This window comes from Micromonospora marincola, from assembly GCF_056150385.1.
The window spans coordinates 1-56,871 of the sequence record NZ_JAXCFT010000017.1; the positions used below are offsets into that span (position 1 = coordinate 1).

Annotated in this window: 55 protein-coding genes and 1 pseudogene; 34 read left to right on the plus strand and 22 right to left on the minus strand. The window is 72.3% G+C overall.

The annotated features are described in order from the left end of the window. Together SM450_RS25560 and manD are read left to right on the plus strand one after the other, a co-directional pair. Positions 1–639, plus strand: a 639-nt coding sequence (locus tag SM450_RS25560) for a cellulose binding domain-containing protein (protein ID WP_474622320.1), incomplete at its 5' end; no start/stop codon positions are given. Positions 640–733: 94 nt separating this feature from the next. After that, positions 734–1,942 carry a D-mannonate dehydratase ManD gene (gene manD / locus SM450_RS25565; RefSeq protein WP_474622321.1) on the plus strand — a complete coding sequence of 403 codons (1,209 nt, stop codon included), beginning with the start codon at positions 734–736 and terminating at the stop codon, positions 1,940–1,942. 12 nt (positions 1,943–1,954) lie between these two features. On the opposite strand, the gene SM450_RS25570 is transcribed toward manD, so the two are convergent. From SM450_RS25570 to SM450_RS25595, 6 genes are read right to left on the minus strand one after another with little or no spacing between them, the layout of a single operon-like run. Next, positions 1,955–4,057 (minus strand): alpha-glucuronidase, encoded by a 2,103-nt coding sequence (locus SM450_RS25570; protein WP_474622322.1) that lies wholly within the window; start codon positions 4,055–4,057, stop codon positions 1,955–1,957. After that, positions 4,054–4,743: a YesL family protein gene (locus tag SM450_RS25575; protein WP_474622323.1), complete on the minus strand. Its 690-nt coding sequence runs from the start codon at positions 4,741–4,743 to the stop codon at positions 4,054–4,056. Before SM450_RS25575 ends, SM450_RS25570 begins: the two co-directional genes overlap by 4 nt. After that, positions 4,740–6,326, minus strand: coding sequence for a GH39 family glycosyl hydrolase (locus tag SM450_RS25580; protein ID WP_474622324.1), 1,587 nt, complete (start codon positions 6,324–6,326; stop codon positions 4,740–4,742). The genes SM450_RS25575 and SM450_RS25580 overlap by 4 nt, the downstream gene beginning before the upstream one ends. Beyond that, positions 6,326–7,969: an ABC transporter substrate-binding protein gene (locus SM450_RS25585; RefSeq protein WP_474622325.1), complete on the minus strand. Its 1,644-nt coding sequence runs from the start codon at positions 7,967–7,969 to the stop codon at positions 6,326–6,328. The genes SM450_RS25580 and SM450_RS25585 overlap by 1 nt, the downstream gene beginning before the upstream one ends. A 36-nt stretch (positions 7,970–8,005) precedes the next feature. Next, on the minus strand, positions 8,006–8,932 hold the full coding sequence (locus tag SM450_RS25590) for a carbohydrate ABC transporter permease (protein ID WP_474622326.1): 927 nt from the start codon (positions 8,930–8,932) through the stop codon (positions 8,006–8,008). Further along, positions 8,929–9,918 carry an ABC transporter permease gene (locus SM450_RS25595; protein WP_474622327.1) on the minus strand — a complete coding sequence of 330 codons (990 nt, stop codon included), beginning with the start codon at positions 9,916–9,918 and terminating at the stop codon, positions 8,929–8,931. Before SM450_RS25595 ends, SM450_RS25590 begins: the two co-directional genes overlap by 4 nt. 70 nt (positions 9,919–9,988) lie before the next feature. Between SM450_RS25595 and SM450_RS25600 the strand changes: the two genes are divergently transcribed. After that, positions 9,989–11,164, plus strand: coding sequence for an acetylxylan esterase (locus SM450_RS25600; protein ID WP_474622328.1), 1,176 nt, complete (start codon positions 9,989–9,991; stop codon positions 11,162–11,164). Here the strand turns inward: SM450_RS25600 and SM450_RS25605 are convergent. Continuing rightward, positions 11,055–12,356: a hypothetical protein gene (locus SM450_RS25605; protein ID WP_474622329.1), complete on the minus strand. Its 1,302-nt coding sequence runs from the start codon at positions 12,354–12,356 to the stop codon at positions 11,055–11,057. The genes SM450_RS25600 and SM450_RS25605 overlap by 110 nt on opposite strands. A 186-nt stretch (positions 12,357–12,542) precedes the next feature. Here SM450_RS25605 and SM450_RS25610 point away from each other — a divergent pair, with 186 nt between their 5' ends. Together SM450_RS25610 and SM450_RS25615 are read left to right on the plus strand one after the other, a co-directional pair. Further along, positions 12,543–13,724: an ROK family protein gene (locus SM450_RS25610; RefSeq protein WP_474622330.1), complete on the plus strand. Its 1,182-nt coding sequence runs from the start codon at positions 12,543–12,545 to the stop codon at positions 13,722–13,724. A gap of 78 nt (positions 13,725–13,802) precedes the next feature. Next, positions 13,803–14,744 carry an acyltransferase domain-containing protein gene (locus SM450_RS25615; protein WP_474622331.1) on the plus strand — a complete coding sequence of 314 codons (942 nt, stop codon included), beginning with the start codon at positions 13,803–13,805 and terminating at the stop codon, positions 14,742–14,744. 7 nt (positions 14,745–14,751) lie between these two features. Here the strand turns inward: SM450_RS25615 and SM450_RS25620 are convergent, their stop codons facing one another. Beyond that, entirely contained in the window at positions 14,752–14,970 is a 219-nt protein-coding gene (locus SM450_RS25620; protein WP_474622332.1) for a hypothetical protein, read from the minus strand. Positions 14,971–15,192: 222 nt separating this feature from the next. Between SM450_RS25620 and SM450_RS25625 the strand changes: the two genes are divergently transcribed. The 6 genes from SM450_RS25625 (at position 15,193) to SM450_RS25650 (ending at position 22,442) form a co-directional block, all read left to right on the plus strand. After that, the gene (locus SM450_RS25625) at positions 15,193–15,939 is read left to right on the plus strand and encodes an ABC transporter ATP-binding protein (protein WP_474622333.1); all 747 of its coding nucleotides are present in this window, start codon (positions 15,193–15,195) and stop codon (positions 15,937–15,939) included. After that, complete coding sequence (locus tag SM450_RS25630) at positions 15,936–18,419, plus strand: FtsX-like permease family protein (protein ID WP_474622334.1); 2,484 nt, start codon at positions 15,936–15,938, stop codon at positions 18,417–18,419. Before SM450_RS25625 ends, SM450_RS25630 begins: the two co-directional genes overlap by 4 nt. Positions 18,420–18,620: 201 nt before the next feature. Beyond that, the gene (locus SM450_RS25635; protein ID WP_474622335.1) at positions 18,621–19,496 is read left to right on the plus strand and encodes an endonuclease/exonuclease/phosphatase family protein; all 876 of its coding nucleotides are present in this window, start codon (positions 18,621–18,623) and stop codon (positions 19,494–19,496) included. Positions 19,497–19,608: 112 nt separating this feature from the next. Further along, the gene (locus tag SM450_RS25640; protein WP_474622336.1) at positions 19,609–20,883 is read left to right on the plus strand and encodes a cytochrome P450; all 1,275 of its coding nucleotides are present in this window, start codon (positions 19,609–19,611) and stop codon (positions 20,881–20,883) included. 39 nt (positions 20,884–20,922) lie between these two features. Then, a complete protein-coding gene (locus tag SM450_RS25645; protein ID WP_282294066.1) occupies positions 20,923–21,183 on the plus strand; it encodes an acyl carrier protein in 261 nt (86 codons plus the stop codon). 14 nt (positions 21,184–21,197) lie between these two features. Then, positions 21,198–22,442 (plus strand): beta-ketoacyl-[acyl-carrier-protein] synthase family protein, encoded by a 1,245-nt coding sequence (locus tag SM450_RS25650; RefSeq protein ID WP_474622337.1) that lies wholly within the window; start codon positions 21,198–21,200, stop codon positions 22,440–22,442. A gap of 13 nt (positions 22,443–22,455) precedes the next feature. Here the strand turns inward: SM450_RS25650 and SM450_RS25655 are convergent, their stop codons facing one another. Genes SM450_RS25655 through SM450_RS25665 form a run of 3 tightly spaced genes read right to left on the minus strand, consistent with a single transcriptional unit; the run spans position 22,456 to position 24,781 of the window. Further along, positions 22,456–23,766, minus strand: coding sequence for a glycosyltransferase family 2 protein (locus tag SM450_RS25655; RefSeq protein ID WP_474622338.1), 1,311 nt, complete (start codon positions 23,764–23,766; stop codon positions 22,456–22,458). 2 nt (positions 23,767–23,768) lie between these two features. Beyond that, positions 23,769–24,050: a phosphopantetheine-binding protein gene (locus SM450_RS25660; protein WP_282282984.1), complete on the minus strand. Its 282-nt coding sequence runs from the start codon at positions 24,048–24,050 to the stop codon at positions 23,769–23,771. Next, complete coding sequence (locus SM450_RS25665) at positions 24,044–24,781, minus strand: 4'-phosphopantetheinyl transferase family protein (RefSeq protein ID WP_474622339.1); 738 nt, start codon at positions 24,779–24,781, stop codon at positions 24,044–24,046. Before SM450_RS25665 ends, SM450_RS25660 begins: the two co-directional genes overlap by 7 nt. 66 nt (positions 24,782–24,847) lie before the next feature. On the opposite strand from SM450_RS25665, the gene SM450_RS25670 reads away from it, so the two are divergent. After that, positions 24,848–26,254: a condensation domain-containing protein gene (locus SM450_RS25670; RefSeq protein ID WP_474622340.1), complete on the plus strand. Its 1,407-nt coding sequence runs from the start codon at positions 24,848–24,850 to the stop codon at positions 26,252–26,254. Positions 26,255–26,268: 14 nt separating this feature from the next. On the opposite strand, the gene SM450_RS25675 is transcribed toward SM450_RS25670, so the two are convergent. Both SM450_RS25675 and SM450_RS25680 read right to left on the minus strand, forming a co-directional pair. Further along, a complete protein-coding gene (locus SM450_RS25675; RefSeq protein ID WP_474622341.1) occupies positions 26,269–27,471 on the minus strand; it encodes a cytochrome P450 in 1,203 nt (400 codons plus the stop codon). A 20-nt stretch (positions 27,472–27,491) separates the two neighbouring features. Then, positions 27,492–28,667, minus strand: coding sequence for a nucleotide disphospho-sugar-binding domain-containing protein (locus SM450_RS25680; RefSeq protein WP_474622342.1), 1,176 nt, complete (start codon positions 28,665–28,667; stop codon positions 27,492–27,494). Positions 28,668–28,810: 143 nt separating this feature from the next. Between SM450_RS25680 and SM450_RS25685 the strand changes: the two genes are divergently transcribed. After that, positions 28,811–29,983 (plus strand): cytochrome P450, encoded by a 1,173-nt coding sequence (locus SM450_RS25685; protein WP_474622343.1) that lies wholly within the window; start codon positions 28,811–28,813, stop codon positions 29,981–29,983. 9 nt (positions 29,984–29,992) lie between these two features. Here the strand turns inward: SM450_RS25685 and SM450_RS25690 are convergent, their stop codons facing one another. Continuing rightward, positions 29,993–30,856, minus strand: coding sequence for a TauD/TfdA dioxygenase family protein (locus SM450_RS25690; RefSeq protein WP_474622344.1), 864 nt, complete (start codon positions 30,854–30,856; stop codon positions 29,993–29,995). A gap of 137 nt (positions 30,857–30,993) precedes the next feature. Between SM450_RS25690 and SM450_RS25695 the strand changes: the two genes are divergently transcribed. The 13 genes from SM450_RS25695 (at position 30,994) to SM450_RS25755 (ending at position 42,933) form a co-directional block, all read left to right on the plus strand. Beyond that, a complete protein-coding gene (locus SM450_RS25695) occupies positions 30,994–32,004 on the plus strand; it encodes a methyltransferase (RefSeq protein WP_474622345.1) in 1,011 nt (336 codons plus the stop codon). 211 nt (positions 32,005–32,215) lie between these two features. Further along, complete coding sequence (locus tag SM450_RS25700) at positions 32,216–33,235, plus strand: polyprenyl synthetase family protein (protein ID WP_474622346.1); 1,020 nt, start codon at positions 32,216–32,218, stop codon at positions 33,233–33,235. Then, positions 33,232–34,260 carry a UbiA family prenyltransferase gene (locus SM450_RS25705; RefSeq protein WP_474622347.1) on the plus strand — a complete coding sequence of 343 codons (1,029 nt, stop codon included), beginning with the start codon at positions 33,232–33,234 and terminating at the stop codon, positions 34,258–34,260. The genes SM450_RS25700 and SM450_RS25705 overlap by 4 nt, the downstream gene beginning before the upstream one ends. Beyond that, positions 34,257–35,957: a prenyltransferase/squalene oxidase repeat-containing protein gene (locus SM450_RS25710; protein ID WP_474622348.1), complete on the plus strand. Its 1,701-nt coding sequence runs from the start codon at positions 34,257–34,259 to the stop codon at positions 35,955–35,957. The genes SM450_RS25705 and SM450_RS25710 overlap by 4 nt, the downstream gene beginning before the upstream one ends. Then, complete coding sequence (locus tag SM450_RS25715; RefSeq protein ID WP_474622349.1) at positions 35,954–37,222, plus strand: FAD-dependent oxidoreductase; 1,269 nt, start codon at positions 35,954–35,956, stop codon at positions 37,220–37,222. Before SM450_RS25710 ends, SM450_RS25715 begins: the two co-directional genes overlap by 4 nt. A gap of 6 nt (positions 37,223–37,228) precedes the next feature. Continuing rightward, positions 37,229–38,245 carry an aminotransferase class I/II-fold pyridoxal phosphate-dependent enzyme gene (locus SM450_RS25720; protein ID WP_474622350.1) on the plus strand — a complete coding sequence of 339 codons (1,017 nt, stop codon included), beginning with the start codon at positions 37,229–37,231 and terminating at the stop codon, positions 38,243–38,245. Positions 38,246–38,341: 96 nt separating this feature from the next. Further along, entirely contained in the window at positions 38,342–38,905 is a 564-nt protein-coding gene (locus tag SM450_RS25725; RefSeq protein ID WP_474622351.1) for a dihydrofolate reductase family protein, read from the plus strand. Between the two features lie 35 nt (positions 38,906–38,940). Next, positions 38,941–39,876 (plus strand): AEC family transporter, encoded by a 936-nt coding sequence (locus tag SM450_RS25730; RefSeq protein WP_474622352.1) that lies wholly within the window; start codon positions 38,941–38,943, stop codon positions 39,874–39,876. 214 nt (positions 39,877–40,090) lie between these two features. After that, positions 40,091–40,297, plus strand: a complete 207-nt coding sequence (locus tag SM450_RS25735) for a hypothetical protein (RefSeq protein ID WP_474622353.1) — start codon at positions 40,091–40,093, stop codon at positions 40,295–40,297. A gap of 333 nt (positions 40,298–40,630) precedes the next feature. Continuing rightward, a complete protein-coding gene (locus tag SM450_RS25740) occupies positions 40,631–40,756 on the plus strand; it encodes a hypothetical protein (RefSeq protein WP_474622354.1) in 126 nt (41 codons plus the stop codon). Beyond that, positions 40,753–41,139, plus strand: coding sequence for a DUF3885 domain-containing protein (locus SM450_RS25745; RefSeq protein WP_474622355.1), 387 nt, complete (start codon positions 40,753–40,755; stop codon positions 41,137–41,139). The genes SM450_RS25740 and SM450_RS25745 overlap by 4 nt, the downstream gene beginning before the upstream one ends. A 279-nt stretch (positions 41,140–41,418) precedes the next feature. Then, positions 41,419–41,688 (plus strand): hypothetical protein, encoded by a 270-nt coding sequence (locus tag SM450_RS25750; RefSeq protein ID WP_474622356.1) that lies wholly within the window; start codon positions 41,419–41,421, stop codon positions 41,686–41,688. Between the two features lie 366 nt (positions 41,689–42,054). Next, complete coding sequence (locus SM450_RS25755) at positions 42,055–42,933, plus strand: IS5 family transposase (RefSeq protein ID WP_474622422.1); 879 nt, start codon at positions 42,055–42,057, stop codon at positions 42,931–42,933. Between the two features lie 108 nt (positions 42,934–43,041). Here SM450_RS25755 and SM450_RS25760 read toward each other — a convergent pair whose 3' ends face one another. Next, positions 43,042–43,443: a VOC family protein gene (locus SM450_RS25760; protein ID WP_474622357.1), complete on the minus strand. Its 402-nt coding sequence runs from the start codon at positions 43,441–43,443 to the stop codon at positions 43,042–43,044. A gap of 325 nt (positions 43,444–43,768) precedes the next feature. After that, positions 43,769–44,842, minus strand: coding sequence for a hypothetical protein (locus SM450_RS25765; protein ID WP_474622358.1), 1,074 nt, complete (start codon positions 44,840–44,842; stop codon positions 43,769–43,771). Between the two features lie 118 nt (positions 44,843–44,960). Between SM450_RS25765 and SM450_RS25770 the strand changes: the two genes are divergently transcribed. Continuing rightward, positions 44,961–46,376 carry a xylulokinase gene (locus SM450_RS25770; protein ID WP_474622359.1) on the plus strand — a complete coding sequence of 472 codons (1,416 nt, stop codon included), beginning with the start codon at positions 44,961–44,963 and terminating at the stop codon, positions 46,374–46,376. 88 nt (positions 46,377–46,464) lie between these two features. On the opposite strand, the gene SM450_RS25775 is transcribed toward SM450_RS25770, so the two are convergent. After that, the gene (locus SM450_RS25775) at positions 46,465–46,863 is read right to left on the minus strand and encodes an MmcQ/YjbR family DNA-binding protein (RefSeq protein WP_474622360.1); all 399 of its coding nucleotides are present in this window, start codon (positions 46,861–46,863) and stop codon (positions 46,465–46,467) included. 142 nt (positions 46,864–47,005) lie between these two features. Here SM450_RS25775 and SM450_RS25780 point away from each other — a divergent pair, with 142 nt between their 5' ends. Further along, complete coding sequence (locus tag SM450_RS25780) at positions 47,006–47,869, plus strand: GNAT family N-acetyltransferase (RefSeq protein ID WP_474622361.1); 864 nt, start codon at positions 47,006–47,008, stop codon at positions 47,867–47,869. Between the two features lie 63 nt (positions 47,870–47,932). Here the strand turns inward: SM450_RS25780 and SM450_RS25785 are convergent, their stop codons facing one another. The 3 genes from SM450_RS25785 to SM450_RS25795 all read right to left on the minus strand — a co-directional run bounded on the left by SM450_RS25785 (position 47,933) and on the right by SM450_RS25795 (position 49,322). Then, positions 47,933–48,400, minus strand: a complete 468-nt coding sequence (locus tag SM450_RS25785; RefSeq protein WP_474622362.1) for an NUDIX domain-containing protein — start codon at positions 48,398–48,400, stop codon at positions 47,933–47,935. 82 nt (positions 48,401–48,482) lie between these two features. Continuing rightward, the gene (locus SM450_RS25790) at positions 48,483–48,995 is read right to left on the minus strand and encodes a PspC domain-containing protein (RefSeq protein WP_474622363.1); all 513 of its coding nucleotides are present in this window, start codon (positions 48,993–48,995) and stop codon (positions 48,483–48,485) included. 3 nt (positions 48,996–48,998) lie between these two features. After that, positions 48,999–49,322 (minus strand): PadR family transcriptional regulator, encoded by a 324-nt coding sequence (locus tag SM450_RS25795; protein ID WP_474622364.1) that lies wholly within the window; start codon positions 49,320–49,322, stop codon positions 48,999–49,001. A 128-nt stretch (positions 49,323–49,450) separates the two neighbouring features. Here SM450_RS25795 and SM450_RS25800 point away from each other — a divergent pair, with 128 nt between their 5' ends. The 3 genes from SM450_RS25800 (at position 49,451) to SM450_RS25810 (ending at position 52,868) form a co-directional block, all read left to right on the plus strand. Next, positions 49,451–50,920: a glycoside hydrolase family 5 protein gene (locus tag SM450_RS25800; RefSeq protein ID WP_474622365.1), complete on the plus strand. Its 1,470-nt coding sequence runs from the start codon at positions 49,451–49,453 to the stop codon at positions 50,918–50,920. Positions 50,921–51,087: 167 nt separating this feature from the next. Then, complete coding sequence (locus SM450_RS25805) at positions 51,088–52,095, plus strand: hypothetical protein (protein WP_474622366.1); 1,008 nt, start codon at positions 51,088–51,090, stop codon at positions 52,093–52,095. Positions 52,096–52,268: 173 nt separating this feature from the next. After that, positions 52,269–52,868, plus strand: coding sequence for an SMI1/KNR4 family protein (locus SM450_RS25810; protein WP_474622367.1), 600 nt, complete (start codon positions 52,269–52,271; stop codon positions 52,866–52,868). A gap of 63 nt (positions 52,869–52,931) precedes the next feature. Here the strand turns inward: SM450_RS25810 and SM450_RS25815 are convergent. Both SM450_RS25815 and SM450_RS25820 read right to left on the minus strand, forming a co-directional pair. Beyond that, positions 52,932–53,126 (minus strand): annotated as a pseudogene (locus SM450_RS25815) (transposase family protein); the annotation flags it as partial. Positions 53,127–53,182: 56 nt separating this feature from the next. Then, positions 53,183–53,650: a hypothetical protein gene (locus SM450_RS25820; protein ID WP_474622368.1), complete on the minus strand. Its 468-nt coding sequence runs from the start codon at positions 53,648–53,650 to the stop codon at positions 53,183–53,185. A 129-nt stretch (positions 53,651–53,779) separates the two neighbouring features. On the opposite strand from SM450_RS25820, the gene SM450_RS25825 reads away from it, so the two are divergent. The 3 genes from SM450_RS25825 to SM450_RS25835 all read left to right on the plus strand — a co-directional run bounded on the left by SM450_RS25825 (position 53,780) and on the right by SM450_RS25835 (position 56,869). Next, a complete protein-coding gene (locus SM450_RS25825) occupies positions 53,780–54,364 on the plus strand; it encodes a TetR/AcrR family transcriptional regulator (RefSeq protein WP_474622369.1) in 585 nt (194 codons plus the stop codon). 308 nt (positions 54,365–54,672) lie between these two features. Then, positions 54,673–56,064: an MFS transporter gene (locus tag SM450_RS25830; protein ID WP_474622370.1), complete on the plus strand. Its 1,392-nt coding sequence runs from the start codon at positions 54,673–54,675 to the stop codon at positions 56,062–56,064. Positions 56,065–56,107: 43 nt separating this feature from the next. Continuing rightward, positions 56,108–56,869 (plus strand): SDR family NAD(P)-dependent oxidoreductase, encoded by a 762-nt coding sequence (locus tag SM450_RS25835; protein ID WP_474622371.1) that lies wholly within the window; start codon positions 56,108–56,110, stop codon positions 56,867–56,869. Positions 56,870–56,871: the final 2 nt, after the last annotated feature.

Consider the following 56,871-nt stretch of genomic DNA (forward strand, 5'->3'; position numbering starts at 1 on the left):
CGTCGGGTGTTGGCGAAGCGGTTGGCCAACGGTGACGTCGCGGTCGCTCTGTTCAACCAGGGCAGCGCCACCACCACGATCAGCACCACCGCGGCGGCGATCGGGCTGTCGGGCAGCTCGTTCACGCTGCGCGACGCCTGGACCAACACGACGAGCAGCACGTCCGGCGCGATCTCGGCGAGCGTGCCCGGCCACGGCACTGTCGTCTACCGGGTCAGCGGCGGGTCCGGCAGCCCCACGCCCACCCCGACCCCCACGACCACGCCGACCGCCAGCCCGTCGCCCACCGCCTCGCCGACCACCCCGCCGCCGTCCACCGGCGCCTGCCAGATCACGTACGCGATCACCAGCCAGTGGCCGGACGGGTTCCAGGGTGACGTGACGGTGCGCAACACCGGGACCACGGCGGTCAACGGATGGACCCTGCGGTGGTCCTTCGCCAACGGCCAGCAGATCAACCAGGCCTGGGGCGCCACCTACACCCAGAGCGGCGCGCAGGTCACCGCCACGAACGTCGGCTACAACGGCGCCATCAGCCCGGGCGGCACCGTGACCTTCGGATTCATCGCCGGCTGGTCCGGCGGCAACACCAGACCGACCGCGTTCACCCTCAACGGGCAGAACTGCGACGTCGCCTGACCGGATGCGGCCGGGGGAGCGGTCGTGGCCGAGCCGCCACGACCGGTCCCCCGCCCGAATCGACCTTGACCGATAACTGGGGGATGATGCACGGATGAGGATCGTCGACGCACGGGTCATCGTGTCCTGTCCCGGCCGCAACTTCGTGACCCTGAAGATCCTCACCGACGACGGGGTCACCGGCGTCGGTGACGCCACCCTGAACGGCCGGGAACTGGCCGTCGCGTCCTACCTGCGCGACCACGTCGTGCCGCTGCTGGTCGGGCGCGACCCGGCCCGGATCGAGGACACCTGGCAATACCTCTACCAGGGGTCGTACTGGCGGCGCGGGCCGGTCACCATGAGCGCCATCGCGGCGGTCGACACCGCGCTGTGGGACATCAAGGGCAAAGTCGCCGGGCTGCCGGTCTACCAGCTCCTCGGCGGCCGGTCCCGGGAGGGCGTGACCGTCTACGGCCACGCCAACGGGGAGACCGTCGACGAGGTGCTCACCGAGGTCGCCCGCTTCGTCGACCTCGGCTACCGCGCGGTGCGGGTGCAGTGCGGCGTGCCCGGCCTGCCCCGGACCTACGGCGTCAGCGCCGACAAGATGTTCTACGAGCCGGCCGACGCCGCGCTGCCGACGGAGACGACCTGGTCCACCGAGGCGTACCTGGCGCACGTGCCGACGGTGTTCGCCCGGGTCCGCGACGAGTTCGGCCCCACCCTGAAGTTGCTGCACGACGTGCACCACCGGCTCACCCCGATCGAGGCGGCCCGGCTCGGCAAGAGCCTGGAGCCGTACGCGTTGACCTGGATGGAGGATCCGGTCCCGGCGGACCTGCCGGAGGGCTTCCGGCTCATCCGGCAGCACACCACCACGCCGATCGCTGTCGGTGAGGTCTTCAACAGCGTCTGGGACACCGCCCAGCTCATCCGGGAACAGCTCATCGACTACGTCCGGACGACAGTGGTCCACGCCGGTGGTCTCACCCACCTGCGCCGCATCTTCGACCTCGCCGCGCTGCACCACGTCCGCAGCGGCTCGCACGGCGCCACCGACCTCTCCCCGGTCTGCATGGCCGCCGCGCTCCACCTGGACCTCGCCATCCCCAACTTCGGCCTCCAGGAATACATGCGGCACACCGCGCTCACCGACGAGGTCTTCCCGCACGGCTACCACTTCGACGACGGCTACCTGCATCCCGCCGAGACCCCCGGCCTCGGCGTGGACATCGACGAGGAGGCCGCGGCCCGCTACCCGTACGCGCCTGCCTACCTGCCGGTGAACCGGTTGACCGACGGCACCGTCCACCCCTGGTGAGCGCGTCCGGGGTCAGTGGATGCGGCGACCGTGGGCGTCCGGCACCCCCGACTTGCGGAAGAAGTACGTGGTGATCTGGTCCCGCCACTCGACGGCGCTGCGGAGCTGCTCATCGAGGCGTTCGGCCACCCGCTCGTACACGGCCGGCGCGACCATCCCGGCGAGCGCCTGCCACCGCCGGCGCATCGCCGCCACCTCCTCGACGCCGGCGAAGTGCGTGTCGTAGATGTGCTGGATCACGGTGCGCCCGCTGTGCAGGACATGCCGGTAGGGGACGTGGTGGAAGAAGAGCAGCAGCTCGTCCGGGCACCGCTTGAGTGATTCGTACACCTCCGACCACGGCTTCGGATACTGGCCGGTGAAGCCGGTCCCGGTCGCCCGGGTGCGGTCCACCCCGACGCCGTCGCGGTCGGCGAAGTGGTAGGTGCCCCACGCGGTGTACTCGTAGCCGTCCACGTCCGGGCCGTAGTGATGCCCGGGCCGCACCATGAAGCCGACGCCGAGCGGCGCGGTGTAACGCTCGTAGGTGCGCCAGGAGTCGTCCATGATCGCGTGCAACGTCCGCCGCACCAGCTCCGGGTCGCCAGTGGTCGTCGGCAGCCAGGTCAGCTCGATCCACTCGTCGAGGATCGCGCCCGGGTCCAGCCGGGGATCCCAGGCGAGCCGGCCGAAGGCGTACAGATTCGCCTGGGCCAGCGGATGCCCGGTCCAGAACGGGTCGTCGCCCACGTTCGCGACCGCGACCAGGCCACCACCGGCGTCCCCGGCGACCACGTCGGCGACCGTGCGGCCACCCTCGCCCCACGGCGGGAACCGCAACACCTCGGCCCACCACGGCCCGAGGTGGCAGACGTGCCGCTGCTGGCCCGTGTACTCCTGCGTCACCTGCAACTCCACCGCCACTCGGGTGGCCGGCATGGCGGCGATCACCGGCGACACCGGCTCGCGCACCTGGAAGTCGAGCGGACCGAACTTCACCTGGAGGATCACGTTGTCCCGGAACCGCCCGTCGAGCGGAGCGAAGTGGTCGTGGGCGGCCCGGGCCCGGTCCGTCGACCGGTCCCGCCAGTCCTGGTGGTGGTCGTAGACGAACGCCCGCCAGCGCACCACGCCGCCGTGCGGGGCGAGCGCGTCGGCGAGCAGGTTCGCGCCCTCGGCGTGGTCGCGCCCGTAGGTGAACGGGCCCGGCCGGCCCTCGGAGTCGGCCTTCACCAGATAGCCGCCGAAGTCGGGGATCCGCTTGTAGACCCGTCGGGTGGCGGCGGCCCACCAGGCCCGCACCCGGTCGTCGAGCGGATCGGCGGTGGGCAGGCCGCCGAGGACCACCGGGGCGGCGAAGGTCACCGCCAGGTGCACCCGGACGCCGTACGGGCGGAGCACGTCCGCGATCTCGGCCACGTCGTCGAGCCGGTCGGTGAGCAGCAGCGCCTCGGTGTCGTGCACGTTGACGTTGTTCACCGAGATCGCGTTGACGCCGCAGGCGGCGAGCAGGCGCCCGTAGTCGCGCAGCCGGGCCAGGTCGCGCCGGGCCGCGCCGTCGTGCCAGAAGATCGAGCCACCGGCGTACCCGCGCTCGATCTGACCCGACACCTGGTGCACGGCCACGTTGTCCCAGTGGTCGAGCATCCGCCGGGCCAGGGCGGGTTGGTGCCGCCGCGCCGGACGGTCGTCGTCGAAGGCCGCCGCGCCGAGCCGGACCACGTGGAACAGCCCGTACAGCAGGCCGGCCGGCGCGTCGGCGAGCACCACCGTCACGCCGTTCACCCGGGCCAGCAGGAAGCCCTCGTCGCCGAGGGAGCCGGCGCCGGCGCCGTCCACCGCAGGTGTCGCGCCGAGCCGGGCCGACTCCGCCGCCGCGTTCGCGACCGGACCGTCGTGGCGCGACGCGAGCACCAGGTCGGCGTCGACGTCCCAGGGCGGGGAGTGCCAGATCCGGCCGCCGTACCTGGTGCAGGCCCGCGTCACCTCGTCCAGGACGGTGTCGACGAGCGGGCCGCCGCCGTGCACGAGCACGTCCCGGGAACCGAGGGCCCGGAACGCCTCCGGCGGCAACCAGGCGGCGTGCCAGGTCAACTCGCCGGCGTGGGCGGACGCCTGGCCGGTGGGGGCGCTCACGAGGTGAACTCCGTCCGGACGTGCTCGATCATCGGCTCGTTGATCCGCAGGAGCGCCAGTACGACGAGCGCGGCGAACAACGCGAGCGTCGCCTCGGAGAGGGCCGCGGTGACGCCGGCCACCGCGGCCAGCAGCACGGCGTTGCCGAACGTGACGCCCGGCTTCCGGACCAGGAAGTACAGGGCCAGCCGGACCGTGTCGCGGGTGCGGAAGTCGAACAGCGAGACGATCACCAGGGCGTTGACCCCGGCCAGGACCACCCCCGCCCCGACCAGTGCCAGCGGCGCCGCCCACCAGCCCGGTACGGCCGCGGCCGGCAGGTGGGCGAGGTTCACCGCGATGACGGCCAGCCACAGCAGCGTCGGCGCCCAGACCCGCAGCACACCCGGCAGGTTGGCCCGGTAGGCCCGGCGGAACGCGGCGGCGGGACGCAGGTCGGTCAGGTCGGGGCGCTGGTGGCGCAGGGTGTGCAGGGCGGCGGAGACGGCCGGGCCGACCGGCAGCAGGGCGACCGCGACCAGGGGGAGGTTGCTGGCGTCGCGGTCGAGCAGCACCAGCGCGACAAGCCCGGGCAGCACGCTGAGCAGCAGCCACAGCTCCACCGCGAGCAGCGTGTAGACGACCGCGGCGACGCGCGACAACGGCCCGTCGCCGAACTCCCGCCGGCTGCCCGCCGCGTCGCTCACGGCCGCGCCTCGGGCGCCGCGCCGACCGGCGGGTCGCCAGTCGGGTCGCCGATTGGGTCGCCAGTCGGGTCGCCGGTCTGGTCGAGCAGCCGGTCGTCCCACCACGGCGGTGTCTCGTCCACCACCGGGGTCAGCTCGACGAGTGTCACCTCGTGCCGGCCGAGGGTGAGGTCGAGGTCGACCCGCCCGGCGGTGACCGGCAGGGCCCGGTGGCTGCGGGCCGGCTCTGCGGTCTCCCGCAACACGTCGAGCTGCCGCGGGCGGGGCGACTGCGGGCTGCCCAACTCCCGCCAGGCCGCCCAGACGTTGCCGGCGTCCTCGCTCACCGACGAGCGGAGCTGGAACGCCGACACGGTGCCCGGCGGGCCGAGCGGGACCGACAGCGCGAGGGTGTGCCGCTCGGGCGACGGCTCCCGGCCGGTGACGTCCACCGGAGCCCAGGCCAGCACCGCGACCCGACCGTCGGGGTGCCGGGTGACGAGGTGGTCCGGCCCGCGGGCGAGCACCGCGTCGCCGAGCCGGGCCATGAACGCGTACAGGTGGTAGGTGGGTTTCTTGACCTGCCGGTGGGTGAGCATGCCGAAGCCGCCGTGCATCAACGCGGTCGGCACCCCGCACTCCTCGAACACGTCGCTGAAGGTCCAGTACGAGAAGGAGTCGACCAGGTCCCCGCCGCCGGCCAGCACCGGCGCGAGGTAGGCGGCGTGGAAGGCGGTGTCGTGGATCGGGTTGTCCGGCCGGTAGGAGGAGTTGAACTCGGTGATGTGCACCGGGAGGTCGGCGAGCGCGGTCCCGGCCAGGTGCCGGCGGGGCGCGGCGAACTGGTCGAGCAGCTCCGTCGCCGGGGCCAGCGCCTGCCGGGTGCCGAACGGCACGTGCCGTGCCGGGCCGGAGGTGTAGGCGTGCCGGCTGACGAAGTCGACAGGCACCCCGCGGTCGGTGACGAACTCGGCGAACGGTTCCCACCACTCGTCGGCCCCGGGGGAGATGGCCGGGCCGCCGACCTGGAGCGCCGCGTCGACCTCCTTGACCGCGTGCGCCGAAACCTCGTACAGACGGTGGTAGGCGGCCCGGTCGGCGTCCTGCCAGAAGTCGGTCAGGTTTGGTTCGTTCCACACCTCGATCGGCCAGCCGCGCACCTCGTCGAGGCCGTACCTGTCGACCAGGTGGCCCACCGTGGCCCGGACCAGGTCGCCCCACTCGGTGAAGCTGCGCGGCGGCGTGACGTTGCCCCGCCACCAGAACACCGTCTGCTCGCCGGAGGCGAGCGCCGAGGGCATGAAGCCAAGCTCCACGAAGGGCCGGATGCCCAGGTCGAGGTAGGCGTCGACGACCTGGTCGACGTACGTGAAGGCGTGCCGGACCCGGCGCTCGCCCCGGTGCTCGTACGGGCGGTGCACACCGACGCCGTCGCTGAGCAGGCCGTGCCCGCGGATGTGCCGGAAGCCGATCTCCCGCTGCACGAGCGCCAGCGAGTCCTGATAGTCGCGCCGTAAGGCCAGGTCGAACCGCCCGGTGCCGACGCAGGTGCGCCAGGCCCCGGTCAGCCGGCCGGTGGGCCGCTCGGGAACGGTGACGCGCATCAGCCGTGGTTCTTGCGGTACCGCTCGTACGCCTTGTTGACCAACTCGGCGTAGGCCTCCGCGTTCTTGCCCTTCAGTTCGGCGACGTAGGCGTCCCATTCACTGAGCGGCCGTTGGCCGAGGGCGAACTTCAGCGCGTTCGCGGTGACGTGGTCCTTCAACGCGGTGGCCCACAGCGTGGTCTGCTCCTGCTCCTCGTCGCTGAGCGGCGCGGGCGGCGGGGTCACCCAGGGCGCGGGCTTGCGGGCGTTCATCTCCTTCTGGAACTCCAACTCCTCGGGGGAGAAGAACGACTGCACCAGGTCGAGCTTGCCGCCGTAGGCGAAGACGCCGTTGTAGAAGCCGAAGTCCTTCTGGAGGTGCTTGGTGCCCTTGGGGTTGAGCCCGAGCACGTCGACGTCCGGCGCGAGCGTGCGCTTGCCCGAGCCGTCCCGGGAGTACGTGGTTCCCTCGACGCCCCACTTGGCGAACTCCTCGCCGGCTTCGGAATACCAGAGCCAGTCGATGAACTGCATCATGGCCACGAAGTTCTTGCTGTCCCGGGCCTTGCTGGAGATCATCACGCCGTTCTCCAGCCGGCCCGCCGGGTTGACCGGGCCGGCCGGACCGATCGGGAACATGATCTTCCCGAAGCGGGCGTTCGGGTTGAGCTTCGCGCTGTCCGGGCGGTAGTCGTTGACGATGGACTGCGCGTTGGCGCTGATCACGAACGACTTGCCGCTTGCGAGCTTCTGGCGGGCCTGGTCGTCGGTCTGGGTGAACGTCTCCGGGTCGAGCAGCCCCTCGGCGACAAGCTTGTGGAGGTACTCCAACACCTGGCGCCACCGGTCCGAGCCGCCGGTGAAGACGAACTTCCCGGCGCTCTCGTCCCAGCTCGTCGGCTGGTAGTTCCAGCCGGCGCCCTGGAGGCCGTACGCGAGGGCGAGCATGTTCAGCAGGTTGCCGGCGGGGTTGGGCTTGCCGAACCGGTCGGAGAGGGGATAGAGGTCCGGGTGGGCCGCCTTCATCGCCTTGAGCATCGTGTAGACCTCATCCCACGAGGTCGGCGACGGGATGTTCAGCTGCTCCAGGACGTCGGTGCGGACCGCGAGCGTGTAGTCCTGCCACGGCTTCTCGTGCAGGCCGGGCAGCAGGTAGAACTTGCCGTCCTCCTGCCGCAGCGTGTCCATCTCCGGCTGGAGGTTCCACTTCTCCAGCTTCTCCTTGAAGTGCGGCATCAGGTCGAGGTAGTCGCTCACCGGCAGGATGGCGCCGGAGGAGACGTACTGGTTCTCCTGCGGGTGGTAGGTCTTCGGGATGATGAGCGGGGCGTCGCCGGAGCCGACGAGCACGCCGCGCTTCTGCTCGTAGTCGCTGAGCGGGACGGCCACCGGGTCCAGCTTGATGTTCGTGCGCTTGGCCAGCTCGCTCCAGAACAGCCAGTCGGGCTTGAGCGGATAGTTCGGGTGGTTGTTGTAGAGGATCGAGAAGGTGAGCGCCTCGGTGGCCTTGAACTGGTCCCCGACGCCGTACTTGTCCATCGCGCCCGCGCGGTTGCGGTCGAGGTCCTTCTTCTCGGGGGTGTCGTCGCCGCAACCGGCCAGGGAGACGACGGCGGCTGCGCCGGTGGCGAACAGCACCTGGCGTCGGGACAGCTGGACCATGGTGTTCCTTCCAGTGGTGGGCTGGTGCGTGCGCGGCTATCCCTTGACGGCGCCGAGCATGATTCCGGAGACGAAGTAGCGCTGGATGAACGGATAGACCGCGAGGATCGGCAGCACCGTCAGCACGATCGTCACGGACTGGATGGTGGCGGCGGACTGCACGACGTCGCTGGCGCTGCCGAGGCCGCCGCCGGTCTGCGTGGCGTCGGTCGCGCCGGCCAGGAGGTTGCGGAGATAGACGGTCACCGGGAGCAGGTCCTGCCGGTCCATGTAGAGGAACGCGGCGAACCAGGAGTTCCAGAACGAGACGGCGTAGAACAGCACCATGGTGGCGACCATCGCCTTGGACAGGGGCAGGACGATCCGCAGCAGCGTGCCGTACGTGTTCAGCCCGTCGACCGCGGCGGCCTCCTCCAACTCGACCGGCAGGCTCTCGAAGAACGCCTTCATCACCAGCAGGTTGAACACGTTTATGGCGTTCGGCAGCGCGATCGCCCAGACGGAGTTCTTCAGCCCCAGGCTGGTGACCAGGACGTAGTTGGGGATCAGGCCGCCGGTGAAGAACATGGTGAACACGGCGATCCCGACAAGCGCGGTGCGGCCCCGCAGGTGCTTCTTCGACAGCACGTACGCGTAGCAGGTGGTCAGCACGACGGAGATGAGCGTGGCGACCACCGTGTAGAAGACGGTGTTGCGGTAGCTGACCCAGAACGTCGGGTCGGACATCACCGCCCGGTAGGCGGTGAGGTTGAAGCCGCGCGGCACCAGATTGACCTCACCCGCGACGATGTACGCGTTGTCGCTGAGCGAGCGGGCCACGATGGTGAGGAACGGATACACCGTCACCACCACGACGGCGGTCAGGACGACGGCGTTGACCGCCTGGAAGATCCGGTAGCCCCGGGTGGGCCGGGGACCCCGCGGCCGGCTCGCCCGCCCCCGTGCGCGGGCGGCCGTGGTCACCACAGGCTTGTCCCCACCGTGCGCCGCGAGATCGCGTTCGCGGACAGCACGAGCGTCAGCCCGATCACGGCCTCGAACAGGCCGATCGCGGCGGCGTAGCTCAGGTTGCCGGAGACGATGCCCACCCGGTAGAGGTACGTGGAGATCACGTCCGCCGTCGGGTAGGTGAGCGGGTTGTAGAGCAACAGGATCTTCTCGAAGCCGACCGCCATGAACGTGCCGACGTTGAGGATCAGCAGCGTCATCATCGTCGGCCGGATGCCGGGCAGCGTGACGTGCCAGGTCTGCCGCCAGCGGTTGGCGCCGTCGATCCGGGCCGCCTCGTAGAGGTCGCCGTCGATGGTGGTGAGCGCGGCGAGGTAGAGGATGGTGCCCCAGCCGACGGTCTGCCACACCTCGGACGAGACGTAGATCGTGCGGAACCACTCGGCCTGTTGGAGGAACTGGACCGGTTTCCCGCCCACGGCGCCGACCACCTGGTTGACCGTGCCGTCCACCGACAGCAACTGCATGACCATGGCGGCCACGATCACGATCGACAGGAAGTGCGGCAGGTAGGACACCGACTGGACGAACCGCTTGAGGACGCGGCTGCGGACCTCGTTGAGCAGCAGCGCGAGCACGATCGGCAGCGGGAAGCAGAACAGCAGGGTCAGCGCGCCGAGCACGAGCGTGTTGGTGAAGACGCTCCAGAACGTGGGGTCGGTGAAGAACAGCCGGAAGTAGCGCAGGCCGGTCCAGTATTCGCCGAACAGGCTGCCGCCGGGCTGGAAGCGCCGGAAGGCGATCACGTTGCCGAGCATCGGCAGGTAGCGGAACGTCAGGAAGAACAGCAGCGGCCCGACCGCGAGCGAGTAGAGCTGCCAGTCCCGGCGCAGGGCCCGCCGCCAGGGCGGACGTCCGGGCCGGCGGCCGGGGGCGCGCGTCGTCCGGGGCGGCGTGCCGGGCCGCGCGTCGGACGACGGCCGCACGGTTTCGGACAACACCCGCACCCCTCCTGTCCGGAGCGCGTGACCGAAAGTTTCCGGTAATGCCCCGTAAGCCTTTCGGAAATTTATGGGTATCGTTGTCGGCGTGTCAAGAGTGTCGATCGATCTTTCCCCGGCCCAACTCCGGCGCGACCCGCCCACAGTCGTCGAGCCCACCGACTTCGACCGGTTCTGGCAAGCCACCCTCGCCGCCGCGGCGGCCACCCCGGTCCTCGTCGACGTCCGGCCGGAGCCCACCGGCCTGCGGCTTGTCGACGTCTGGGACGTGACGTTCGCCGGCTTCGCGGGCGAACCGGTCCGGGCCTGGTACACCCGTCCCGCGGGTGTGACCACGCCCCTGCCGGCGGTGGTCGAGTATCCCGGCTACGGCCGCGGCCGGGGCCTGCCGGGCGAGCGGCTGACCTGGCCGGTGGCCGGATACGCGCACCTGCTCGTGGACAACCGGGGTCAGGCCGGGCTGCACGCCTCCGGGGACACCCCGGATCCGCACGCCGCGCCCGGCGGCCCCACCATCGCGACCCGGGGCATCCTGACGCCGGAGGACTACCACTACCGCCGCCTGATCACCGACGCGGTCCGCGCGGTCGACGCGGCCCGCGCCCTGCCCGGCGTCGACCCGACCCGCGTCGTCGCGGTCGGCAACAGCCAGGGCGGCGGGCTCGCGCTCGCGGTGGCCGGCCTCGTCGGCGACCTGACCGCGCTGCTCGTCACAGCCCCGTTCCTGTGTGACATCCAGCGGGCCATCGAGCTGACCGACGCCTCGCCCTACGGTGAGATCGGCAGGTATCTCGCCGTGCACCGCGAGGCGGAGGAGGCGGTCCGGCGCACCCTGTCCTACGTCGACGGCGTCACCTTCGCCCGCCGGGCCACCGCGCCGGCGCACTTCGGGATCGGCCTGCGCGACACCGTCTGCCCGCCGAGCGGCGGTCTCGCGGCCCACGACCAGTACGGCGTCGCCGCCGTCGGGACGGACCGACCGGCCCGGGAACTGCACACCTACCCGTTCAACGGCCACGAGGGCGGGGAGGCCCTGCACGTCCGGCGCCAACTGCGCTGGCTCGACGCGGTGCTCCGGTCCCCGGTCGGAGCGGCGTCCGCCGGCCGACGTGGTGGTGCGGGTCAGGCGTGGGTGGTCACTGGGCCAGCAGCCAGCGCAGGATGGTCCGGTCCTCGTAGGTGGGCGCGGCGGCGAGGTGGTGATCCGGCTCGTAGAACGCCGAGTCGGCGTACTCGGTGTACTTGACCAGGGCGTTGGCCTGGGCGGGGGTCTTGCCCAGGGCGACGTACGCGTTCCAGATCCGGTTGTAGGAGGCCTGCCCGGTGGTGACCACGTTGAGCAGGTGGTCGTGGGTGCCGTGGGTGATCCAGACCGGCGTGGCCGAGGCGGCGACGGCGGTGGCCTGAGCCTCGCTGGCGCCGAAGCCGCCGGTGATGAGCGCGCCGTCGAAGAGCCCGGGGTGGGTGGCGAGCGCGGACCAGGCGAGGGTCGAGCCGTACGACACCGTGGACGCGTAGATCCGGTCCTGGTCCACCGCGAACTGCCCGGTGAACGCGTTGAGCAGCTCGACCATGACCTCCGCCTGGGCGGCGGCGGTGCCGACCCGCTGGTTCTGCGGCGCCAGCACGATGACGTCCTCGGTGCTGCCGGTCCACTCCTCCTGGAGCCAGGCGGTGGCGGGAATGTCCGCGGCGACCTGGACGCCCTCGTTGCTTCCGTTGAAGCCCATGCCCTGCCCGGGGAGGATCACCACGACCGGATACCGCTTGGCCGGGTCGTAGCCCTCGGGCAGGTGGTAGGCGTAGGGGATCATCGTGCCGCCGGTGGTGGTGAACCGCTTGTAGACGAAGTCGTCGGCGAGCAGGTTGACGGCGGGTCGGGTGGGTCCGTAGGCCTTGGTGGAGCCGGCGGCCAGGCGGGGGCCGTTGCCCTTGCCCTTGCCTGGCTGGGCGTGGACCTCCTTCTTCTGCGTGACCCGCGTCTGGAGGTCCTTGTTGATCGTCACGAAGTTGCCGGTCGCCATGACGGTGTTCCCGCCCGGATCCCGCTTGTCGAGTTCGATGACAACGAACCTGCCGGGGTCGGACTGCCGGTCCCCGTTCAGGCTCGGCGTGTCGTTCGTGTAGACGGCGGTGATGGTGCGGTCCGCTCGCTTGGCCGGGTCGGTGAGGTCCGCGACCGGGTTGAAGCGGAAGTTGTATAGGCTGTCCGAGACGGTGTAGGTGTCCTCGTCCAGGGTGCGCGGGTTCACCGTCGCCGAGTACTCGACCGCGACGGCCGTGACCTTCTGGCCGTAGGACAGGATCTGCGTGATCGGGATGACGTTCCGGATTCCGTCGCCGTGCCCGCCGGGTGGCTTGGCGACGGCGCTGCCGGGGGCGATCAGGGCCACGCCGGCGATGACTGCCGCCCCGGTCAGGAATGCTCGCTTCGACACTGCTGGTCCCTCCGATCGGTGCGCGCCGCTTGGGGAAGGGGGCGCCCTGGCAGGGACGGTACGCAACACCCCGGAAACAATCAATAGACGAAAAGAGCCTGGTCATCGCGCTTTATTTACAACGAAGTTGTCGTAAATGGAGGCTGGTGATAGCGCCATTCCGGTGGAGCAGCTATAAATGCGGCTGTGGCACTGACCTCCGACGCAGACCTCGACAGCGGCGCCACAGGCACCGCGCGGGCGGTCCTGCGGGCGCTGTCCGACGGCCGGCGACGCACCGTCGCCGAGCTCTGCGCCGAGCTTCCGGTGGCGCGCAGCAGCGCCGTGCACGCGTTGCACCGCCTGCGGACCGCCGGCCTGGTGGTGGAACATCCGGTCCAGCGGGCGACGCGCGGGCGGCCCGCGCGGGCGTGGTCGCTCGCCACGTCACCCGGCCTGCTCGCCGTCGTCGTGGCCTCGGCACACGGCTTCCTCGGCGGGGTCGTACGGCCCGACGGCGAGGTTCTGGCGTCAGTGCCCGGCCCGGTTGACGCCGCCCCGCCCGGCGTGGCCCTGAGCCTGCTCGATCAGGCTCTCGCCGATGCCGGAGTGACGGCGCGCGACATCGCGCTCGCGGTTCTCGGCCTCCCCGGGCCGTCCCCGCTCGCCGCGCCGCCCGGCGCGGACCCGCTCGGCGGGTCACACCTGCGGCGCTTCCGCGAGTGGGACGGACGGCCCGCCGTGGACGTCCTCGCCGCGCACCTCGGCCGGCCCGTCTTCGGCGAGAACGACGCCAACCTGGCCGCGCTCGGCGAGGCCGTCCACGGGGACAGCGCCGGCGCGCACACCGTGCTGCACATCTCCCTGACCAACGGCACCGGCGCCGGCCTGGTCATCGGCGGCCGGCTGCACCGGGGCGGCTCCCGCCTGGCCGGCGAGATCGGCCACCTCCACTCCGACGACGGCGGGCAGCTCTGCGAGTGCGGGGCCCGCGGCTGCTTCTGGCAGAGCACGAGCATCCCGGCGCTGCTCGGCGAACTGGCCGCCGCGCACGGCCGGACCTTCACCGTGGGCGACCTCGACGCGGCTGCCGCCGCCGGGGAACTCGGGATCATGCGGGCGCTACGCGGGTTCGGCCGCGCCCTCGGCCGTCGCGTGGCCGACTTCGTGGTGTTCGTCGACCCCCAGGCCGTCGTCGTCGACGCCGCCCTGGGCGCCGCCTCGCACATCATCGCGGCGGGCATCCGGGAGGCGGTCGACCAGTACACCCCGCCGATGATGGCCGCCTCGGTGCGGATCTCCTCCGGATCCCTGGGCGCGTCCGCCCATCTGCTGGGGGCCGCGGCCCTGGCCCGGACGGAGAACCTCCTCGACGCCGTCCGGCCCTGATCCCCGTCGGGTGGACCCGGGCCCTGGGCCGCCCCACCGGCCTGTCGGGGCGGCACCGGCGTCGGTAGGGTCGTCGGCGTGGATTCCGAGGACACCGCCGCCCGGCTCGGGGTGCCTGTCGAGGAGGTCGACCGGGTGCGCCGGCTCGCCGGCGACCGGCCGTCGGCCCCGCTGCCCGCCCGGGCCGACGCGCCCGCGCTCCTGCGCCGGCTCGGGGCGCCGCCGGACGACGTCGACGAGATCATGGCCGGCTGGCCGGACCCCGACTCTCCGCTGTGGACCCCGGAGCTGCGCTGGCTGCTCGACCGCTCGATCGCCCTGGTCCGCGCCGACCTCGGGGGCCACGAGTGGCTGCCGCCCGGCCCGGCGCTGCCGCGCGAGCGCGGTCCCGCCTGGCGGCACCTCTACGTGTACGCGTATCTGGCCCTGGTCGACGTCGTCCGGGCCTACCACCGCGACCACGGCGTCCCGGACGCGGTGTCCTGGGTGACGCTCGCCGATCTGGGCCGCAACCTCGCCATCGACAGGCGGATGGGCGGCGAGGGCTGGCCGGTCATGCAGAGCTGGCTGACGCTGCACGCGCGCGGCGGCGTCTACGAGCTGGGCCGGTTGCAGCACCATCGCGGCGACACCATCGGCCTGCACATCCCCGAGGCGGGGCCGTTGACCCCCGAGGCGGTCGACGCGTCGCTCGACGAGGCCCGGGCGTTCTTCCCGCGGCACTTTCCCGACGAGCCGTACACGGAGTTCTCCTGCGGCTCCTGGCTGCTCGACCCGCAGCTCCGCGAATACCTGCCGGAGGACTCCAACATCGTCCGGTTCCAGCGGCGGTTCACGCTGGATCCCGACGAGAATCCGGAGGGCATCGACGCCGACGTCGAGGTGCTGCGGTTCGTGTTCCGCACCGTGAACACGCCGCCGCACCGGCTGCCCCGCCACACCGCGCTCCAGCGCGCGATCGTCGACCACCTGACCGCCGGCCGGCACTGGCGCTGGCGCACCGGCCGGTTCCCGATCTGACCGCCGGTCACCTGTGGCGGCGGTGGTGCGTGACAAGCGCCGCCGCGCAGAGCAGCGCCACCAGGCCGAACCCGGAGCCGACCCACGGGGTGTCCAGGGCGGTGGTAAGCACCGCGTTGGCCGCCGCGCTGACGAAGAGCGCGAGCCACAGCAGCGGGCGCAGCCGGGCGCCCGGCCTCCCCGGCGCGGCGGCCGGGGCTTCGGCGATGCGATACGGATCAGTCATGGTGCCTCCCTCGGGGATGTCCGAACGACACCGTCGACGCTAGGCCGGCGGCGCGGCGTGGACGATCCCGCAGGCGCGACAGTCGGCGGTACCGCAGGCTGTACCCGGGTTCGGCAGCTCGCGGGATCGTGATCGGACCGCCGTCTCCCTAGCGTTCCTGGTGCGTCCTCGCCCCCTGCGAGGACACGGAGAGAGGCCACCAGGATGATGACCACCAGTCCGATGACGACCGTCGACGCGGCCGTCCGCGTCGAACAGCTCACCCGGGTCTACCGGACCGGCCGCACCCGGGTCGACGCGTTGGCCGGGGTCGACGTCGGGTTCGGTCGCGGCACGTTCACCGCGGTGATGGGGCCGTCCGGCTCCGGCAAGAGCACGCTGTTGCAGACCGCCGCCGGTCTGGACCGACCCACCTCCGGGCGGGTCCTCGTCGGCGACACCGACCTGACGCGGCTGTCCGAGACCCGCCTCACCGAGCTGCGGCGGACCCGGATCGGCTTCGTCTTCCAGGCGTTCAACCTGATCGGCGCGCTCACCGTCGAGGAGAACATCGTGCTGCCGCTGCGGCTGGCCGCCGTCCACCCGGACCGGGCCTGGCTGGCCCGGGTGGTCGAGCGGGTCGGGCTGGCCGACCGGCTGCACCACCGGCCGCCCGCCCTCTCCGGCGGCCAGCAGCAGCGGGTGGCGATCGCCCGGGCGCTCGCCACCCGGCCCGAGGTGATCTTCTGCGACGAGCCCACCGGCGCGCTTGACAGCCGCACCGCGGCGGAGGTGCTGACGCTGCTGCGCGCGGTCGTCGACGAACACGGGCTGACCGTGGTGATGGTGACCCACGACCCGGTCGCCGCGTCGTACGCCGATCGCGTGCTCGTGCTCGCCGACGGCCGGATCGTCGGCGACCTGCCGCAGCTCGGCGCCGCCCGCATCGCCGAGCACCTGGCCTCGCTCGATCGGCGGGCCGTCCGATGACCGCGCTCGCCGCCCGGCTGCTGCGGCACCGCGCCGGCCCGGCCGTCGCCACCCTGCTCGCCCTGGTCGCCGGCGTGATGATCCTGGTCGCCATGGGCACGCTCGTCGAGTCCGGGCTGCGTTTCCGGCCGGAGCCCCGGCTCTGGGCCGGCGCCGACCTGGTCGTCGCCCACCGCACGGTCAGTCAGACGATCAAGGAGTTCGGCGGCGACACCACCACAAGCACCGTCGCGCTGCCCGAGGGCGGCACGGTGGACGCCGCCCTGGTGGACCGGATCCGGCAGGTGCCGGGCGTCGCGGCGGTCAGCGGCGACGACCGGGTGCCGATCGGCGCGCCGGCGGCGGAGGGGCACGGCTGGGCCACGTACGCCTTCACCGGCCGTCCGATCGTCGCCGGCGTCGCGCCGCGCGCCGACGACGAGGTGCTTGCCGACTCCCGCTTCGGCGTGACCCCGGGCGACCGCCTCGACCTCGTCGTCGGCGGGACCGGGCGGTCGTACCGGGTGAGCGCCGTCGCCGACACCGGCGCCGCCACCGTGTTCTTCACCGACGCGCAGGCCGCCCGACTGGCCGCGCGATCCGGCCGGGTGGACGCCATCGGCGTGCGGGTGGCGCCGGACGCCGACCCCGGCACGGTCCGCGACGCGGTCCAGCGCATCGCCTCGGCGGGCGGCGCCACGACGTACGCCGGACCGCGGCGTGGGGAGGCCGAACGGTCCCCGAACCTGGCCGCCCGGTCCCTGCTGGTCACGGCCGGCTCGGCGTTCGGCGGGTACGTGGTGCTGCTGATCGTCTTCGTGGTGGCCGGCCTGATCGGGCTGTCCGTGCGGCACCGCCGCCGTGACCTGGCGCTGCTGCGCGCCGTCGCCGCCACGCCTGGTCAGGTGCGTCGCCTGCTTGTCGCCGAGGCCGCGTTGCTGGCGCTCGTCGGCTCCGCGGTCGGCGCGCCGGCCGGTCTGCTTGCTGCCCGCTGGGTGCACGGCGAACTGGTCGACCGGGGGTTCGTCCCGGCCGGCTTCCCGATGACCGGCGGCCTGGTCGCGGTGCCGGCGGCGGTGGTCACGGCGGCCCTGGTGGCGGTGCTCGCCGCGCTCGTGGCCGGGCGTCGGGTCACCGCGATCAAGCCGGTCGAGGCGCTCGGCGAGATCGCCGTCGAGCCGCCCCCGGTTGGCCGAGTGCGGCCGGTCGCCGGCGGGTTGACGCTCGCGGCGGCCGTCGCCGCCGGCGGGTTCGCGCTCGGCGGCGCCGGGGTGACGGCGGCGCTCACCGGCGCGGTCGGCATGCTCTACCTGTTCGTCATCGCGGTGGCGTTGCTCGCGCCGCTGCTCAACGCGTACGCGGCGCGCCTGCTGACGCCGATGCTGGCGCGGGCCTCGCGGGTGAGCGGCTACCTGGCCGCCGCCAACCTGCGCGCCAACGCGCGGGGCATGGCGACAGTGCTGACCGCGCTCGTGCTGTCGGTCGGGTTCGGCGGCTCGGTCTGGTTCTTCCAGACCAACCTGGAACGGCAGACCGTCGCGCAGAGCGGTGCGGGCACGCTCGCCGAGCGCGTGCTTGTCGCCCCGGGCGGCCTGCCGGCCGACGCCGCCGGGGAGGTCCGCGAGCTGGCCGGGGTGCGGGCGGCCACCGGGGTACGCCGGACCCAGGTGGTGGTGCGGGCGTTCGACGGGATCGAGCCGGTCGCCGCCCAGGCGGTCGACCCGGCCGGGATCACCTCCACCATGGACCTCGCGGTGCGCGACGGCGACCTCGCCCGGCTGGGCGCGGACACGGTCGCGTTGTCCACCACCCAGGCGTCCGCGTCCGGCCGGCACGTCGGTGACCGGGTGGACCTGTGGCTCGGCGACGGCACCCCGGTCACGCTGCGGGTCGTCGCGGTCTACGGCCGGGGTCTGGGCTTCGGCGACGTCACGCTCGCGGCGGAGACGGTCGCCGGGCACACCGCCGGGGCCACCGCCGACGAGATCCTGGTCCGCGCCGGCCCGGACGCCGACGCCGCGCTGGCCGGCTGGTCGGCCCGGCAGCCGGGCGGCGAGGTGCGCGACGCGGCCACCCGTACCCGGCTGGTCGGCACCGATCTGGCGCTCGGCGCCTGGCTGAACCGGCTGCTCATCGGCGTGATGGTGGGTTACGCGGCGCTTGCCGCGGCCACCACGATGGTGATGGCCGCGCTGGCCCGCCGCCGCGAGTTGGCGCTGTTGCGGCTTGTCGGTCTGACCCGCCGGCAGATCCGCCGGATGGTGCACGCCGAACAGGCCGGGCTGCTCGGCACCGCGGTGCTTGTCGGAGCGACGATCGCGGCGCTGACCCTCGGCGCGATCGTCAACGCGCTCACCGGGAACCCGGTGCCGTACGTGCCGCCGCTCGGCGGGGTGGCGGTGCTCGGCGGCGCGACGCTGCTGGCGCTGGCGACCACCGTGTGGCCGGTCCGGCGGCTGCTGCGGACGCCGCCGATCGAGGACATCGGCGTCCGGGAGTAGCCGGTCGGCGGGCGGGAACGGTCCGGTCCCGCCCGCCGGCCCGGGTCAGCTCCGGGTCCGGCCCCGGGCGCTCCGGCGGCGGGTCTCCTCGTCACCGCCCAGATATCCACTAACGATCATTGCCGTCACTCCTCCCACCGGTACGGCGTTCATGCCCGCGCGGCGCACCCTCGGAAACCACCGCGGACCGGCAGTAGGATCATGGGCATCCCACCGAAGCCCGCCGGAGCCCCGCCGCCCGCCACCCGCGCCCCCCGGCGCTTCCGCCGGGCGCTTGCCGTCGTGTGCCTGCTCGTCGTGGCCGGCCTGCCCGCCGGGTCGGCGACGGCCGGCGCCACCGGCCCGGGGACGCTCCGGGTGCTCCAGATGAACCTCTGCAACAGCGGACGCGCCGGCTGTTGGACCGGCCGGGCCGTGCCCCGGGCCGCCGAGGTGATCGCCGCCGAACGGCCCGACGTGGTCACCCTCAACGAGATCTGCCGGGACGACGTGGACACGCTGGAGCGGTCGCTCGCGGTCGTCCACCGCGGCGCCACGGTCGTGTCCGCGTTCCAGGCGGCCGGCGACCGGCCCAGCGGCGCCGCCACCCGCTGCACCAACGGGGAGCCGTACGGGATCGGCGTGCTTGCCCGCCTGGACACCGGCGGGGCCCGGCCGGTGGTGCGCCGCGGGACCTACCCGACGCAGGACCTCGCCGACCCGGAGGAGCGGGTGTGGCTCTGCGTCGGGTCCGCCGGGCTGCTGCACGCCTGCACCACCCACCTGGCGAACACGAGCGGGGCGGTCGCGCTGGCCCAGTGCGGGCACCTGCTCGGTGCGGTGGCGACGGCGATCCGCCGCGCCGCCGGTCCCGCGCCGAGCGTGCTCGGTGGCGACCTCAACCTGCGGGCCGGCGGCGAGCCGGACGTGCGGACGTGCGTGCCGCCGGACTACCGGCGGATCGACGACGGTGCCCGGCAGCATCTCCTGACCACGACCGACGCGACGGTCTGCTGCCGCCGGTCGGTGGACATGCGCGGGTCCACCGACCATCCCGCGCTGCTGGCCACCGTGACGATCGGCCGGCCGTCGCGATGACGGATCGGCAGGGTCGGGCGGGTGGAAACAGGGCCGATCGTGGGACCGCGTGGACACATCGGTGGCGGTGACTCTAGGGTCACGTCACGTCGGTGCCTCACGAGGAGCGGCCATGGGTGTCTCCATCTCCCTCGACGACCTGCTCGGCGAGGAGGTGCGGCGCGACCCCTACCCGTTCTACGCCCGGCTGCACGACCTGGGTGAGGCGGTCGCGCTGCGGCCCGACGACCCGCACGCCCTTGTCGTGCACGGCTACCGGGCGGTCAACCGGGTGCTGCGGGATCCGGTCTTCCGGGTGCTCGGCGCCGACTACCTGGACCGGGCCGGCACCCGCTGGCGCGCGCACCCGGCGATCCGGATCCTCCAGACGTCCATGCTGAACGCCGCGCCGGGCGACCACCTCCGGGTCCGGCAACTGTTCAGCCAGGCGTTGACCCCGCGCCGGGTCGTCGCGCTGGAGCCGGCGATCGAGCGGATCGCCGACGGTCTGCTCGACGGGCTCGACGCGGCGGGCGCGGGCGGCCGGCCGGTCGACTTCATGGAGGCGTTCGCGCTGCGCCTACCCAGTGACGTGGTCGGGGAGCTGCTTGGCGTACCGGAGCGGGACCGGGCCTGGTTCCCGGCCCGGGTCCGGACGTTCGACGCGGTGCTGGAGATCGGCCGCCGCTCGATGCGGGAGGTGCGGGCCGCGAACGTCGCGGCGACGGAGCTGACCGTGTACTTCACCGGGTTGCTCGCCGAGCGCCGGGCGCGCCCCCGCGAGGATCTCGTCTCGGCCCTGGTGGGGATGCGCGACCGCGACCCCGACCAGCTCTCCGCCGACGAGCTGCTGGCCAACCTGATCATCATGTACAACGCCGGGTTCCGCACCACCGCGAACCTGCTCGGCAGCGGCCTGGTCCTTCTGCTGGGCCGTCCGGACGCCGTGGCCGCGTTGCGCGCCGACCCGTCGCTCGCCGCGTCCTACGTGGAGGAGATCCTGCGGTACGAGCCGCCTGTGCACTTCGCGCTCCGCTACGCCGCCGCCGACACCGAGGTCGCCGGCCTGCCGGTGCCGGCCGGCGCGACTGTGGTGGTGCTGACCGGCGCCGCCAACCGGGACCCGCGCCGGTTTCCCGATCCCGACTCGTTCGACCCGTCCCGACCGGACAACCGTCACCTGGCGTTCAGCGCCGGGCCGCACCACTGCTTCGGCGCCGCCCTGGCCCGGGCGGAGGGCCGGCTGGTCCTGCCCCGCCTGCTTGACCGCTTCCCGGCGCTGGCGCTCGCCGCCGAGCCCGGCGAGCGACGTCAGCTCATGCTGCGCGGGTACGACCGCCTGTCCGTGCGACTGACCGCGCCGGCCCCGCACCGGCCGATCGGCGCCTTGCCAAACCATGCCGATTGAGTAAGGTCAATTTCACGCTGTGGAAAGGACACACCGGCCATGACCGATGAGATCCGCGCGTTCCTGCTCGCTGCCCTGACCGAGATGAAGTACGACGTCGGGGACGTCGACGACGACACCGTGTTCGGCCCGGCCGGCCTCGACGTGGACTCCCTCGGCCTGGCCGAGCTGGCGGTTCGGGTGGAGGACCGGTTCGGGGTGGCGTTCGACGACGACGAGGCGGAGATGCTCGCGATGATGACTCTCGCCGAGTTCTGCCGGGCGGTGGACCAACGCATCCAACCGGCGTCGGCGCACTGATCGGGCGTCGCGGCGTGCGCGAGCGCGTGACGGTCACCGGCATCGGGCTGGTGAGCCCGGTCGGCGCGACCTCGGGCGAGGTGTTCGAAGCGGTGTGCGACGGGCGGTCCGGGCTGTCCCGGCCGCCGGCGGACCACCCGGTCCACGGGGTGCTCGACGTCGCGGCGTTCGCCCCGCCGATCGACCCGGCGAGCGTGCTGCCCGGCCCGGAGTCCCGCGTCGTGGACCGCTCGATCGTCATGGCGCTGCGCGCGGCCGGCGACGCGCTCGCCGACGCGGGCCTGCGCATCGGCCGGGACGTGGACCCCTATCGGGTGGCGGTCATCGTCTCCGGCGTCGGCGGCCTGTCCACCCTGGCGGACCAGGTGCTCCAGCGGGCCGGGCGGGGCCGGTTCGGGGTCAGCCCGTACATGCTGCCCGGGACGCTGCCGAACATGGGCGCGGCGCGCATCGCCATCACGTACGGCATCCGCGGCTACACCTCGTCCATCGGCACGGCGTGCGCGGCCGGCGCCCAGTCCGTCGGCGAGGCGCTGCGGATCCTGCGGGCCGACGAGGCGGACGTGGTCCTCTGTGGATGCGCCGAGGCGCCGCTGTTCCCGACGTTCGCCGACGCGTTCGGCAACGCCCGGGCGCTTGCTCGCGGCTGGGCCGACCCGACGGTCGCGAGCCGGCCGTTCGACAGCCGTCGCAACGGCCTCGTCCTCGGCGAGGGCGCCGGGGTCCTGGTGCTGGAACGCGCCGCGCACGCCGCCGCGCGGGGCGCCCGCCGCCACGCCGACGTGCTCGGCTGGGGCGCGACGAACGACGCGTACCATCCGACCACGCCGCGGCCCGACGGCGCGGGCGCGGCGTACTGCATGCGGATGGCCGTCCGCGACGCCGGCCTGTGTCCCGACGACATCGGGTACGTCAACGCGCACGGCACCAGCACCAAGGCCGGCGACGCGGCCGAGTTGGCCGCGCTTGCCGACGTGTACGGCGCGGATTCGCCGCCGCTCAGCTCGACCAAGGGCGTGACCGGGCACATGCTCGGCGTCTCCGGCGTGATCGAGGCGGCGATCGGCATCGAGGCGCTGCGGCGTGGCCTGCTGCCGCCGACGCACAACCTCGACGACCCGGACCGGGCCGCCGACGTGGACCACATCCGCGACAAGCCCCGCCCGGCCGCGGTGGACGCGGTCCTGTCCAACTCGTTCGGCTTCGGCGGCCACAACGTGAGCCTCGTCCTGGGCCACCCGGCGTCGTCGCCCGGCTGAAACCCCGGCCGGGTCAGCGGAGGGTGAGGATGGTGGCGGTGGGGTGGGTGGATGTGGTGAGGGTGAAGTGTGGGGTCAGCATGTCGACCACGTAGTCGAGGTCGGCGACCAGCGGCACCGGCAGCAGCGCCCGCTGGTCGAGATCGCTGTGGGTGGCGACCAGCTCGATCCGGTCGGCCTTGAGCAGCCCCCGGGTCAGGAACGCCGGCAGGTCCTCGGGAAGCAGGCACCGCCACAGGTCCACGTTGACGATCAGGTCCAGCGAGCCGGTCTTGAACTGCTGGAGGACGGTGCCGAGCAGGTGGGAGTTGGTCCCGCCGGGCGGCGCCGCGTGGTCGAACGTGTGCGAGCCCGCGCCGAGCGTCAGCGCGGACACGCCGTTGCCGATGACCAGGGCCCGGCTGGTCGCCAGTTCGTCGCGGACCGCGGCGGGCAGCGCCGCCGGTCGCCCCAGCCCACCCCGGCGGTACGCGTCGATCGCGTCGCCGTAGAGGCGGATGCGGCCCAGGTGCCGGCCGAACGTGTTGATCGCGTAGAGCACCTCGACGTCGTAGCGCAGGTGCTTGCGCAGCAGGTATTTCATGTTGTCCATCGAGGCCAGCCCGTTTGTGGTCCGGCGGAAGTGCGGGAGGTGGTAGGAGAGCGCGTCGACGTCGAGGCGGAACAGCTCGGCCGGGGCGCCGTGCAGGTGGAAGACGCGGTAGAAGAATTCCAGGTCCTCGAAGCCCCACTTGACCATGGCCTCGTCGAAGCCGCCGACCTGCCGGAACGACTCGTGGTCGACGGAGGCGTTGTGTGTCAGCCCGAGCACCCAGGGCGCGCTCGGGAAGTCCCGCATCCGCTGCGGGTGGGAGGTGTCCTCCAGGCGCGGGTCGCCGCGTTCGGCGTCGAGCATCGCCGGCTCGACCGGCTCGCCCCGGCGCAGCGCGTCCGCGCCCGCCCAGTCCAGGTCGTGGCGCGCCCCGAGCAGGACCCCGGGCCGGCCGGCACGCGCGGCGTGGAAGTCCCGGTGCCGCTCCAGCAGCCGGGGGTGGGCCACCGTGTCGGCGTCCAGGAACATCAGCGTGTCGGCGCGGGCCCGGGCCGCCGCCGCGTTGCGGTTGGCGCTGCGTCCCCGGTTGTGCTCGCTGCGGACGTAGTCGACGGTGAGGCGGTCGGCGTACTTCTCGACGACCGGGCGCAGTGGCACGGCGGAGCCGTCGTCGCCGACGACGACCTCGAAGTCGTCGCGCGGCAGGGTCTGCCGGGTGAGCGAGTCGAGGGTGGTGTCGAGGGCGGCGCCGTTCTCGTGCGCGGGCACCACCACGCTCAGGCTGGGCGGCATGCTCAGCGGGGGGTGGAGTTGGCGACGATGTGGTCGGCCAGGTCGGCGAGCGTGGCCATCTGGTCCTCGTCCAGATCCTCCACGTCGATCTGGATCTCCAGCTCGTCCTCCAGCTCCAGCAGCAGCTCCAGCGCCAGCGAGGAGCTGAGACCAAGCTCGTCCATCAACTGGGTCCGCTCGGTGACCGGGGCGTCCGGCCTGAGCATGCGGGTCAGCAACGCCGTCAGGCTGGCGACGATCCGCTCGCGCGACGGGGACGTGGTCGAGGTGTCGTGCTCTAGCACCGATGGCCCCGGGGGTCGCGCGTGCGCTCCAACATGGAGTCATCAGAGCAAAGAAGATCGGTGAGTGTCAACGGGTGGAACTCGACCGTGTACGGCCCGTCACCGGCGAGCGCGACCGCCGCCCGGTACGCGGCCGGCGTGGCCAGGTCGGTCAGGCGCTGTCGGGCGGGTACGTCGACGCAGGCGACCACGTCGTCCGGGTGCACCGGGACCGCCAGGTTGGGCCAGAGCCGGCCCCCGGCGGCCTTGACCGCCGCCTCCTTGCGGACCCACAGCCGGGTGAACAGGTGCGCCCGCTCGGCGGCGTCGGCACCGTCGGCCACGTGCCGTGCCTCCTCGGGGTGGAAGAAGCGCGCGGCCAGGGACACCGGGTCCCGGCCGGCGGGCGGGTGCTGGAGGTCCACCCCGACCGGGCGGCCGGCGCTTGTCGCCACCGCGACGAGGTCGCCGGAGTAGGACAGGCTGGTGTGCAGGCCGGCCCACGGCCCGGTCAGCGCCGGCTTGCCGTGCCGGCCGGGCCGCCAGGTGAGCGCCCCCGGCGACGCGCCCACGGCGCGGGCGGCGAGCAGCCGCAGCGCTCCGTGCGCGACCGCGAACCGGTCCCGCAGCGCCTCGTCGCCGAGCCTCGCGCCGCGAGCCTTCTCGGCCGGGTCGAGCACCGCCCGGCACCGGGCCACCTCGGCCGGCGACGCCGTGACCGCGAGGACCCAGACCCGTACGGCGTCCCGCATGGACGGCAGCGTAACGGCTCCGGTCGGACGTTGACACCGGCCGATGCGCGTTGCTCTGATAGGCCGATGATCGCGCAGACGGCCGAGGCGCAGGTCCCCGTTCCGTTCGCCGGGGCGGGCGCCGGCGCCGCGCCCCTCACCTGGGGACAGAAGGCGATCATGCAGGACATGCGGGAGACCGGGTGGACGCACAACGTCTCCGGCGCGCACCCGCTGCCGGCGGGCGTCACCGTCGAGCAGATGGCGGCGGAGCTGGCCGACCTGATGGCCCGGCACCCGGCCCTGCGGATGCGGCTCGGCGTCGACGACCGGGGTGGGCCGTGCCAGGTCGTGTCGGCCTCCGGCGAGACGGTCCTGGACGTGGTGGACGTCCCCGACGACGCCGACCCGGCCGACGTGGCCGCGTTCGCCTACCAGCTCGGTCACGCCCGCCTGCTTGCCCCCTACGACCTGTATCGGGACTGGTCGGTGCGGATGGCGGTGGTCCGGCACCGGGGCGCGCTGGTGCACCGGGTGCTGACGTTCGACCACCTCGTGGTGGACGGCACCGCCACCTCGCTGCTCCTGGCCGATCTCGGGTTGGCCGAGCCGGCGGTCCGTCGCGCCCGCGACCCGCGTACCGTGCAGATCCTCGACCTGGGGCGGCGGGAGGAGACACCGCCGCTGCGGCGGGTGAGCGACCGCGCGGTCCGGCACTGGGCGTCGCACCTGCGGTCCATCCCGCCGCTGACGTTCGGCGAGCCCACCGCGGGCGGCCGGCGGGGTCACCGGTACTGGCACGGCCGGTTCAGCTCGCCCGCGGCGTACCTGGCGGTGCGGGCCATCGCGCGACGGACCCGGACGGACACCTCGCGCGTCCTGCTCGCGGTCATCGCCGTGGCGATCGGCCGGGCCACCGGCGTCAGCCCGCTCACCGCGAAACTCATCGTGGGCAACCGGTTCCGGCCGGGCTTCGCCGAGGCGATCGCGCCGCTGAGCCAGAACGGCGTGCTGACCGTCGACACCGCGGGCGCCACGGTGGACGAGGTGGTGGCCCGGGCCCGCCGGGCCTCGGTGACCGCCGGCATGTACGCCTACTACGACCCGGTGGGGCTCACCGACCTGGAGGGCCGGCTGGACGCGGAGCGCGGCTACCCGGCGCGGGTGACCTGCCGGATCAACGACAGGCGGGTGACCACCCGCGCGGCGGCCGACGGTGGCGTCCGGGACGAGCCGGTGACCGCGGAGGCGATCCGGCGGAGGGCGGACGAGACGTTCCTGGTCTGGGACGGCCCGCTGGACCACCTCCACGAGCAGGTGTTCCTCACCGTCGAGGACCAGCCGGACACGGTGTTCCTCCAGGTGATCTTCGACTTCGCGTGTTTCACCGAGGCGCGGGCGGAGCGGCTGCTGCGCGGCGTGGAGGAGGTGGCCGTGGAGGCGGCCTTCGACGCCGCCGCGCCGACCCGGGTCACGCCGGGTTCCATCTGCTGACCGGCATCAGGCGGTCACCTGTCGTCCCAGGTCACCGGCAGCGACTCCAGGCTGCGCACCACCAGGCCGGGCCGGAACCGCAGTTCCGCGTCGTCGACCGCGAGCCGCAGGCCGGGTAGCCGGCGCAGCAGGGCGCCGAGCGCCTCCTGCAACTCCATCCGGGCCAGCGCCGCGCCGAGGCAGTGGTGCGGGCCGGCGCCGAACGCCAGGTGCGGGTTGTGCGCGCGGTCCAGGTCGAGCGTGTCCGCGCCGGGGAACACCGTCGTGTCCCGGTTGGCCGAGGCGATCGCCGGCATCACGGCCGACCCGGCCGGCAGGCGTACGCCGCCCAGCTCCACCTCCTCGGTGGTCACCCGCGGCAGCAGCACGCCGTTGTCGCCGAGCTGGATGAAGCGGGACAGCTCCTCGACCGCGCGGGCGACCGCGACCGGGTCGTCGCCGCGCAGCCCGGCCAACTGCTCGGGGTGGCGGGCCAGCACGAGCAGGAACAGGTTGAGCTGGTTGGTGGTGGTCTCGTGCCCGCCGACGAAGATGCCCGCGGTGACCGACACCAGCTCCCGTTCGGTGAGGTCGTCGTGCTCGTCCCAGGCGGCGATGAGCGCGCTCATCAGGTCGTCGCCGGGCCGGCGACGGCGTTCGACGATCATGTCGCGGAAGGCGTCGAGGGCGGCCTGCGGCGCGGCCGGGTCGGCGTCCCAGTCGCCGACGAGCGCGTCGGACCACTCCCGCACCCGCTCCTGGTCCGCCTCCGGGATGCCGAACAGCTTGCTGATCACGTAGATCGGCAGCGGCGCGGAGAGGTGGCGGATCAGGTCGGCCGGGCGTCCCGCCGCCTCCATCCGGTCGATCATCCCGTCCACGAGCGCGGCCACCGTGGGCCGCAGCTCCTCCACCCGGCGGACGGTGAACGCGTGCGACACCGCCCGGCGCATCGTGGTGTGCCGGGGCGGGTCCATGCCGATGAGCGAGTCCTCGGCGAGCGAGCCGAGTTCGCGGGTCGGCCGGTTGGGTCCGGCCGCGGCGGCCCGGCTGAACCGGTGGTCGGTGAAGACCCGGCGCACGTCGGCGTGCCGGGTGGCGAGATAGGCCGACGCCCCGTCGGGCAGCTCGACGCGGGCCACCGGGCAGGTCTCGCGCAGCCGGGTGTAGTCCGGTGACGGGTGGTAGATGGTGGGAGCCGGAGCGAGCGGGTACGGGACGGGCTGCTGCTGCGTCATCTGCGACTCCTCGGTGGTGGTCAGGGCCGGGTGTGCTCGGCGAGGGCGGCCAGGGCCGGCACCACGTCGGCGGGGCTGGGCAGCGCGGCGATCCGGTCCCGCATCAGCGCCGCCGCCGCCCGCGCGGGTCCGTCGCCGAGCAGGCCCCCGACGGCGTCCCGCAGCGCGACGCCGCCGGCGTGCGCGGGCGGCAGGCAGACGCCGGCACCGGTGGCGGCCAGCCGTTCGCCGTTGAAGTGCTGGTCGCTCACCTGTGGCAGGACGAGCTGCGGCACGCCGTACGCGAGCGCCGTCATGGTGGTGCCGGCGCCGCCCTGCTGCACGAGCGCGGCGCAGGTCGGCAGCACCAGCCGCAACGCCAGCGGCGCGTCGGCCAGCCGCACGTTCGCCGGCAGCGGTCCCAGGCCGCGCTGCTGGCGGGGCTCGACCACCACCACGACCTCGACGTCCAGCTCGGCGACGGACCGGAGGACCCCGGCCAGGTCGAGCCGGTCGTGCAGCCCGACGCCGGCCATCATGGTGCCGGCCGTGACGCAGACCCGGGGCCGGTCCGCCGGGCGGCGCAGCCAGGGCGGCACCACGGCCGGCCCGTTGTACGGCACGAAGCGCACCGGCCGGCCCGGGCGGGTCATCGGCACCTGCATCGGCGGCGGCGCGGGATCGAGCGTCAGGTCGCCGTGCAGCGCCACGTCGCCGGCGGCGAGGCCGAACCGGGCGGCGAGCGGCCCGATCACCGACTCCTGGTCCAGTCGGAGCGTCACCGAGGAGTCCGGCCCCCACAGGTGCAGCACGCCCGGCACGCCGAGCGCGGCGGCGGCCACCGGGGCGGCCAGGTTGAACGGCTCCCAGACCAGCAGGTCCGGCCGCCAGGCCCGGCCGAAGTCGACGAGCTCGTCGAGGAGGGCGTCGGCGAACCGGACCACGCCGCCGTCGGCGGTGATCTCCGGCTCGACGAGACCCGCCGGCGCGGCCCGGTCCAGCGGGCCCACCGCGCCGATCCGGCCGGCGAACGCCTCGGCGAAGTTGATGTCGGCCCCCAGGGGCACGGCGGCGAGCCCGGCGGCGGTGATCGTGGCGGCCATCGAGGGATGGCTGGCCACCCGCACCTCGTGCCCGGCGGCCTGGAGCGCCCACCCGAGCGGGGCCAGGCCGTAGAAATGCGACCGCCAGCCCCACGTCGACATCAGAATTCGCATGGCCGCAGTCAAATGCCACCAATCCGCGCGCGAAACGGCAGTCCTGGACCACAGATGCTAGGCGATCGGAGTCTGTCCGCGGAAGTCGTCTCCGGCGTCAATAGATATTGACGCCGGACTAACGGGTGGTGGAGTCTTACCCGGTGCCGGTCAATTCCGCGCTGCGCCCCTATCCGTTCGCGCCGTTCACCGGCGACCTTCCCGCCGACCTGCTCGACATGGTCGTCACCGACCCGGTCAGTCGGGTGCGGCTGCCCGACGGGCGGCCCGCCTGGCTGGTGCTCAGCTACGAGCACTGCTGCACGGTCCTGGCCGATCCCCGGTTCTCCCGGCTGCCGCCGGGCGCCACCTCGGCGCCGGGCGCCGCCGGCCCCCGGGAGTTGAACATGGACGGTCCGGCGCACGCGGCGGTGCGCCGGGTCGCCGGCCGCGCGTTCACCGCGCGCCGCATCTCCACCTTCCGGCCCCGGGTGCGGCGGATCGTGGACGGGCTTGTCGACACCATGCTCGCCGGTTCCCGCCCGGCCGACGTGGTGGCCGGGCTGGTGGCGCCGCTGCCGGTGTTCGTGGTGTGCGACGTGCTCGGCGTGCCGGCCGCCGACCGGCCCCGGTTCTACGCCTGGATCTCCGGCCTGAACTCGGTCACCGCCTACGGCTCCACCGACGCGGCGCAGGCGCAGGCGGAGCTGCGGGCCTACCTGGCGGGGCAGGTGGCGCGCAAGCGGACGGAGCCCGGCGACGACCTGCTCTCGGCGTGGGTGCTCGGCCAGGACGCGCACGAGCTTGTCGACGCCGAGCTGGTCGAGCTGGCCATGGGCGTGCTGCTCGGTGGCCTGGAGATCAACGCCACGAGCGCCGGCCTGCGCGCGTTGTTCCAGCACCCGGAGCAGTTGGCGAAGCTGCGCGCGGCGCCGGAGAAGCTCGGCTCGGCGACCGACGAGATCCTGCGTTACACGTCGGTGAGCGCCATGTTCCGGGTCCAGGTGGTGCGGGAGGACCTGGTCCTCGGCGGCGTCGCGATGCGGGCCGGCGACTGCGTGATGGCGATCCCGTGGGCCGGCAACCGTGATCCCCGCCAGTTCCCCGAGCCCAACGTCTTCGACATCGACCGGACGCCCACCGTCCCGCACCTGACGTTCGGCTTCGGGCCGCACTTCTGCCTGGGCACGGCGCTGGGCCGGATGCAGGTGGAGTTGGCGCTCGGCGCGTTGCTGGCCCGGATGCCGGGGCTGGCGCCGGCGGTGCCGATCGACGAGATCCCGTGGCGGCACGACCGGATGAACGGCGGCATCGCGTGGTTCCCGGTCACCTGGTGACCGGCGCGCTCAGTAGCTCTCCACCGCGTTGACGCGGTCCGGCCAGTAGCGCTGGCCGGGCGCCGGGACGTGGTGCTCCCACCGGGGCGGGTCGCCGGTCGGGTGGTCGCCGAGCACGGTGATGCGCTGCCCGCGCCGGATGCCGTCGTAGTCGTTCACCGCGTAGTGCTGGGTGACCCGGTTGTCCCACACCGCGACGTCACCTGCCTGCCAGCGGTAGCGGCAGGTGAACTGCGGGCTCTCGGAGAACCCGAACAGGTATTCCAGCAGCGCGTCGCTCTCGTTGCGGGTGAGCTGCGGGATGTGCGAGGTGAACAGCCGGTTGACGTAGAGCGAGCGGCGGCCGGTCTCGGGGTGCACGCGCACCACCGGATGCTCCGCCCGGCTGGTGAACTCGGTGCCGATCCGGATGACGTGGATGGCGGTCAGCCCGTCGAGCAGGTCCCGCAGCGGCGCGGAGAGCGCCTCGTAGACCCGGTGCTGGTTGGTCCACATGGTGTCGCCGCCGACCTCCGGCAACTGGATCAGGTGCAGCACGGAGGCGATCGGCGGGCTCTGGTGGAACGTCATGTCGGTGTGCCACACGTCGACCTTCCCGCCGTCCTCCGAGTCGATCACCACGATCTCCGGGTGCCCGTCGAGGCGGGGCAGGTAGGGGTGCAGCTCCACCTCGCCGAAGCGGCGGCCGAACGCGACGTGCGCCTCCGGGGTCAGCCCGGCCTGGCCGGCGAGGAAGACCACGTGGTGCTTCAGCAGGAGGTCGTGGACGTGCGCGAAGCCGGAGTCGGTGAGCGTGTTCAGGTCGAGGCCGCGCACCTGGACGCCGAGCGCGCCGGTCACGGGTCGGACGTCGACGGCGGTGGAAGTGGTCATCGGTGATCCTCCGGTCTGCGCGCGACGGCCCGTCCGCGCATTCTTCCACGCTCGTGAATGTCCTCACCACCGTCGCCGTTGACGCGCCGGCCGCGAACTTGGGATCATTCGGGGCCGGCGGACGGGGGAGGAACCTGGTGGCGATCGACGGGGACGCGGCGGCACGGCTCGACCGGCTCACCGATCTGGCGACCCCGTTCGCGGTCCGCACGGCGGTGACGCTGCGGGTGCCGGACCGGATCGCGGCCGGGGTCACCGGCCTGGCCGAGCTGGCCGCGGCGTGCGACGCCGACCCCGCCGTGCTGGGCCGCCTGCTGCGCTACCTGACCCACCGGGGCGTGTTCGTCGAGGCGTCGCCGGACGTGTTCGCGCTCACCGATGTCGGCGCGCTGCTCTGCGACCGGGACGGCGGTGGGCACGGCGCCGACCTGGACCTCGGCGGTCTCGGCGCCCGGATGGACCTGGCCTGGGCCGGGCTGCCGCACGCGATCCGCACCGGCGGCCCCGGCTACGCGGCGGTCCACGGCCGCGACTTCTGGGTCGACCTCGACGCCCATCCGGAGCACCGCGCCTACTTCGACGCGGTGATGCTCAGCCAGCAGCGGATCACCGCGCCGGAGGTGGCCGCGTGCTATCCGTGGCCCGAGGTGACGCACGTGGTCGACGTCGCCGGCGGCTCCGGCGGGCTGCTGCGGGAGCTGCTGTGCGCGCACCCGCACCTGCGGGGCACGCTCGTGGACCGCGACGAGCCGGTGGCGACCGCCGCCGCGACGTTCGCCGAGCACGGTCTCACCGGCCGGGTCGACGCCGTGGTCGGTGACTTCTTCGCCGCGCTGCCGACCGGCGGCGACGTGTACGTGGTGTCCCGCGCGCTCACCGACTGGAGCGACGCCCACGCGACGGCGATCCTGCGCCGCTGCGCCGAGGCGGCCGGCGACACCGGTCGGGTGCTCGTCATCGAGGTGCTGCCCACCGTGCCGCACGTGCCCCACCTGTCCCCGTACGACCTGCGGATGCTGGTGCTTGTCGGTGGCCGGGAGCGCGAGGTGGCCGAGCACGCCGCGCTTGCCGCCGCCGCGGGGCTGGCGCCCCGGCGCACCTTCCACGGCTCCGGCGGGCTCACGCTGATGGAGTTCGTCGCGGCCTGAGTCGCGCCGCGACGGGTCGTCCCATACCCACCGGTGCGCGCGGCCATTGACGCATTTGGCGGCGCATCGGCCAATTTGGCGAAGATTATCGCCATCGCATTCGCCGGGGCCGAGAGAAAGGCGCATTTATCGATGGTTGTTCACCGGAGTTCCGGCCGGTAACGTCTCGCGTGGCGACTAGCCGAGCCTTCGTTGAAAGGGTCGACGCGTCATGACCGTTGCTGGATTCACGCGATATCCGCCCTTCATCGACGACCTGGCCCGAAGCGAATCAGGGCGACTGCTCCACGCCGAACTCGGCCGCCGCTGGCCGGAGACGACCGACCAGCTCGTCACGATCGCCAGGTACGCGCTGCTGCCGCCGGGCAAGCTGCTGCGGCCGATGATGACGCTGCACGCGGCGGAGGCGGTGGGCGGATCACCCCGGGACGTGCTCGCCGCCGCGCTCGGCACGGAATACCTCCACGTCGCGACGCTCGTGCACGACGACATCATCGACGCCGACACGATGCGCCGTGGCCGCCCGGCCGTCCCGGTCGCGTTCGGCATCCCGAACGCCATCGTCGCCGGCGACCACCTCATCTTCTCCTCGTTCCGGGCCATCGTGGACGGCGGGAGCGCGGTCCCGCCCGGCCAGGTGGTCGCCGCGCTCGCCGCGCTCGCCGAGGCGGGGCAGGACCTGTGCCGGGGGCAGGCGATCGAGGCGCAGCTCGTCGGCGACCTTGACGCGGGCGCCAAGTGGTATCCGGAGATGATCCGCCTGAAGACCGGGTCGCTGTTCCGCGCGGTGTGCCACATCGGCGCCCTCCTCGGCGGCGCGGAACCGGCCGTGGCGTCCGCGCTCGCCCGCTACGGCGAGCACCTCGGCATCGCGTTCCAGATCCGCGACGACCTGCTGTCCTACGTGGCCACGCCGGAGCAGACCGGCAAGCCGGCGACGAGCGACCTCAACAACGGCCGGCCGACGCTGCCGCTGCTGCTGGCGTACGACGCGGCCACCGACACGGCCCGGGTCGAGCTGATGGCGGTGCTGCACCGGCGCGGCGCCGGCCCCGGCGACGTCGAGTGGGTCACCGCGCTGCTGCGCGAGGTCGACGCGGTGGCGCGGGCCCGCCGGCGGATGGTGGAGCACGCCGAGCGCGCCCGCGCCGAACTGGCCGTGCTCGCGCCGTCGGCGAGCGCGAACGTGCTCGCCGGCATCGCGGCCTGGATGACGAGCGAGACGCCGTGAGCGTCGCCCGGGCACTGCGGGCGCACGTGGAGACCTGGCGGCCCTACACGCTCTGGTACGTCGGGCTTGTCGGTCTCGGCGGCGCGGCGGTGGCCGCCGGCCCGCACCACCCGTGGCGGCTGCTGTCGGCCTGGGCGGCGCCCACCGCCGGCTGGCTCGGCGGCCACTACCTCGGTGACTGGTTCGACCGCGAGCTGGACGCCGGCAGCAAGCCGCACCGGCCGATCCCGTCGAGCCGGCTGGGCGCGGGGACGGCGCTGGCGTGCGGCTGCGCCTGCTTCGCCGTCCTCGCGGCGCTTGCCGTGGCGGGCGGCTGGGGCACCACGGCGGCGGCGCTGCTGGCCGGCGCCGGGATCGTCGCGTACAGCCGCTGGTTCAAGGCGCGTGGGATCGCCGGCAACCTGGTCCGGGGCGCGCTCGGCGCGGTCGCGCTCCTCTACGGCGCGCTCGCCGTCGGCCTGCCGGCGGACCCATTCCCGGCGTGGGCGGTCCTGCTGGCGCTTGCCGTCGCCTTCTGGTCGCACGACGCGATGTCCAACCTGGTCGGGGCGCTGCGCGACATCGACGGCGACCGCGCGGGCGGCTACCAGACGCTGCCGGTGCGCCGGGGCGTACCGTTCGCGGTCCGGACCGTGGTGGCGTTGCACGCGGTCACCGTCGGCGCGGCGCTCGCCGCCGGCCTGCTTGCCGACCGCGACGCGCGGCCCGCCTACCTGGCCACGCTGCTCGTCGTCGTGGTCGTGGGCGTCGCCGCGTGGACGCCGCTCGTGGCCCGCCGCGCCGGGATGCCCGTCCTGGTGGCGTTGCGCGCCCACTCCGTCCTGGTCGTCGAACGGGTCGTGCTGGCCTCGGCCGTGGTCGGGCTGGGCCTCGGCGTCGCCGTGCAGATCCTGCTGGCGCTGCCGATGCTCGCGTTCACCTGGTGGGCGCAGCGCGGGATGCGCGTCCGGCACGAACTCGGCCCGCCGACCGCCGGCCTGGCCCTGGCCGCCCACCGTCGAGTGCCCCTGGAGGACGCGACATGACCGAGGTGACCGCCGAGGCCGTCGGGACGGCGATCGCCGCCGGCGCCGAGGCGCTGCTGCGCCGCCAACGCCCCGACGGCGTCTTCGGCGACGACCCGCCGGCGTCGGTGCTGGGCACCGCGGGCGCGGTGGCCGCGCTGCACGCCGCCGACCCCGCCGGCAGCGCCGACCTCGTCGACGCCGGCGCCGTGTGGCTGCGCCGGCAGCAGCACGACGACGGCGGCTGGGGCGGCGTGGTCGGCGCGGACAGCGAGGTGGTGCCCACCGCCGTGGCGGTCGCGGCGCTCGCGCTCGGCGCGCCGGCCGCGAGCGTCGACGCGATCGCCGCCGGCCGGGCCCGGCTGGCCGCCCTCGGCGGCGTCGACACCGTCACCGACCGGGCCATCTCGCTGCTCTGCCGCCAACTGCTCACCATGGCCGGGATGACCGCCGAGGCCGGCCCGCTGCGCCGGCTGCCGCTGGAGATCGTCCTGTTCGACCGGGTCCGCCGCCGGCGCCTGTCGTTCCGTACCGCGCCCTTCGTCGGCCTCGCCCTGATGCAGGCGGACCTGCTGCCCGCCGGCCGGCTGCGCCGCGCCACGCTGCGCCGGGCCCGGCCGGTGGCGGTCGGCCTGCTGCGCTCCATCTTCGACCACGAGGGCCGCACCGGCGCGTTGAGCGAGGACCCGTGGCCGGCCGCCCTGGTGCTGCTCGGCCTGGCCCGCAGCGGCGAGGCGCCGGACATCGCGCGGGCCGTCGTCGGCTGGCTGCGGCGGGCGGTCCGCCCCGACGGCGCCTGGGACGCGGTGACGAACCTGGACCTGACCCGCTCCGGCTACGCGGTGACCGGTCTGGTCGCGGCCGGGTACGCCGCCGACCCGCGCCTGCGCGCCACCCGCGACTTCCTCCACGCCACCCAGAAGCCGACCGCGTTCGAGGTGCTCGACGTGCCGCCGGGCGGGTGGAGCTACTCCAACGTGGGTGGCTGGCCGGTGACGCTGGAGTCGGCCGAGATCCTGTCCGCGCTCGCCGGCTACCCCGACGCCGATGCCGACCCGGTCCTGCGTACCGGCCTGGCCTGGCTTGTCGACCGCCAGGACAGCCGCGGCTCGTGGAGCCTGTGGGTACGCGACACCCAGCTCGCCAACGACGGCCCCTGCCCGGCCATCACCAGCCAGGCGATCCTCGCGCTGCACGACGCCGGGCACCCGGACGACCACCCGGCCGTCGCGCGCGCCGCGGCCTGGCTGCTGACCCGGGCGGCGCCCGACGGCACGTTCGAGAACCTCTGGTACCGCGACCACACCTCCGGCACCGCGGTGGTGGTGGGCGCGTTGTCGCGCGTCGGTCACGCCCGGCACGAGGTGGTCCGCCGCGCGGCCGGCTGGCTGCGCGACACCCAGTTGCCGGACGGCTCGTGGGGGCCGGGCGACGGCACGCCCGGCACGGTCGAGGAGACCGCGTGGGCCGTCCAGGGCCTGCTCGCCACAGGCGATCCCGAGGTCGCCGCCGCGGCGGGCCGGGGCGTCGCCTGGCTGGTGTCGGCCGCCGGACCGGACGGCGGGTGGCCGGCGGCCCGGGTGTGCAACTACATCCGCCACCACATGCGCTACCCGAACGCGGTGATCACCCAGGCGCTCGCGCTGCGGGCGCTCGGCGACCACCGCCGGGCCGCCGCCGGGCGACCTGACGTCGCGCCCGGGGCGGTCGCCCGATGAGCGCCGACGTCGTGGTGGTGGGCGCCGGCGCCGGTGGGCTGGCGAGCGCCCGCGCGCTCGGCGCGCTCGGCCTGCGGGTGGTCGTGCTCGACCGGCAGCGCACCCCGGCGTCGATCGCCAAGGGCGAGATCCTCCAGCCGGAGACCGTCCGCATCCTCGACTCCTGGGGCGCGCTCGACCCGCTGCGGGCCACCGGCGCCCGCCCGGTCGGGCGGCTGGCCATCCGCGACCCGTACGGCGAGCCGTTGCTCTGCCTCGACTACGCCGGCCTGCCCGGCGCGTACCGGGAGATCCTCTGCGCCGACTACGGAGACCTGCGCGGCGTGCTCGCCGACGGGCTGCCCGCCACGGTGGACCTCAGGTGGGGCCGGCGGGTCACCGGCCTGCGGCGCGACGACGCCGGCCGGGTCGCCGGGGTCCGGGTCACCGGCGACGGGACCGACGAGGAGATCCCGGCGGCGCTCGTAGTGGCCGCCGACGGCATGTCCTCGCCGCTGCGCCGGGCCGCCGGCATCGCGGTGCGGCGCACCGAGTACCCGCACGGCCTGGTCGCCTTCGACGTGGCCGGCGCCGAGGTGGCCGACGAGGTGACCGCCTACCGGACCGGCCGCGGCCTCTGCCTGGTCTATCCGCTGCCGGGCGGTAGGTGCCGCCTCTACGTCCAGGTGACGCCGGACGAGTTCCGGGGCCGCGCCGACCTGGGCGGCTGGTGCGACCGGCTGCTCGCCGACGTGCCGGCGGTCCGGCCGCTGGAGCCGGCGATCCGGGCGAGCCTGCACCGCCGGCAGCTCCTCGCGGTCTACCGGCTGCGCGCCGCCCGCCTGACCGTGCCCGGCCTCGCGCTCGTCGGCGAGGCCGCGCACGCGGTGCACCCGATGGCGGCGCAGGGCGTCAACAGCTCCCTCGGCGACGCCGAGACGCTCGCCGCCGGCCTGGCCGCCGAGGGCGGCACGCCGGAACCGGCCACGGTGGACCGGGCGCTGCGGGCGTACGAGGCCGCGCGCCGGCCCCGCCTCGACCACGTGGCGACCGTCAGCCACAACGCCTCCCGCATGATCACCAGCGTGTCCGGGCTGCCGAAGCTGCTCGGCGCGCGGATGATGCGCCGCACCGCCGCCAACCCCCGGCTGCTCGGGCTCACCGCCGGCAACCTCTCCGGCACGGACCTGCGACCGCTCTCCCTCGTCGACCGGCTCCACCAGCTCGGCGTGCTCGCCGACCGGCACGCACACACCCGTTCCGCACCGGCGCCGTCGGAGAAGTGAGCCACCATGACACCCGCCACCACCATCGCCCCGGTAGACCTGTCGATGAACGAGACGCCGTACCCGCCGCTGCCGGGCGTGCGGCGGATCGTCGCCGACGGCGCCGCCGCCCTCCAGCGGTATCCGGACCGCACCGCCGCCGCGCTTGTGGCCGCGCTGTCGGCGCGCCTGGAGGTGGGGCCGGAGGCGATCCTGGTCGGCCCCGGCTCGGCCGGGCTGTGCCAGCACCTCGTGCAGTCCCTCGGCCCCCGGCCGGAGGTCGTGCACGCGGCCCTGTCGTTCGAGGGCTACCCGCTGATCATCCGCAACGCGGGCGCCCGCGCGGTGCCGGTGCCGCTCGACGGGTACGACCACGACCTGCCCGCGATGGCGGACGCGGTGACCGAGCGGACCCGGTGCGTGCTGCTGTGCCACCCGAACAACCCGACCGGGGCGGCGTTGCGGCGGGACCGGGTCGAGGCGTTCCTCGACCGGATCCCGGCCGACGTGCCGGTGATCGTGGACGAGGCGTACCGGGAGTTCGTCACCGACCCGGCCGCGCCGGACGGGATGGAGCTGTACCGGGCGTACGACAACGTCTGCGTGCTGCGCACCTTCTCCAAGGCGTACGGGCTGGCCGCGCTGCGGATCGGCTATGCCGTGCTGCCGCCCCGGCTGGTCCCGCCGGCCGCGATGACAGGCGCGGTGTTCTTCCCGAACGCGCTCGCCCAGGCGGCGGCCGTGGCGAGCCTGACGCCGCAGGTGGAGTCGGAGCTGACCCGGCGGTGCGCGGACCTGGTGACCGCGCGGACCCGGCTGACCGACGCGCTGCACGACCTCGGTCTCACCGTGGCGCCGAGCGAGGCGAACTTCCTGTGGCTGCCGCTGGGGGAGCGGGCGGTGCCGTTCGCCGACCGGGCCCGGGCGGCCGGGATCCTGGTGATGGCGCTACCCGGCGCCGGGGTGCGGATCACGGTGGGCTCGGACGAGGCGAACGACAGGCTCCGCGCGTTCGTCCGTACGCTCCTCGCCGAGGGCTTCTAGAATTTCCTCCCGACCTGCCGTCGAATCCGGGCCGACTCGTTCGTAGAACAAGCGAGACGAACCCATCGGGTCCTACCTGCACCGGAAGGCAGAGGTATGGCAAAGCTGATCTATGTGACAAACGTGTCGATCGACGGCTTCATCGAGGACGAGAAGGGCGTTTTCGCCTGGCTCCCGCCCGACGACGAGGTCTTCACGTTCACCACCGACATCCTGCGGTCGACGGGCACCTTCCTCTACGGGCGCCGGCTGTACGAGTCGATGGCCGTCTGGGAGACGGACGCCTCGCTGGCCGCGGGGTCCGACCTGATGGCCGACTTCGCGAGCGTGTGGCAGGCGGCGGACAAGATCGTCTACTCCACCACTCTCACCACGGCGTCCACGGCCCGCACAAGCGTGGAGCGCCAGTTCGACCCCGACGCCGTGCGCCGGCTGAAAGCCACGGCCAGCAGCGACATCACCATCGGCGGCGCGGACCTGGCGGCGCAGGCCATCCGGGCCGGACTTGTCGACGAGTGCCAGTTGCTCGTGTGGCCCACGACCGTCGGCGGCGGCAAGCCGGGACTGCCCACCGGCGTACGCACCGACTACGAGTTCCTCGGCGAGCGCCGATTCCGAAACGGCGTCGTCCACCTCCGTTACCGCCCGCTGGCCGACTGACCGGGGTCACCACGCCCGAGCGCCGTGACGCCCGGATGAGCCTGGTGTCGGCGTTCGTGCCGATCTGGATCCTCACCGCCGTCGGCTACACGGCCTGCCGTCGGGGGCTGCTGGGCGAGGCGGCGGCGTCGGTGCTCGGCCGGTTCGTGTTCCACCTCGCGATGCCGGCCGCCCTGTTCCTGGCCCTGTCCCGCATGCCGCTGGCCGGGTTCGCCGGCCGCTCGCTGCTCGCCTTCGCGGTGAGCACAGCCACGGTCGTCGGGTTCGGGTGGGCCGGCGCGAGCCGGCTGTTCGGTCGCGAGCCCGGCGAACGGCCGATCTGGGGCATGGCCGCCGGGTACGTGAACTCGGCGAACCTCGGCATCCCCATCGCCACACAGGTTCTCGGTGACGTGTCGTTCCTGGCGGAGGTGGTGCTGCTACAGGTGCTTGTGGTGACGCCGGTGATCCTGGTCGCCCTGGACCGCCGCCGCGACCCGGCCGGGCGGGTCCGCGTCCGCCGTATCGCCTCCCTGCCGGTACGCAACCCGGTGATCCTGGCGTCGCTGCTCGGTGTCGTGTGCTCGGCCGCCGGCCTGCGTCTGCCGTCGGCGGCCGAGGCGCCGCTCCTCCTGCTGTCGGGCACCGCGGTTCCGGCCGCCCTGGTCGCGCTCGGCGCGTCACTGCACCGCACGACGCCGTCACTGCACCGCACGGTGCCGTCGCGGGCCGATCCGGCCGAGCTGGCCGTGCTCACCGCGCTGAAGCTCGTCGCGCAGCCGGTCATCGCGTACGCGGCCGGGGTGGCCCTGCACCTGTCCGCGTCGCAGTTGCTGGCCGTGGTGGTGTGCGCGGGCCTGCCGACCGCGCAGAACACGTTCATCTACAGCCAGGAGTACGGCGTCGGCGAGGAGGTGGCCAACCGGGCGGTGATGGTGACCACGACGCTGTCGCTCGCCACCCTGGCCACGGCGGCGGCGCTGCTCGGGTAGGTCCGCCGGCGATGCGCGACTCGCGGCAAATCCGGGTGCTCGGACGGTGTCGTGGTTGGATCACCCTGGCGATGGCTCTGGCGTGACTGGATGGTTGCGCGGGCAGCCGGTCCCGACTCGGGTCGGCCTGCCCGCTACCGTCTGGATATCGTGGCGGTCACGCTTCCAGATCCGCAGCGAATAGTCCGGTCCTGAACAGCACGAGGAGACACCGATGGCCGACGCCACCAGCGACGCCGATTCCACCGCTGACGCCGAATCCGGAACCGAGGAGCAGCCGCAGCCCTTCGAGAACCGGGCGGCACGGCGGTCCAAGGGCAAGGGCACCGCCAACCACATCGGGGGTACCGCGAGCCGCGCCCACGGCCGTTCCGGCGCGGTGCAGGGTCCTCGCCAGTACGGCAACCGTCGAACTGGCTAATCGTCGGAACTCCTGGTCACGGCAATGTTCGACAGCCGTGGCCGCTACCGGCGTCCAGCCGCTGCCGCAGGTTCGTTGCAGGACGGTGGAGGCGAGCCACTCGGGTGACGATGAGGGCACGGTTAGTACCGGCGCTGTTGCAACAGCAGATTCGACTCGGCAGGAGCCTGCGTCGGCCTCCATACGGACCGCGACTGTCGGGTAGCGCGTGACTCGCGGCATGTGCGCGCATCCGATCACGGTGCCGATGTCGCCTTCCGCAGCGAGTTGTCGGCGGGATAAGCGGGATGCGCCCTATTGCTGGATGTCGAGTACTGGCCGATGATCGGCGTCGTGATGGATCCGACCCGGCTGTCGACGTTGTGGGAGCAACGGTGGCCGGGATGCTCGAAGCTGCCCTATGAAGTGCGGGAGATCCGGGGCTGGCTCGACACAACACCGTCCTGGGCGAGCTGGTGACCGGCCCCGCCGTGCTGGTGATAACCGCTGGCTATTCGGACCAGCCCGACCCGCAGGAACCTGGCCGATCAGCTGAAACCATCGAGGCACACCCGTCCGGAGTGTATTGGACGAGTGTCTGCGTCGATGACGAGCCGGGCTTCGAAAGCTGGATGCATCTCTATGCCAGTGAAACGCCCTGGGCGCCCGGCTGCCTCGACCCGCTCCTACGTCACGTAGCCGACGACGTCATCGGCAATGTCCTTGTCTGTGACGTCGATCTGCGCTGGCTCTATCACCCGTACGACGGGGGCATGGACGTCGTCCTGCCGACCACCGCTGACCGCGACGCCCTGCGAAGCCGCCACCACCACTGGCTCTCCGCACACTCACTGGGCATGTAGGACCCGCTGGCCCAGCAGCGCGAATATCGCGGCCTGTCCGTGCGTCGTCGCCGCCCCCTAAACTCGTCCCGTCCTCGCCCAAGAGGCGGTGGCTCCGGATGGCCGCGCCCGCGATCCAGCAGGAGAGGGTGGCAGCCCGTTCGAGCCGGGCCGAGTTCGGAACCGCGTCGCCGCTGCGAGGCGTCCCCGAGCCCTTTCTCAGCGGACGGCGGCAACGGAGTGCAGCGCTCTGCCGGTCGACGGCGGGCTCCTGCCCGTCGTACATGCGATCATCGCCGCATGTACGAGCGGGCGGACGAGTTGCGACGATTGCTCGACGAATGGGATTTCATCGGTGTCTTCGATCCGGAGACCAACGTCGACGAGTACGACTGCATGCTCTCGCCGCTGCTGGCGAGGCTGGCCGGTGGAGCGGACAGCAACGAGATCCGGGAGTACCTCGACGAGGAGATCCGCGGTCACTTCGGCATGTCACCCGAGCGCGCCGGCACCGGGCCCATGGCCGAGCGGATGGTTGCGTGGCGGAAGGTGGGAGACGGCGAGCACTGACCGATCTGGCGGGCCGCCGCGCCATGATGGAAGCCGACCACCGGGCCATGCCGCCCCGGAGCACTGATACGTGGTCAGGCCGCGCTCGGACGGCGGCATGTCGGCGTACGGGCTTCATTGCTCAACCAGTACGCCACACGTACACACCCCGGGAGGACTGCCGCTTCGGCCCCGTCGGCCGGCTGCTGACCCAGAGACCTTCCATCCGCTGCTCACGCTGGGTTACCGATTAAGGCGTGTTTCAGAAGTCGTGGTGGTCGATGAAGGTCGCGGCGTGGCGGTGATCGACAACTGAAGAGGTCTCCGGTATCTGGTTCTGCGACCAAGCAAGAACTTCATACCGGAGACCTCGTGGCCACCTTAGCGGTGACGAGGCGGCACGACCTCACCGACGCTCAGTGGCAGCGGCTCGCCGCACTGTTGCCGGTCGCGTCGGTGAAGGGTCGGCCGCCGAAGTGGGAGAAACGGCAGCTCGTCGACGGGATCAGGTGGCGGATTCGGATCGGGTCGCCCTGGCGTGACGTCCCGGCCGAGTACGGACCCTGGCAGACGGTCTATGGCCTGTTCCGCCGCTGGCAGCGCGACGGCACCTGGGACAAGATCCTGGCCGCGTCACAGGCCGCCGGCGATGCGCAAGGCCGGATCGCCTGGACGGTCAGCGTGGACTCGATGACCAGCCGCGCTCACCAGCACGCCGCTGGCGCCCGCACCGACGGCCACGCGCAGAAAGAGCCACCCGGCGGCGTGCACGACGAACCCGCCGATCACGCCCTCGGACGATCTCGCGGCGGTTTGACCACCAAGACGCATCTGGCCTGTGAGCAGGGGCAGAAGGTCCTGTCGATGGTGGTGACCGCCGGGCATCGTGGTGACAGTCCGCAGTTCATCCCGGTCCTGCGCCGTATCCGGGTGAGCCGTCTCGGGGTGGGCCGGCCCCGCACCTGCCCCGACCTGGTCCTGGCCGACAAGGCCTACACCAGCCGCGGAAACCGCGCCTACCTACGCAAGCGCGGGATCAAGGCGTGCATCCCGAGCAAGACCGACCAGGACGCCCACCGCAAAGCCAAGGGCAGCCGCGGCGGACGCCCGCCGAAGTTCGACCGAGACCTCTACCGGCTACGACACGCCGTCGAGAACGGCATCGCCCGACTCAAACGCCACCGCGGCGTGGCCACCCGCTACGACAAGTTAGCCGTCCGGTTCCAAGCCGTCCTGACCATCACCATCATCTGCGAATGGCTCTGACCGGGCTTATGAAACACGCCTTAGTCGGGTCGGTGCCCGGGTCGCGGCATGTGCGGATGCCCGCGGACCGCTGCCAAGGGCCTGAGCATCTTCGGAGCCCGGTCCCGGCTACGAGGGTTCGGTGTAGGTGATCAGCTCCAACAGGGAACCGTCCGGATCCCGGAAGTAGACACTGACGCCACGCCCACCTCCACCGCTGCGGGTAACCGGCCCTGCCTCTATTTCGATGCGATGGTGGTGAAGGTGAGCGATCGCTTCCTCGGTGGTACCGGGCCACACGAAGCACAGGTCGCTGCCGCCTGGCGTGACGGGCGGCCGTGCCACCAGCTTTCCGACATCCAGGCCCGGTCCGTGGACGTTGAGCTGTTGGTCGCCGAACCGGAAGGCCACGTGACCGTCGGGATGGTCGACCACGTCGGCACCCAGGACGTCTCGATAGAAGGTCGTCGACCGTTCCCAGTTGCTGACCGCGATCACGCAGTGGTCGAGCCTGATCTTCGCGTTAGCCATGCCCGGACCTTACGGTGTGCGCGGGTGAACGGACGCCAGCATTCCGCAACTCGGCACGTCCGGATGCCTCACCCGGGCGTCAGTTGGCTACGTTCCGTGACGCGCGGGGCGCGGCATGAGCGTACGTCTCTGTCTGTCGCCGCCCTCGGACGCCTCGGGGCCGGCCGAGTTCGGCAGTACCAACGCATGAGCGGCGATGACACGTTCACCCGTTGAAAGTCAGCGCCGGGGAGTCGTACAGCCGTTAGCCCTGGTCGGAAGGCCGCTGATGCGGGCGCAGAAGTCGGCATCATCGGGTCCGGTAATGAGCCGGTAGCGGAGTGGCTCAGAGAGATCTGACACCGTGGAGTTGGCGCGCGTAAGCGGCGACGTCGAGGGGCCGGCTCCAGTCGCCGATCGTCGCCCATTCGGTCCAGAACGCGGGCGAGCCGTCCGGGATGGTCGGCGGGTGGTGCGGATCGCGGCTCGGGCCGAGGAGTAGTTCGCCGAGTTTTTGCAGGTCGGCGATGCCGAGTCCGGCATCGCGCGTGCCGCAGAAGGGGTCGTGACCCTCCTTCTCCTGCGGCCAGCTGTCCCGGAACTCCGACGTGGCCGGCACCCAGTGCTGCATCACCCGCCGCACCAGGGCGTAGCCGCAGAGTTCGGCGGCGGGTGCCGGGTCGGGGAATCGGAACGCACCGGCACACCGTCGCTCCTGCTCCTGGTACCGGTCCTGCCAGAACTCCAGCGTCCAGCCCGGCCAGCGCTCGGCGAACCGGTCGGCCAGGCCCAGGACCGGATCGACCGACCAGACCCCGGCACGGCGAGCGGCCGGATCCAGATGCAGGCCGCCGCGCGGTACCTCCGGCCAGGTCGATGGCTGCGGGAGGCCGGTCAACTGGTCGAGTAGGTCAGGTCCGACCTGCCACGGTGGCACCTCCCAGCCGCCCAGACCGTATCCTGCATCGCCCACCGTGACCAGGTATCGAAGGTCCGGCGGCTCCTGGGCATCGGGACGGCCCCACCGGAACAGATCGGTGTTGTCCCACGGTTCACGTCGCAGGACCGCCGTGTCCAGGCCGAGTGCGTCGGTCACGTCGGCGATGCCGTTGTACGCCCAGCGGATCGTCCAGCCCGGCCAGGTACGTCGATACCCGTCCAGATCAGCGAGCCGCTGGGCGTAGTCGGCCCCCAGGAAGAACAGCAGGTCCTGGCCGTCCAGGTCGATCAGCGCGCCCGCCTCACAAGAGGACTCGATCTGCCACTCGTCCCGGTCCCATACGGCGAAGGACCCGATGACCGCCAGCGCGGGAGCGGGACCGAGCGCAAGCCACGCGTCGAGGCTGTAGCCCATGCCGTTACTGCCGCAGTGCGTCCATTCGCCGTTCCGTTTGACGGCCACGTTCGCCCGGGAGCCCACACGTGGATCGTAGAACCCCCGCCGCTTGCGCTCCGCCCGCCCCGGCAGGACGCTTGTCCTCCACCCGGCCGCTGAGCCGCCTGCATCAGTGGCCCTGTCGCCACCCATTGGGAGAACTGTGCCGTTTGTCGCCGGGGTCGACTCCTCGACCCAGTCGTGCAAGGTCGTGATCCGCGACGCCGAAACCGGAAGGCTCGTGCGTGCGGGCCGCGTACCGCACCCAGTCGGGACGGCCGTGCCGCCCGCCGCGTGGGAGGCCGCGTTGTTCGGCGCGGTCGAGCGGGCCGGCGGACTGGACGATGTGGCGGCGGCCTCGGTCGCGGGGCAGATGCAGGGCATGGTGTGCCTGGACGCGGATGGCATGGTTGTCCGCGACGCTGTGCTGTGGAACGACACCCGCTCGGCCGGGGCTGCCCTTGACCTGATTTCGGATCTTGGAGGTGGGGAGGTCGGGTCGCGAGCCTGGGCCGATGCTGTCGGGTTGGTGCCGGTGGCCAGCTTCACCGTCACAAAGCTGCGCTGGCTGGCCTCGGCGGAGCCGGACAATGCCGCACGTACGCAAGCGGTGTGTCTGCCGCACGATTGGCTGACCTGGCGGCTGGCCGGCGCGGGTGGGTTGGCCGCGCTGTGTACCGACCGCAGCGAGGCCAGTGGGACCGGGTACTGGTCGGCCGCAACCGGTGGGTACCGACGCGATCTGGTCGGGTTGGCGTTCGGTCGTGATGACCTGCTGCTGCCGGAGGTGCTCGGACCTACCGGTCAGGCGGGGCAGCTGCGCACCGGCGCACCGTTGGGCGCTGGTGGCGGCGACTGCGCAGCGGCGGTGCTGGGTGCCGGCGCCGAGCCGGGCGACGTGGTCGTGTCGATCGGCACGTCGGGCATCGTGTCCACGGTGGCCGACGTGCCGGCCGCCGACCCGAGCGGGATCGTGGCCGGGTATGCCGACATGACCGGCCGCTTCCTGCCGCTGGTGTGTACGCTCAACGCCGCCCGGGTGCTGGACGCCACCGCGACCATGCTGCGGGTGGACCATGCAGAGCTGTCCGCGCTGGCGTTGTCCGCCCCGCCCGGTGCCGACGGGCTGGTCCTGGTGCCCTACCTGGAGGGTGAGCGCACACCGAACCTTCCACATGCCACCGGCGCCGTGCACGGCTTGACCTTGCGGACCTCGACCCCCTCTCACCTGGCCCGCGCCGCTGTTGAGGGGATGCTGTGCGCACTCGCCGACGGGCTGGACGCGATGATCGCGCAGGGTACGACGGTCAAACGGGTCCTCCTGGTCGGCGGCGGCGCCCGCTCGGAGGCGGTACGCCAGATCGCGCCTACAGTCTTCGGCCGGCCCGTACTCGTACCACCGCTCGGTGAGCACGTCGCTGACGGTGCCGCCCGGCAGGCGGCATGGCTGTTGTCGGGCGGGCAGCAACCACACGCATGGACCGTTGGACGGGTTGAGAGGCACGAGGCGGACGCCGTACCCGCGATCCGCGAACGGTACTCCGCCGCTCGGGCCCAGGTACTCAACCGGGTCGACTGATCGCCGACGATCCCACCGGTGGTGTGCCCGGCCGGCGCTGTCGTCGGCATCTTCGACTGAGACTGGTTGCCGAGCAGTCGCGGGTTGCTCAGGGCCGTCGGGAGTCGAGCAGCGTGATTCTGCGTGCCCCGGCCGTACGTCGGTAGCTGGCGTCGAGTAGCTCGCCGACCTCATCCCAGCCGATGCCATCGGTGAGGTCCACACCGACCCACCCGTAGGCCCCCAGGTAGGCCGGCACGAAGCAACGGTCTTCGGCCAGCAGCGCCGTGCGCTCGTCGGGGTCGACAAGCACGATCACCGACTGTCCGTGCTGGTGATAGACGCCGTCGACCTTCACCGATCCCCCGTAGTAGGCGAAGACTTTGGTGGTGTAGAAGGCGGGACGCCCGTGGGAGACCTTCTCGGCCGCGTCGGGGAGGGCCAGGGCGAGCGTCCGCAGCCGGCCCAGGAGCGGGTCCGCCTCGTCGAACATGATGGGGTGCGGCATTCCAGAAGGTAAGCACACCCTGGGCTGCCACGGCGCCCCGGCTGCTGTTCCCTTCCGTGTGGGAGGGCTCGGGAAGTTGTCGGCCTGCTCAAATCGGTTCGCCCGGTGACTTGTCTGACCTCGGTCAGCTAATATCGGTGGGATGGAGACTGACCTCATCGACCGGATACGCGACTTCAACCGCTTCTATACCGAAAGTCTGGGCCTGCTCACTGATCACTACCTCGGTCTTGATCGCCCCCTGGGGCCGTCTCGGCTGCTCTGGGAGATCGGTGACCGCACCGCCGTTCGTGAGCTACGCGACCGCCTGGGTCTGGATTCCGGGTATCTGAGCCGGCTGCTACGGGCCCTTGAAGAGCAGGGCCTGGTCCGCGTCGTCCCGCATCCCGCCGACGGTCGAGCCAGGATCGCTGAGCTCACCGACGCCGGCCGACGGGAACGCGGTGTGCTCGACGATCGATCTCGTGCCAATATCGCCGCCCTGATCGGCGAGCTCAGTCCAGGCCAGCAGGATGAGCTGCTAGCCGCCCAGCAACAGGTCCGGCGGCTGCTACGGGTGGCGACAGTCACGATCACCCCGGTCACGGCGGACGACCCACGGGCGTGGTGGTGCCTGCGCCGGTACGCAACCGAGCTGGCCGGACGCTTCCCGGAAGGCTACGACGAGGCAACGTTGACCCGGCCCGAGGACTTGGACGGGTCGCTCCTGCTCGCCTGCGAGCGCGACAGACCCGCCGGGTGCGGCGCGTGGGTCCGACTCGCCCCCGGAATCGCCGAGATCCGCCATTTGTGGACCGACACCACAACCCGCGGCCTCGGCCTGGGCCGCCGCCTCCTGAAACACCTCGAAGCCGACGCCGCCGCGCACGGCGTGGGCACGGTCCGGCTGGGAACCCACAACTCACTCGGCGAAGCCATCGCTTTGTACCGCAGCAGCGGATACCGCGAAATCGGCGCCTACAGCACCTCGCCCTACAACCAGCTCAACTTCGAGAAGCACATTTGATCGCTCGAGCCACCTGGCGCTCCGCGACACCGACCGACAGCGACTTCCCATCACCTGCCCTCATCAGGTGGTGAGGTGGCCGGTGGCTCGGAGCAGCGCGCGGGCGAACCGGTTGAGGTCGACGCCGGGAAGCTGCGGCGGGGTGAACCAGCCCAGCTCGCTGATCTCGTCGTGATCGGGCGCCGGGGTCCCGTCCTCGATGTCGGCCTGGTAGACGGCGGTGACGTAGGCGACGCGGTCGCCGTTGGGATAGGTCACCTCGTAGTCGGCGCCGCCGAGCACGTCCAGCAGTCGCGGCGTGCTGATCTGGATGCCGGTCTCCTCGCGGATCTCCCGGACGGCCGCCTGGGCCGGTGACTCGCCGACGTCGACCGCGCCGCCGGGCACCGCCCACCCGTCCGAGCTGCCGGCGTGGCGCACCAGCAGGAGCCGGGCGTGGTCGTCGACGACGAGGACCGACACCGACGGGAGCTGGATCAACTCGTGGCCGATCATGGCCCGCAGCCGGGCGAGATGGGACGACATGGCCATCAGGGCAGGGTATTCGCCGACCGGACGTGCTCGTCGAGGCAGTTCGGTGCCGGGCCGCGTCCAGACGTCCGCCCGGCCCTGGTCACCTGCCGTCCCGTTGGCGCTCGTAGTCGGCAACCGTCGGGACGGCGGGGAGCAGGAGCAGCAGAATGAGATACGGCACGGCGAGCGCGCCACCGGTGAACAGGGTCAGCAGCAGCACGACGGTTCGGACCCAGTCGACGCCGAACCCGCCGTACGCCGCGATGCCGAGGCAGACGCCGCCGAACCACTTGCCCTCGTCGATGCGGCACCAGAACCGGCCGCGCGGCGGTCCCGCGGCGGGGGACGGCGACGCGGGGCGTGCCGGCCCCAGCTCCGCCAGAATCGATCCCATCTGGGCGCCGGTCACCGGCTCGTGGCCCGAGCCGGTGAGCGTGCTCAGCCGGTCGCCGATCGCGGATTCGAGATCTCGGATGATCTCGTCGGCGTCCGGGTCGCCGCTCAGCGCGCGTCGCGACTCGTCGAGATACTGCCGCAGGGCATCGCGTGCTTCGCGGGTGGCGGGATAGGCCACGACGTGACCGGTGAGACGAATGGCAGTCGGCTCGTGCACGGGTCATCGTCCCATCGTGTTGATCATGCGGGTCAACTCGTTCCAGTAGTCGCGGAACGCGGCGAGTTGGCTTCTGCCGGCATCCGTGAGGGAGAAGTATTTCCGGGGCGGCCCGGACGGCGACTCATGCCACTCGTGGTGCACGAGCCCGTCTCGTCGGAGCTTGCTCAGCAGCGGGTAGAGCGTGCCCTCCTGGGTGGGGAAGTCCGCCTCCCGCAGCGCGGCGAGGATCTCGGCCGCGTAGCGCTGCCGGGACTCGACCGTGGCCAGGACGAGTGGTTCCAGCAGGCCGCGCCGCAACGCCACGAGCTTTGGATCGGTCCGCATGCCAATACCTTGTCAGAAGAAGGTACCTGTCGCAACATGACAAGGGTGCGGGCTGATCCGTGGCGGGAGCGCTCCCGTAAACCCCTCGGTACGGATGTGAGGGCACCCGGCGAGAGGTGGCGGTTCCGATGCGCAGTTCGAGGTTCGGCAGGTCACGCAGGTCAGAGCGTCGTTGGCGGCTCGGCGCCGTCGCCGGGGTCGCGGTTCTCGCCGTCGGCGTCGGGTTGGGCATCGCCTCCGCCGACGAGTCGGCGCCCACCGTCAGTTGCCCGACGGTCACTGTCGGCGTGAACATCCCGGCTCGCCAGCAGGCCGAGGTGCAGCGCAACCTGGAACTGCTCGACACCCAGATCGCCGAGGCCGACAAGCGGCTGCGCGACACGGTTGGTCAGGGCGGCCCCCACTTCGCCCAGAACGCGATCCTCGGCCCGCTGCGGGACAAGCGATTCGCCACCATCAACCGGATCGAGACGGCGATCGGCCGTAACGCCGCGAAGCCCGACCTCGACGCCGAGGGCCTGTCGGCGTGCGCGCTCAGCGATGGCACCAGGGTGACACCGGTCGCCAAGCCCACCACCGCCCCGGCCGCCACCGCCCCGGCCGAGCCGGCACCCGCCGAATCCGCAGCCGCGCCGGGGGCTTCCGCGGCTGCGCCGGCCGGTACGCCAGTGGCGGTCAACGGTCAGCTCAGCGTGTGCGGTGTGCGGTTGTGCAACGAGGCCGGCGAGGCGATCCAACTGCGCGGCATGAGTAGTCACGGCCTGCAGTTCTTCCCGAACTGCGTGAACGCCGACTCGCTCGCGGCGCTGCGCAACGACTGGACGGCCGACTTCATCCGGCTGTCGATGTACGTGCAGGAGGGTGGCCTGGAAACCGATCCGGTCGGCTTCACCGCCAAGGTGAACGGCCTCGTCGACGAGGCCACCCGCCTCGGGCTCTACGTCCTGGTGGACTTCCACATCCTCACCCCGGGCGACCCCAACGTGAACCTGGGCCTGGCCACGACGTTCTTCGCGGACGTCTCGGCCCGGCACGCGGCGAACAACAACGTGCTCTACGAGGTCGCGAACGAGCCGAACGGGGTCAGCTGGGACGGCATCAAGACGTACGCCGAGCAGGTCATCCCCGTGATCCGGAAGAACTCGCCGGACAGCGTCGTGCTGGTCGGCACCCGCGGCTTCTCGTCGCTGGGCCTCAGCGAGGGCAGCGACGAGACCGAGATCGTCAACGATCCGGTAGATGCCGAGAACGTCATGTACACGTTCCACTTCTACGCGGCCTCGCACGGCGCCGACAGGCGCGCGGTGGTGGCTCGGGCGGCGAAGAGCCTGCCACTGTTCGTCAGCGAGTTCGGCACGCAGACCTTCACCGGCGACGGCACCAACGACTTCGCCAGCACCACCGCCTGGCTGGACCTGCTCAAGAGCAACAAGATCTCGTACGGGATGTGGAGCTTCTCGGACGGCCGGGAAACCAACTCGGCGTTCCAGCAGGGCACCTGCGCCGGTGAGGACTTCACCGGCAACGGCGTACTGACCGAGGCGGGCCGGTACCTCCGCAGCCGGATCCTCACCGGCGTCGGCAACCCGAACGGCTGATCGCCCCCCGACGGCGCGGGGCCCGGATCCCGGTCACCGGATCCGACTCGTACGATCCCGCCGCCCGGCACGCTGCCGTACGTGATGCCGCCACGCGTCTTCGGGTTTCGGGCAGGGCCGGCGAATATCTGGTCGTGTTCGCTCTGGTGGTCGGGTAGGACAAGGCCGTGGTTGTCGAGGAGATCGAGGGTACGAAAGCGGTGGTCCGCGCTCGTCGCGAGGACGTGCTTCGGGGAGACCGCTGGCAGGGGCTGCTTCTCGATGTCACCGCCGCGCCCCGACGTCCCGGGACCGCGGTGGAGGTAACCAGCGGTAGGCGCCTCATTATCCGGCAGGGGTCAACGGTCGTGTTCCTTGCGCGGGTGGACGCTGCCTACCGTGACGTCGATTACCGGCGACTGCGTGGCTTCAAGCCGGTCTTGCCGCCCGTACGGTCGGCGGATGCACGGCGGATAGGCGAGGAGCCGGCAGGGGACCGGGGCACCCGGTGGGCGTACCGGTTCGCGGATCTGCTCACCACCAGCACGGTGGGACCGCTGTACCCGAGTCGGTGGCTGTTGCAGCCGAGCGCACCGAACCTGCGCTATGTGGAGGCATTCGGATCCGTTCTCGAACCTGCCAAGACCGTCGAGCGGTGGTCCGAGCTATTGGTCGACGACGACGCCGGGCAGCTTGACTCGTACATCCACGGCGGCAGTGGCCTCGTCCTGTCGATGCGTCCGATGTCCCGATCCGACGACGCTCGCGTGAAGAGCTACCGTAAGCAGGCCCGCAGCGGCACGCTGCCACCGATCCTGCTGTGGTGGGTGAGCAGCCTCGACTCGTACCTGATTCTCGACGGGCATGACCGGCTGGCCGCGTGCCTGGCCGAGGCGGTCGAGCCACCACTGATGACACTGACGGCGGTCGTCGACGCCGACGAGGTGCAGCGGTGCCACACGTGGTCGGTGCGCCGCCATACGGAGACCAGCGCCCACATCGAAGACGAGATCCTCAAGGGCACGCCAGGGGCCACCGATGCGCTGAGCGTCGAGCGACGGCGGTTCGCCGACGAACTCGTGGCACCGCAGCTTCGGGCGAAGCCCAGCAGGGCCTGGACACTTTCCGGTGGAGCGCCTGAGTGGAATCGTGTGGCGGCCCTGACCGATCCCGTCTGGGCGGATAACCATCGTTAACTGCGAGAGCGACGGGTCACGAGCGCCGACGGTTCTCGTCACCTCGCCTGCACGCGCCCGTGCGGCATGAGCGTGCAGAGCCAGCTCGTGTTGCTTGCCTCCCTACCGTGCGCCGGTCGTGAGCAACCCGCTGCCGTTACCCACGTTCCGCAGCTACGCGTCACAATGATCGCGTGACTGCTGATCCCCACTTGTCGGCACGCCTCGACCGGGTAGCGGAGAAACTGGCTGTCGCAGCGAGGCGGCCAGGCAAGTCAGTCATGTTCGGGGCGTCGGCTCACCGATTCGAACTGGGTCCGCCGTTGCCCCAGACCGAGGTCGCCGCATTCGAACGTGAGCACGGCGTTTCGCTACCGGCGGACTACCGGGCGTTCATCACCGTGATCGGGCACGGCGGGCCGGGCCGTTGGGGTGGTGCCGGCCCGTACTACGGCCTGCACCCTCTTGAGGACTGGGCCACCAGCCTGTGGGGCATGCCCGACTCGAACACGCTGAGCAAGCCTTTCCCCGCTGAGCCGGGACGGGTGTACTCAGATTGGCCGACTGACGTTGCGCCCGGTGATGACGACGAGCCGTACACCGGGACACTGGCGCTGAGTGATCAGGGCTGCGGCTACCTGTCCATCCTTGTGGTCAGCGGACCCGCCCGCAGCCGCGTCACCGACAACAGCGATACCTCGACCGGACCGACCTTCACCAACGATGCCGACTTCCTCGGGTGGTATGAACGCTGGCTCGACGCTGTGTTAGACGGCGCGACTTACTTCCGATGATCACCTTCGCACCCGACTCGGCCGTACACACGTCAATCGCCACCGTGCATCTATGAGCCATTTTCATCCTGCGTTGCGGTCGGCTTCGACGTGGTGCAGGACGAGGATGGCCTGCACGATCGCGGTCGCTCGGCGTGGGCAGCAGCGCAGCTTGACCAGGATTTTCCAGGTCTTGAGTGTGGCGATCGCGCGTTCGCCGCGGGCGCGGATCTTCGCGTGGGCCCGGTTGACGGCCTTCTGCCGGCGTGACAGCTTCGGGCACGCTGACCACTTCGCCAAGCCGCACCCGATCTGCTCCCACTTGCAAGGCAAGGCTATCCCCTTACCACCTTGACCTCCGCCTCCGCCTGCGGCGCATCGGCGCCGATGACGGTAAGCATCCCGATCGAGCCGTTCGGCACGTGGTTCATCATCAGGAAGCTGCAGAGATCCGCGGTCGAGTCGCCGGTGCCCCTGTGCGCGGTGTGCCACTCGCTGTAGCGCCGAACCATCGTGGCGAAGGCGTCCCGGTCCAGGGCGCTCCATGGCACGGCGACCGCGTTCACCAGCCGGACCAACTGGTCGCCGGGTACGGTGCCGAGGGTGCCCGGCGAGCGGAACAGGTAGCGGGTCACCATGCCGAAGTTGCCGCCGCCGCCCCCGGTGTGCGCCCACCACAGATCCCGGTGGGGGTCGTCGCTCTCCCGGGTCGCCAGGACCACACGGGCTTTGCCATCGGCTGCGACGGTGACGACTTCGACGCCGAACAGGTGGTCGACGGTCAGCCCGTGCCGACGCGACAACAGGCCGTACCCGCCGCCGGGGTCAACGCGTTCGCGGACAGTTCGTCACCTCGATCGGTCGAGATACCGGATGGCCAGGTACGGATGAAGCGGGATCGGTCATTCCAGAAACCGCACTATGCTGACGGCATGTCCAGGACCAAGGAGTTCGATCCCGAGCAGGCGCTCGGCGCCGCGCTGGAACTTTTCTGGCAGCGTGGGTACCAAGCCACCTCCATGACCCATCTCGTCGAGTATCTCGGCATCGGGCGGGCCAGCATCTACGGCACGTTCGGCAGCAAGCACGACTTGTACCTGCGGGCGCTGGACCGTTACATCGGCGCGACGGACGCGCAGGTGATCGAGCGGCTGTCACGTCCCGGTCCGGCGCTGCCCGCCGTCTTCGAGTTGATCGACTGGTACGCCGCCGAGGCTGGCATGGGAGACTCGGCCGAGCGCGGTTGCATGGTGGTCAACGCGGCCGTCGAGCTGCTGCCCGGCGACGAGGTCGTGGCCCGCCGGGTGGAGGCGAGCTGGCGCACGCTCGAGGTGGCCCTCGCCACCTCGCTCTCCCGGGCCCGGGCCGAGGGAGACCTGCGCGCCGACGTCGATCCGGTGAGCCTCGCGCGCTTCCTGGTGGTCGTGCTCCAGGGTCTGCGCGTCGTGGGCAAGGGGACTGACCCGGCGCGCGTTCGCGACGCCGCACGCCAAGCGGTCGCCGCCATCAGCAAGTAGAATCTGGACCCATCGTTCTGATATATTCTCTCATGGCGCGGGCCGGTCGGGCCTACACCCTTGCCCAGCAAGACGCCGCCGGTAATGTCCGAAGAGCGGGGGACAGCCTTCATGCTTACCGTTGTGTTGAGAAACCCGGATCTGAATCAGCTGTACTCCGGGCTCAGCCCGCAGGCACGCCACCTAGCCGGCGTGGCGTCGCTACCGACGGTTAAACATCAACTCCCGGATCCAGCTTGCGGCGTACGCGAACGCCCTAGCTAGCTGATTTTTACCGACCGAACGTTCTCGAATGAGGAGTGCATCCCGTGCGTGAGACCGTGGCAGTCCCACCGGACTCCCGTCGGGCGGCCCGGTCGTTGCCGGCTTTCGTACTGCTCGCGGGCGTGCAGTACGTGCTCATCGCCGCGATCACCGTGCTGTCGGTAGCGCTGCCGGCCATCCAGCGCGAATTCGGACTCTCGCTGGGCGCGCTCACGCTCGTCAGCGCCGCCTACGGGCTGTCGTTCAGCGGCCTGCTGATGCTCGGCGGGCGCCTCACCGACCTGCTTGGTCGCCGCCGGCTGCTGCGCATCGGGACTGCGGCTTTCGCTCTCGCGTCCCTGGCGGTCATGCTGGCCCCTGGCTATCCCGCGCTGCTCACCGCTCGGTTCGCGCAGGGCGTCGGGGCGGCGCTCGCCGCGCCCGCCGCGATGGCCCTGCTCGGTGACCTCTACCCGGATCCCGCGGTCCGCAGCCGGATGACCGCGATCTGGGGGACCGTCGCGAGCATCGGGGCGACTAGCGGCACGCTCCTCTCCGGTGTAGTACTCGCGGTCGGCTCATGGCGCTGGAGCATGGCGCTGCCCGCCGCCATCGGCCTGCTGGCCTGGCTGGCCGGTCCCCGGCTGCTGCCCCCCGGCCCGGAACCGGTGCGCAGCCGCATCGACTACCCCGGGGCGACGCTGGTCACGACCGGTCTCACCGCCCTGTCGTACGGCTTGGTCATGGCTGTCGACCATGGGCTGGGCGCACCGGGCGTGCTGATCCCGCTGGTCGCCGGGGCGGTGCTGCTGGTCGCGTTCCTCCTCGTCGAGGCCCGTGCCACGCAGCCGCTGCTGCCGCCGTCGTTCCTGGCGTCGGCCCGCCGCAGCGCCGCGCTGCTCGCGGTCCTGGTGGCCGCCGCCGCCATGTCCGGCGTCTTCTTCTTCCTGTCGCTCTACCTGCAGCAGGTGCGTGGCCTCGGCCCGCTCGCCGCCAGCGGTGTCTTCCTGCCGTTCAGCCTGGTGCTGCTCGCGACCGGCGCGGCGTCCGGGCGGCTGGTCGGCCGGTGGGGCGCCCGGACGGTCACCGGCACTGGCCTGCTGCTGGCCGCGGCCGGCCTGCTGCTGCTCAGCCGCCTGGCCCCGGATTCGGTGACCTGGACCGTGGCGGCCGGGTTGCTGCTGTTCCCGGCCGGTACCGCGCTGACGTTCTCCGGCGCCACCGTGGCCGCCGTCGAGGACACCCCGCCCGGTCAGTTTGGCCTGGCCGCAGGCGCGGCCAACACGGCGATGGAGGTCGGTCCCACCGTGGGACTCGCCGTACTGGTCTACGTCTCCGGTGCGACCTCGTCCGGATCCACACCGACCCAGGGCTACGCCGCCGCGTTCCTCGCCGCCGCCCTCGCTCTCGCCGTCACCGGTGGGTGCGCGATCCGGGCCCTGCGGCACCGTCGTTGACCACTCCGCGCAGCACGCGCGGCCAGGATACTGAAGGAGACCCATGAGCAAGCGGTTCACCGGTAAGATCGTCCTCGTCACCGGGGGTGGCTCCGGTATCGGCCGCGCCACGGCGCAGGCGTTCGCCCGCGAGGATGCCACGGTCGTGGTGGCCGGGCGCGATGCCGACAAACTCGAGCAGACGGTCAAGCTGATCACTGCGGACGGGGGCGCCGCGAGCGCCGTCGTCGCCGACATCACCCGCAGCGACGACGTCGCCGCCCTCGTTCACGCCACCGTCGAGCGGCACGGCGGTCTACACATCGCGTTCAACAACGCCGGCACCGCGGGCCGCCCCGGCCCGCTCGCCGACCTGGACGAAGAGGTGTGGGACAGCGTGGTCGCGACCAACCTCACCGGCCTGTTCCTGTGCATGAAGTACGAGATCGCGCACATGCGCGAGCACGGCGGCGGCGTGATCGTCAACATGGCCTCCAACATCGGGGCGCACGGACGCCGTCCCGGGATGGGCGCGTACGCCGCGGCCAAGGCTGGAGCCAGCGTGCTGACCCGCAACGCGGCCCGCGAGTACATCGCGGACAACATCCGCATCAACGCGGTCAGCCCCGGTGCCACGGACACTGCGATGTCCCGCCGCCCTGGCGAGACCGACGCCGACCGTGACCAGCGGATCGCCTCGCTGGTTCCGCTCGGCCGGGTCGGCGCCCCGGATGAGGTCGCCGCGGCCGTGCTGTGGCTGGCCGGCCCCGAGTCAGCGTTCGTGGTCGGTCACGACCTCGTCTCCGACGGTGGCGCGACCGCCTGACC

Bases quoted from the DNA above. Each gene is read 5' to 3' on its own strand.
- manD (WP_474622321.1), top strand. From the start codon at position 734: ATGAGGATCGTCGACGCACGGGTCATCGTGTCCTGTCCCGGCCGCAAC.
- SM450_RS25580 (WP_474622324.1), bottom strand. From the start codon at position 6,326: ATGCGCGTCACCGTTCCCGAGCGGCCCACCGGCCGGCTGACCGGGGCC.
- SM450_RS25585 (WP_474622325.1), bottom strand. From the start codon at position 7,969: ATGGTCCAGCTGTCCCGACGCCAGGTGCTGTTCGCCACCGGCGCAGCC.
- SM450_RS25600 (WP_474622328.1), top strand. From the start codon at position 9,989: ATGGGTATCGTTGTCGGCGTGTCAAGAGTGTCGATCGATCTTTCCCCG.
- SM450_RS25620 (WP_474622332.1), bottom strand. From the start codon at position 14,970: ATGACTGATCCGTATCGCATCGCCGAAGCCCCGGCCGCCGCGCCGGGG.
- SM450_RS25625 (WP_474622333.1), top strand. From the start codon at position 15,193: ATGACGACCGTCGACGCGGCCGTCCGCGTCGAACAGCTCACCCGGGTC.
- SM450_RS25630 (WP_474622334.1), top strand. From the start codon at position 15,936: ATGACCGCGCTCGCCGCCCGGCTGCTGCGGCACCGCGCCGGCCCGGCC.
- SM450_RS25635 (WP_474622335.1), top strand. From the start codon at position 18,621: ATGGGCATCCCACCGAAGCCCGCCGGAGCCCCGCCGCCCGCCACCCGC.
- SM450_RS25640 (WP_474622336.1), top strand. From the start codon at position 19,609: ATGGGTGTCTCCATCTCCCTCGACGACCTGCTCGGCGAGGAGGTGCGG.
- SM450_RS25645 (WP_282294066.1), top strand. From the start codon at position 20,923: ATGACCGATGAGATCCGCGCGTTCCTGCTCGCTGCCCTGACCGAGATG.
- SM450_RS25655 (WP_474622338.1), bottom strand. From the start codon at position 23,766: ATGCCGCCCAGCCTGAGCGTGGTGGTGCCCGCGCACGAGAACGGCGCC.
- SM450_RS25665 (WP_474622339.1), bottom strand. From the start codon at position 24,781: ATGCGGGACGCCGTACGGGTCTGGGTCCTCGCGGTCACGGCGTCGCCG.
- SM450_RS25670 (WP_474622340.1), top strand. From the start codon at position 24,848: ATGATCGCGCAGACGGCCGAGGCGCAGGTCCCCGTTCCGTTCGCCGGG.
- SM450_RS25675 (WP_474622341.1), bottom strand. From the start codon at position 27,471: ATGACGCAGCAGCAGCCCGTCCCGTACCCGCTCGCTCCGGCTCCCACC.
- SM450_RS25680 (WP_474622342.1), bottom strand. From the start codon at position 28,667: ATGCGAATTCTGATGTCGACGTGGGGCTGGCGGTCGCATTTCTACGGC.
- SM450_RS25690 (WP_474622344.1), bottom strand. From the start codon at position 30,856: ATGACCACTTCCACCGCCGTCGACGTCCGACCCGTGACCGGCGCGCTC.
- SM450_RS25700 (WP_474622346.1), top strand. From the start codon at position 32,216: ATGACCGTTGCTGGATTCACGCGATATCCGCCCTTCATCGACGACCTG.
- SM450_RS25710 (WP_474622348.1), top strand. From the start codon at position 34,257: ATGACCGAGGTGACCGCCGAGGCCGTCGGGACGGCGATCGCCGCCGGC.
- SM450_RS25715 (WP_474622349.1), top strand. From the start codon at position 35,954: ATGAGCGCCGACGTCGTGGTGGTGGGCGCCGGCGCCGGTGGGCTGGCG.
- SM450_RS25720 (WP_474622350.1), top strand. From the start codon at position 37,229: ATGACACCCGCCACCACCATCGCCCCGGTAGACCTGTCGATGAACGAG.
- SM450_RS25725 (WP_474622351.1), top strand. From the start codon at position 38,342: ATGGCAAAGCTGATCTATGTGACAAACGTGTCGATCGACGGCTTCATC.
- SM450_RS25730 (WP_474622352.1), top strand. From the start codon at position 38,941: ATGAGCCTGGTGTCGGCGTTCGTGCCGATCTGGATCCTCACCGCCGTC.
- SM450_RS25735 (WP_474622353.1), top strand. From the start codon at position 40,091: ATGGCCGACGCCACCAGCGACGCCGATTCCACCGCTGACGCCGAATCC.
- SM450_RS25750 (WP_474622356.1), top strand. From the start codon at position 41,419: ATGTACGAGCGGGCGGACGAGTTGCGACGATTGCTCGACGAATGGGAT.
- SM450_RS25760 (WP_474622357.1), bottom strand. From the start codon at position 43,443: ATGGCTAACGCGAAGATCAGGCTCGACCACTGCGTGATCGCGGTCAGC.
- SM450_RS25775 (WP_474622360.1), bottom strand. From the start codon at position 46,863: ATGCCGCACCCCATCATGTTCGACGAGGCGGACCCGCTCCTGGGCCGG.
- SM450_RS25780 (WP_474622361.1), top strand. From the start codon at position 47,006: ATGGAGACTGACCTCATCGACCGGATACGCGACTTCAACCGCTTCTAT.
- SM450_RS25785 (WP_474622362.1), bottom strand. From the start codon at position 48,400: ATGGCCATGTCGTCCCATCTCGCCCGGCTGCGGGCCATGATCGGCCAC.
- SM450_RS25795 (WP_474622364.1), bottom strand. From the start codon at position 49,322: ATGCGGACCGATCCAAAGCTCGTGGCGTTGCGGCGCGGCCTGCTGGAA.
- SM450_RS25800 (WP_474622365.1), top strand. From the start codon at position 49,451: ATGCGCAGTTCGAGGTTCGGCAGGTCACGCAGGTCAGAGCGTCGTTGG.
- SM450_RS25825 (WP_474622369.1), top strand. From the start codon at position 53,780: ATGTCCAGGACCAAGGAGTTCGATCCCGAGCAGGCGCTCGGCGCCGCG.
- SM450_RS25835 (WP_474622371.1), top strand. From the start codon at position 56,108: ATGAGCAAGCGGTTCACCGGTAAGATCGTCCTCGTCACCGGGGGTGGC.